This window comes from Shewanella sp. SR43-4 (genome assembly GCF_014163845.1).
Taxonomy (GTDB): Bacteria; Pseudomonadota; Gammaproteobacteria; order Enterobacterales; family Shewanellaceae; genus Shewanella; species Shewanella vesiculosa.
The window spans coordinates 126,810-184,480 of record NZ_JACJEB010000008.1 but is presented as its reverse complement, the minus strand read 5'-3'; the positions used below and the strand labels follow the sequence as shown (position 1 = coordinate 184,480).

The window sequence follows — 57,671 nt, the reverse complement described above, 5'->3', positions numbered from 1 at the left end:
AGTGGCCACAAGTATTTTGCCGCGCCTTAGACATTAGCAATAATATTGATGCTACAAGCTTTGCCGATGCCATCGTTGCTGAGTTGTTTGATATCGATGGTGCCAATGCAAGCGGAGATCGCATTAATGAAGTGGGGATTAGTCAGCAAGGTAGAGTAACCTTAGTCGCCGCCAATGCCAGTGAGCAGTTTGCGCCAGCAACGCTTGATGGTAATGACACTATTTTGGTCACCGGCGGCGCAAAAGGGGTAACGTTTGAATGCGCCCTCACCTTAGCCAAACAATGCCAATCGCATTTTGTGTTAGCAGGTCGTAGCCAACATTTTGGCAGCGACTTACCGGCTTGGGCACAAGGCAAGCAAGCCTCTGAGTTAAAAGCCGCGGCCATTGCTTATATTCAATCGCAAGGCAATAAACCCACGCCAAAACAAATTGATGCATTAGTGTGGCCAATTAGCAGCAGCCTAGAAATCGATGCTGCATTAGCCGCTTTCAGTAAGGTCGGCGCCAGCGCGCAATATGTCTCAATGGATGTCATCGACGCCACAGCGGTAGCCGCCTGCCTTAACAGCCTGACGAATGCTAAGGGCGACCCGTTAACCATTAATGGCGTTATTCACGGCGCAGGGGTGTTAGCCGACAAGCATATTCAAGACAAAACCTTGGATGAACTTAACCGCGTTTATCACACTAAAGTGACCGGGCTTGCAAGTATAATTAATGCACTCGACCCACAACAGATCAAGCTGATTGCCTTGTTTTCATCCGCTGCTGGTTTCTACGGAAATACCGGACAAAGCGATTATGCTATGTCGAATGAAATCCTCAATAAAACCGCCCTTAAACTGGCACACACCTTAGCGCATGCTAAAGTAATGAGTTTTAACTGGGGCCCTTGGGATGGCGGAATGGTCAGTTCGGCATTAAAGAAAATGTTTGTTGATCGCGGTGTTTACGTGATTCCATTACAAGCAGGTGCCGAGTTATTTGCCCACAGTTTATTAAGTCAGCAAGGCGCACAATTGCTTATTGGCTCTGATATGCAAGGTTCATCAGAACAGGGTAATGCTGTAAAAAAGCTTAATGCGGACGCTTTGCTTATCGCCAAGGGTTCGCTGACGTTTGCAGCTAAGACACAGTCCTCTGATCTTATCAGTATGACGGTGACTCGAGCCTTAACCCCGGCTGAAATGCCTTTTGTTAGCGATCATTGTATTGCTGGTAATCCGGTATTGCCGACAGTATGTGCCATGCAATGGATGCGTGATGCAGCACAAACCTTATGTCATGTGCCTGTCAGTATTGCTGAATATAAATTGCTTAAAGGGGTTATTTTTGACACCAATGAGCCACATTTGCTGCAACTGGAACTAACGCAAACTGTCGCTGGGATCAACGCGCTGATCTCATCTCGTTTGTTAAATGAGCCAAGTGCAGCGATGAAACCGCAATATCAAGCAACATTAGTGATCAATAGCGCCGTCTTGACTGATGATATTGCCAAGCCCGTGATTGATACAGCGAGCCTGACAAAGTGGTCGCATATAGCGCCGTTGATCTCAGGGGTTGAACTGTATCAAAACGGAACCTTGTTTCATGGCCCACGTTTGCAAGGCATTAAGCAAGTGTTGGCATTTGATGATGCTCAGCTCTTGTGCCAAGTGCAATTACCGCAGATTAATACCGCTGACTGTGAACGTTTTATCCCATCATCGGCATTAGGTGGCAGCCAAGTTTTCGCGGAAGATTTGCTGCTACAAGCCATGCTGGTATGGGCCAGACTTAAATACGGTGCGGCCAGTTTACCGTCATCAACGGCTGAATGTGTTACCGCTTGGCCATTTGCCAGTGGTGATAAAGGTTATATTCAACTGGATGTTGTTAAACACAGCGGCAGAATGTTAATCGCTAACGTGAGTTTATACCATCAAGATGGTCGCTTGAGTTGCCAAATGCTCAACGCTAAAGTGACTGTCAGTAAAAGTTTGAATGGGGCCTTTATTCCACATCAAGCGGCTACTGGTGTGTCTCACCACAGCAAGGAAACAGTGTGACGGTATTAAGCAACATGGCGCTAAACACGATGAGTGAGCGTATTGCAAAGCAACAAACTAAGCCTATGCGTTTAGCTTTGTTGCTCAGCAAGCCAAATATTGCCTCGATTAATGAACACCTGATCACTGTCGACACTCATAGTGTCGACGGCTTTGCGTTGGCGTTATTGCACGCTTGCGAACACCTATCGTCCACCAGCAATGATATGGTCAACATTGGCGATCGATTGTGGATAATGTCTGGGTTAATTGCGGCTAAAAACGGTATTCATGCGCATGCTTATATCAATGGTATTGCACTGAGTAACAACCAAACTGAAGCGGTAACACTTGCCCTTAAGCATGCAAAACGTCTGCATGCTCAGCCACAGATAGTCGCGCTAGATGGCTGTTATAATTTTAGTGCAAGTTCTGATGGCAATGCCACTGATGATGCAGTGACGGATCCAGCTAATGATTCTAGATCTGAGTCCGCTCCTCATGTGAGTGCGCCCCATACGAATGAGACGGCACAAACAGCACTGACGGCAATGGTCAACCTAGTCGAGTCTATCGCGAGTCGCTGTATACCAACCCAAGACAAGGCTAACGGTCAATATTGGTTTAGTGCATTTCACCAAAGTCGAGTCGCAGCTTTATGTTATCCAACCGCATCAGGTGTTCAGGCAATCATCCTTACCCAAGGTCGTGCACTTATCGCCGCCAAGCCGTTAATCAGTACTCAACGTTTATGGCTGCCGCTTAGCGCCGCTTCATTGGCGCAATTGCACACTAAGCTGATGGGCCTTTCTTCGCAGTTACACTCAGCCATTAACGACATAAGCTTACTCGAGCTTATCAAAACCAGTTTATTAGATTATCAAACAGATGCACCGCTAGCCCTAGTCTTAATGGCAGCCGATCGCCGCGCATTAGTACAAGAAGTCAGCGCGATGATGACCATAATCGCCACTCATCAGCAGCATGATGTGAATAGTCATACGCCGATAGAATATAAAACGCCTGCGGGCAGTTGCTTATATTCAGCGCCGCTGGGTCATAATGGCTTGAGCTTTGTTTATCCTGGCGTTGGCACTGTGTACCCAAACATGCTTAGTCAAATAGGCCTGGTTTTCCCAGATTTGTATGCTGAACTTGAAAACCAAGGTGACATGCAATCGATGTTACAAACGGACTTTATCTATGCGGCAGATAAAAATCGTGCCGCACAGATGAGCCTGAGCCAATTAGCCATTGCCGGTGTTGGCGCCAGTTATCTGTTAACCAAGCTGTTGCAGCAAGAATTTGCCGTTGAGCCTCGTTTTGCTTTGGGTTACTCCATGGGTGAAGCGGCCATGTGGGCGAGTTTAAACGTATGGCAAACACCGCATAGCATGATTGCAGCCACGCAAAACAGCAGTATTTTTACCCAAGATATTTCTGGTGAGCTCCGCTGTGTTCGCCAACAATGGCAATTAGCCGATGACGAAAACATTGTATGGAATAGCTTCGTTACTCGAGCCAGCATTGACGAACTCGCGCCCCATTTAGCCAATTACCCTCGGGCTTATATTGCTATTATTCAGGGTGATACCTGTGTTGTTGCCGGCTGTGAAAACAGTTGTAAAGCCTTACTAAAACAAGCTGGTAAACGCGGCATTGCCGCTAATCGCGTCACCGCAATGCACACGCCTGCGGCATTGAACATCAGCGAATCAGTAAGGCAATTTTATCAACAACCATTAGTAGAAAACTTACCAAGCCAATTGCAGTTTATCTCCGCAGCAGAGACTCAGCCTGTTGTATTAACCTCACAAGCCATTGCAAAATCGATTGCCGATACTTTTTGTCATCAGCTCAATTTTACTCAGTTAATTCTTAATGCTCGAGAGCAAGGCTGTCGACTATTTGTTGAAGTAGGTGCCGATCGGCAAACTACCACCCTAATTGACAAAATCAATGCGCAGAGTAGCAATAGCGTCTCAGCGATGGCTATTGCCGTCAATGCTAAAGGTGGCGATGACGTCACCAGTTTACTTAAATGCCTAGGGCAACTAATTGCTCATCGAGTGCCCATGTCATTAAGCCCTTTTATTCGCAGCCTTGACGCTAGCATTAATACATTATCCCAGCAGGCGGCATTAGCCGACGGCTCATCCCTCATTTGTTATAGTGAAACATCATTAGAAGGAGAACCTCATTGAGTTCTCAAGCTACCCCTAAAATAGCCATTGTCGGTTTAGCCAATCAGTATCCAGACGCGGATACTCCCGCTAAATTTTGGCAAAACTTATTAGACAAAAAAGATTCGCGCAGCCAAATCAGTGCCAGCAAACTCAATGCTTCACCGAGTGACTACTTGGGTGTACAAGGCGAATCGGACCGTTTTTATTGCGATAAAGGCGGCTACATTCAAGACTTTCAATTTAATCCTCAAGGTTATCGCATTGAGCCCAGCGCATTTAATGGCTTAGACGATAGCTTCTTGTGGGCAACCGACACAGCACGTAATGCGTTAACGGATGCTGGTATTGGCCTTGACGATAGCTTGCTTAAACGTACCGGTATTGTGATGGGAACCTTATCATTCCCTACGGCTAAATCTAATGAACTGTTTGTACCTCTGTATCACAGCGCGGTCGAAAAAGCCTTACAGACCAAGCTGCAACAGCCAAACTTTAGCCTACACTGTTTCAATAATAGCCTTAACAAGAGTTGTGATCAGCCACAAGCTAATCACACTGCCACCGCTCAACCGGTTAACTTGGGTAATGGTGCCATTGCCCATAATGCCTCGAAAATTGTTGCCGATGCTTTGGGTTTGGGCGGTACGCAGCTGAGTTTAGATGCAGCCTGTGCTAGCTCGGTTTACGCCTTAAAACTCGCCTGTGATTACTTGCATACTGGCAAGGCAGATATGATGTTAGCTGGCGCTGTGTCTGGCGCAGATCCATTCTTCATCAATATGGGATTTTCAATATTTCATGCTTATCCAGACCATGGAATTTCAGCGCCCTTTGATCGTAACAGTAAAGGCTTATTCGCCGGCGAAGGTGCGGGGGTATTAGTGCTTAAACGCCTTGAAGACGCTGAGCGTGATGGCGACCATATCTATGCTTTAGTCAGTGGTATCGGTTTATCAAACGACGGTAAAGGTCAGTTTGTGTTAAGCCCGAATAGCAAAGGCCAAGTACTAGCATTCGAGCGCGCTTATCGCGATGCGGCAGCAATAGACCCAAGTATTACCCCTGCCAGTATTGAAGTGATTGAATGCCATGCCACGGGAACGCCATTAGGCGATAAAGTAGAATTAACCTCAATGGAACGCTTTTTTGAAGATAAACTTCAAGGCAGCGCGACGCCACTGATTGGTTCAGCCAAATCTAATCTAGGCCATTTACTCACCGCGGCAGGCATGCCTGGGATCATGAAAATGATTTTTGCCATGCGCCAAGGCGTGTTGCCACCGAGTATTAATATCAGTGCACCAATCTCATCACCTAATGGATTATTTGGTCAAGCGACCTTACCCAATGTGGTCTTGCCTTGGCCTGATAAAGCCGGTAATAAAGCCCGTCATGCAGGTGTTTCGGTATTTGGTTTTGGCGGTTGTAACGCCCATTTACTGATCGAGTCCTATCAAGATCAGGCAGGCATAAACCATGCTGACAGTAAACGCTCTCAGCTTAGTCGCAGCAAAATAGTCAGTACAGAAACGCCAATGCACATTACCGGCATGGCAGCCCACTTTGGCCAGTGCAGCAGCATCAATGCGTTTGCTGATAAAATCATCAATAAGCAACCACTGTTTAGCCCATTGCCCAATCAACGCTGGAAAGGCTTAGACAAGCACCCTGAGTTATTAGCTCAATATGGCATACATCAGGTGCCACAAGGGGCGTATATTGATCAGTTCGATTTTGATTTTTTACGTTTCAAAGTGCCGCCTAATGAAGATGATCGCCTGATATCGCAACAACTGTTATTAATCAAAATAGCAGATGAAGCCATTGCCAATGCCAAGCTAACGCCTGGCAGTAAAGTAGCCGTGTTGGTTGCCATGGAAACCGAACTTGAATTACACCAATTTCGCGGTCGAGTTAACTTACATAGCCAAATAGCGCAAAGCCTTAATGCCCAAGGGATCCAGTTATCCAGTGCTGAATATGCCAGCCTTGAAGCAATTGCGATGGACAGTGTTTTAGATGCCGCCAAGCTAAATCAATATACCAGCTTCATTGGTAACATTATGGCGTCACGGATCTCCTCATTATGGGATTTCAATGGCCCGGCATTTACCATTTCAGCTGGTGCACAGTCAGTTAATCGTTGTATTGATGTGGCGCAAAACTTATTTGCTCTTGGTTCGTTACAAGAGCCTTTGGATGCCATCATCATCGCCGCGGTAGATCTTTCCGGCAGCATTGAAAATATGTTATTCAATACTGCCAAGCTTAATGCTAAAGGATTAAGCTCAACCGACTGGAAAGTAGGTGAAGGCGCTGGCGCGATAGTGTTGCAACAGACTAATGCTGCGCATCCTGAGCTTGACAGCTATGGCAGCATAGACAGTATTGATTTTGACTCCTTATCACAACGCCCGGCCAATATTGCAGCAGATCTGATCGAATTAAACCAATCGCCTGAATGCATATTAACAACTCAAGGCCAACAGTTTGTCCAAGGATTAACTGATGCTGCAGCGGTCAACTCAGTGCCGATATTGAGTAAAGCACAAGATATTCTCGGTCACACCTTTGCCGCTTCTGGCATGGCCAGTTTACTGCACGCTTTAGTACAAAGCCGCCATATTGATAAATCGGCCATCAACGCCAGTGTATTCACCAGCAGCGAAACCCAATACTCACAGGTTAATCTGTCTGTTTCGGCGCCGCAGCAACACGCATTGCGTACTCGTCTGAGCAACAATTTGACGCAACAATTAGCCACAGGCAATAAGTTAAGCTTAATTAAGCAAGTTAGTTTAGGTGGCCGAGATATCTATCAACATATTATTGATAGCTCACTTGAAGGTCTCGACAGCATTGTGGCTCAATGCGCCAATATCACAACAATGGCCGACAGCAATCTAGATCAATGTGCTGATACCACTTCAGCAATAGCTAAAATCATTGACACAACTAAGCCAAAAACCACCTGTGACAGCAGCCACTTTAGTGTCAATCATAGCGAGCATATCGCCGAGTCTCTTATGTCAGAAAACACAGTTTCAACAGCAGAGCAACCTAAGGTTGCCAGTGTGACAAGCCCGACCATACCGCCAGCACATTTAAGTGCATTTCAGCAAAATCAATGGTTAGCGCAGCAAACGCACTTAGCCTACTTATCCAGCCGAGATACGGGGTTAAAAGTCGCCGACAGTTTATTACGCTCACAATTAGCCGGTTTAACCAGCCAGCAAATATCTTATGTGTCGCAGGCTTCACAGCCTGCTGTAAATGTAGATCCTATCGCCTCAGCTGCTGTACCTGTGGAATTAATTCAACCTAATCATGCTTGTGTGCCAGCTTACACCGCGCCGATCCCAGCGGATAAACCGTGTATTTGGAATTATGCTGATTTAGTCGAGTATGCCGAAGGCGATATTGCTAAGGTATTTGGCCCAGATTATGCCATTATCGACAGCTATTCTCGTCGAGTAAGACTGCCGACCACAGATTATTTGTTGGTGTCGCGTGTCACTAAACTTGATGCGACCATGAATCAATACAAACCTTGTTCAATGACCACAGAATACGACATCCCAGTCGATGCACCGTATTTAGTCGATGGTCAAATCCCTTGGGCTGTAGCAGTAGAATCGGGTCAATGTGATTTAATGTTGATCAGTTACTTAGGCATCGATTTTGAAAACAAGGGCGAACGGGTTTATCGTTTATTAGATTGTACTTTGACTTTCTTAGAAGATTTACCTCGTGGCGGTGACACGCTGCGTTACGATATAAAAATCAATAACTTTGCTAGCAATGGCGATACGTTATTATTCTTTTTCTCTTACGAATGCTTCGTAGGCGACAAGATGATCCTCAAAATGGATGGCGGCTGCGCAGGCTTCTTTACCGACCAAGAACTGGCCGATGGTAAAGGGGTTATTCAAACTGAAGATGAAATAAAACGTCGTCAACAAGTGCTCAATAATCCAAACAAACCGACCTTCACGCCATTACTACACTGTAGCCAAACGGCATTTGATTATGGCCAAATTCATCATTTACTGACCGGCGATATTGGCAGCTGTTTTGGCGGCGAACACGTCGCCCACCAGCTACAAAATGGTATGCAAAAATCGCTTTGTTTTGCCTCCGAAAAGTTCTTAATGATTGAGCGTGTTAGTCAATTACAAACTCAAGGTGGTGCTTGGGGCTTAGGCTTACTCGAAGGTCATAAGCATATTGCGCCAGATCATTGGTATTTCCCTTGTCATTTCCAAGGCGATCAAGTGATGGCCGGCTCGCTAATGGCAGAAGGTTGTGGTCAACTATTACAGTTCTATATGATCCACATTGGCATGCATACTCTCGTCGAGAATGGCCGATTCCAGCCTCTGGAAAACGCCTCACAAAAAGTCCGCTGTCGTGGCCAAGTGTTGCCACAAACCGCCGAACTGACTTATCGCATGGAAGTGACTGAAATAGGCATTCATCCTCGCCCTTACGCCAAAGCTAATATTGATATTTTACTTAATGGCAAAGTTGTGGTCGATTTCCAAAACTTAGGCGTGATGATTAAAGAAGAGGCTGAATGTACCCGTTACCCACTTATCTCGTTAAACGCAGCAAACACTAGCCCTGCCGTTGATTCAGACGCTAGCAGTAAAGTGATTGCCAGCAAAGCGCCATTAATGGCGCAAGTTCCAGATTTACATGCCCCGAGTAACAAGGGCGTTATTCCGCTAAAACACCTTGAAGCGCCCATCGTAAGTGCCGATTCAAAGTATGCTAATCGCGTGCCTGATACCGTACCATTTACGCCATACCATATGTTCGAATTTGCCACAGGCGATATCGAAAAGTGCTTTGGCCCAGACTTTAGTATTTACCGCGGATTGATCCCGCCGCGTACACCCTGTGGCGATTTACAGTTAACCACGCGAGTCGTTGAAATTAACGGTAAGCGCGGCGAACTGAAAAAACCATCATCGTGTATCGCAGAATACGAAGTACCGACAGACGCTTGGTACTTTGCAAAAAACAGCCATCAAGCGGTAATGCCTTACTCAGTGCTAATGGAAATTTCACTACAACCTAACGGTTTTATCTCAGGCTATATGGGCACCACTCTTGGCTTCCCCGGGCAAGAGCTGTTTTTCCGTAATTTAGATGGTAGCGGTAAATTATTGCGCCATGTGGATTTACGCGGTAAAACCATCGTCAATGACTCAAAGCTATTATCAACCGTCATCGCTGGCAGTAACATTATTCAAAGCTTCACCTTTGAATTAAGTGTTGATAACGAGCCGTTTTATACTGGTAGTGCGGTATTTGGTTACTTCAAAGGTGATGCGCTAAAGAACCAGCTTGGTATTGATAATGGCAGGATCACCCACCCTTGGCATATTGATAATAATGTCGCGGCAGACATTAGCGTCAACTTACTGGATAAACAGTCGCGAGTATTTAATGCACCAGCGAGCCAACCGCATTATCGCCTTGCGGGCGGCCAGCTTAACTTTATCGATAAAGCCGAAATTGTTAACACAGGCGGCAAATACGGTAAGGGCTATCTTGCTGCGTCACGCACGATTGACCCAAGTGATTGGTTCTTCCAATTTCACTTCCATCAAGATCCGGTTATGCCGGGTTCATTAGGTGTTGAAGCCGTGATCGAGTTGATGCAAACTTACGCCATCTCTACAGACTTAGGTAAAGGTTTCACCAATCCGAAATTTGGTCAAATATTGTCGGATATTAAGTGGAAATATCGCGGTCAAATTAATCCGCTTAACAAACAAATGTCACTTGATGTGCATATCAGTGCAGTAAAAGATGAAGACGGTAAGCGCATCATAATAGGCGATGCAAACCTCAGTAAAGATGGTCTACGCATTTATGAAGTCAAAGACATCGCAATCTGTATTGAAGAAGCTTAGGCCCAAAAGGAATAATAATAATGACAACACAAGTGCACAACGAAAAGCTTTCTCCTTGGCCATGGCAAGTTAGCCAGCAACACGTTAGCTTTGATCAAACTGGGATGAACAAAAAGCTCAAAGATTTATCACAAGCGTGTTATTTGGTTAACGACGCGCAACAAGGCTTAGGCGTGGCGCAACAAGCTCAAGTGGTGACCGACGCAGTTAATGCACCTAACACTTTACCTGTAAGCGCTTTTGGACCTGCACTGGGTACCCAAAGTTTAGGCGACAGTAATTTTCGCCGCGTGCATGGGGTAAAATATGCCTATTATGCTGGCGCGATGGCTAATGGCATTTCCTCGGAAGAATTGGTTATCGCGTTAGGCCAAGCGGGTATTTTATGTTCGTTTGGCGCAGCTGGGTTAATTCCATCTCGAGTTGAACAAGCGATAAACCGCATCCAAGCCGCGCTGCCCAATGGGCCATATGCGTTTAACTTAATCCACAGCCCGAGTGAGCCAGCGCTTGAGCGTGGCAGTGTTGAGCTATTTTTAAAACATAAAGTACGCACGGTTGAGGCCTCAGCCTTTTTAGGCTTAACCCCGCAAATAGTCTATTACCGCGCAGCAGGCTTAAGCCGCGATGCTCATGGTGATATTCAAATCGACAATAAAGTGATTGCTAAAATTAGCCGCACCGAAGTCGCGATTAAGTTTATGCAACCAGCACCTGTTAAAATGCTGCAACAACTTGTTGATGATGGCCTCATTAGCGCAGAGCAAATGGAACTGGCACAACTTGTACCAATGGCGGATGATATTACCGCTGAAGCCGACTCTGGTGGCCATACCGACAACCGTCCATTAGTGACGTTACTGCCCACTATTTTGGCGTTAAAAGATGAAGTGCAAGCGCAATACAAATACAAAACACCTATCCGTGTTGGCGCGGGTGGCGGTGTGGGTACACCCGATGCCGCGCTGGCTACGTTTCATATGGGCGCAGCCTATATTGTTACCGGATCAATTAACCAAGCCTGCGTGGAAGCGGGGGCTAGCGAGCATACGCGCAAATTACTAGCGATGACCGAAATGGCCGATGTGACTATGGCACCCGCTGCTGATATGTTCGAAATGGGAGTCAAGTTACAAGTGGTCAAGCGTGGCACATTATTCCCGATGCGAGCCAACAAGTTGTATGAAATTTACAGCCGTTATGACTCAATAGAAGCGATTCCAAGTGACGAACGCGAAAAACTTGAAAAACAAGTATTCCGCTCAAGCCTAGATGATATTTGGGCTGGTACTGTGGCGCATTTTAATGAGCGCGACCCAAAGCAAATTGAACGTGCTAAAGACAATCCAAAACGTAAAATGGCCTTGATTTTCCGTTGGTATCTTGGCTTATCAAGCCGCTGGTCAAACTCTGGTGAAGTCGGCCGTGAAATGGATTATCAAATTTGGGCAGGCCCAGCATTAGGCGCATTTAACGCTTGGGCTAAAAATAGTTATTTAGATGACTACAGCCAACGTCATGCAGTAGACTTAGCGAAACATTTAATGCATGGCGCAGCTTATTTGGCCCGAGTGAATTTATTGACGGCGCAAGGCGTTAGCCTTCCAGTAGCATTACAGCGTTGGCGCCCAATTGATCAAATAAAATAGCTGTTCAAGTGGATCTCGGTTCATCGCGAGATCAGCTACAAAGATAGGAACTAAGATGAGCGATACCCAGAAACTCGATTTCTCAGCGATTAATGCCCCTACATTGGCGTCATTTAATCAACAAAAGAATCTGATTAAGCGCATGCTTAAAGGTAATAATGCCACTTGCAGTGATTGCAATAAACCGCTAACACTGCAATTGCCGCCTAACACTAAACAGGCCAAACCTGCAGCTAAAACCCCTGGGATTTATTGTGCTAAAGGTTGCACCGATATCGAGCTAGACATGGAAGCGGTAGCGTTAATGAAATAGTACGCATAAAAGCAGTACTCATTGAAAAGATAAATGCGTAAGTACTCGCCAACAATGACCAATAAAAAATGACCACCTTTAACAAGATGGTCATTTTTTTTCGCGCTTTATCTATTTACATGCAGCACTATCGCCATGTCGAGTACTAAGATTATTGAGCAAACCACTGCTTGAGGATCATTGGCTTACCACAAAGCTGTTCAAGCGAATGAGCACCCGAGAGTGCAGTCTCAAACTGACTAAATGGCACATTAGGCCATAAACTGATCGTAAATTGCGTATCAGCAGTGACAGCGCCCACACCTTTTGGGGTTCCCGTCATAACAATATCACCATCATTTAAAGTCATAAACTCACTAAGCGCATTAAAAATAGCTCGAGGCTGATACATCATTAATTGCTGATGTCCAAGTTGGGTCACGACGTTGTCAATGGTTAACTGAAAACACCAATTATCCATGCCCGAAGTGATTGGAATAAATTGACTAAACAGGGCTGAGCTATCAAAGGCTTTTGCCCTCTCCCACGGTAAGCCTTGTTTTTTTAATTTACCTTGGAGCTCGCGTTTAGTCATATCTAACCCAAGGCCAACTGCACCAAACTGACCATCTGCCACCATAAAACATAACTCCGCTTCATAGTGCAGCACTTCGTCCTTATAGCTTAATAAAATCTCAGTAATCGCTGAATTAGGCTTAAGAAATACCACCATATCATCGGGTACTTCATTGCCTAATTCATCAATATGCTCAGCATAATTTCGCCCAATACATATCACTTTCGACGGCGTAATATTTTTCTGTTGGCCACTGGCTTGTATTAGCGTTACCGATTGTTGACTCACATTAACCTCGAATGGTTGAAAAATAATGATAAAAAATATCGATTTAGCGATATAAACAACTACACTTTTTAGACTTAAAGCAAAATACTATTGGGTGTCTAGTGAACATAACGATAGCCTATCAATCTTGCTGCTAATTGACGATATAGATGTTGAACAGTAGCCATATAAACTTAACAAGAATATACACATCTTGATTACAAGCTAGGTATTGATTACTTATAAAAAATGAAATACTACTATAAAAACAAAGATATATTTCTATTTTTTGCATAAGTGCATTTACATTTTTTTTACAACGTTCTAGTCTAGAGTCAGTCTTGCTCAGACAATAAACAAGCAATAGCACATATAAATATAGTATGAATGACGTCAGGTAAATAACAATAAGAGAGACCAAATGGCCATGTTCGAATTCACTATTAAACAAAAAATAGCGCTAGGTTTTTCCTCAATAGGCTTATTACTGCTTGTTGGAAGTAGTTTTTTCTATGGTTCCCTAAATCAAATTCAAACAGCAAATAATAATATTGAAACCTTAGCCGTCCCGGTACAAAATCAATCGAACGGGTTGCAAATTACCTTATTAAAAATGGCAAAAACAGATAGCCTAGCTTATTCACAAACAGGTAATGACAATATTAATCTCAGCTTTACACAATTTAATCAATTACAGCAAGAATTCGATAGCGTATTAAGCACACTATTAGTTAAAGTCGCCGATCAGCCGACGATGCAACAGGCGTTAACCAAAGCCAAAAATGCTTATGAGCAGTACATTAAGCAATCTCGCACTATGTTCAACGCAAAACTCGAAATAGAGCAAACCCGCGCCACTTTCACCACTTTAAAACAACAGTTCGACGATGCGCGCATCAGCGCCAGTAATAACATGATTGATTTAGAGCTTATTGAAGCGCCAGAAAATGAGGCCTCATTATTAGAAGAAGTGGTTGGTGGTGGAGTACGTATCGATGACATGCTGTTTACTCTGGGTAATACCATGACAGAACTCGGTCGATTAACCTCTACCGATGCCGTGGACATCCACAAACAAGATGTTGCCATGTTATTAGGTAATATTAGCGTCAATGGCAGCTACTTAACTCAACAAGCTGAACCCTTAGGTGCTGCGGCGCTATTTGCAGAATTTAACACTCACTTGCAAGCAATTAAACAATTTACAGATGAGCCTGGTAACTTGTACATCGCGCAACAAAATGTCATCAATAAGCAACTCTTGGCAGAGCAAAGTCACCTGCAAGCTAACACCTTTTTTGATACGACTAATCAGCAGTTAGATCAATTAGTCACACTCGCTAACGAAAGGTTCCACCTATTGCAGATGGTGGCCGTTGATGAAGTGACGACAGCACAAACATTAGCCATTTCAATGGCAGTGATATTTGTATCGATGGCGATATTTATTTATTACTTTACCTCAAAAGCCATGTTGGGCCCTCTACAAGCAATAAACATCGCATTATCGCGAATTGCGGGTGGCGATTTATCGCAACGATTAAGCAAACGAAATAATGATGAATTTGGCGAATTGATAGACAACACTAATAAGTTATCTGATGATTTGACCCAGTTATTACAAGCGATTAATAGTGATGCCCATCAATTAGATGAATCCGCTATTCGCTCACAAGTACAAAGCGAAAAAATATCTCATTCAGCTTCACAACAGATTGATAATATTAGCCAAGCCAAACAGCTTGCCGAACAAATACATCACAGTTCAACTCAGGTTAATCAACAAGCTTCTGAATCAGAGCAATATATCAAATCCGCCTCTGTCCAAGGAGGACAAATAAAAACCATTGCCGATGATAACCGTATCCGTATTGAGACCTTATCAAGTAGCTTGCACGACTCAGTTAAGATCATGACAACGCTTAGTCAGCATAGCAACAATATTGGCGGGATTTTAACAACGATTAGTGCTATTGCAGACCAAACCAATTTACTTGCGTTGAATGCAGCCATTGAAGCAGCCAGAGCGGGTGAGCATGGTCGCGGCTTTGCTGTCGTTGCTGACGAGGTACGTTCATTAGCCTCTAGAACTCAATTATCAACAGCCGAAATTCAAACCATGATAGATGCATTGCAGCAAGAAACCACAAACGCCGTTAAGGCGATCACCCAAGGACAAAACCAAGCCAGTGAATGTGTAGAACAAAGCCAATCTTTACATGATGCGATTGAAAATATAGAAACCGCATTAAATACCATTAGTGGCATGAGCCAAAATATTACTCACGCGGCCAATGAACAGGTTAATTACAGTCAACAAATAGAACAAACAATGACTCAGACTGCAGACTCAGCGCAACAAAATGCCCAAGAATCGGCATCAATGACAGAAAGAAGCCAGCAACTAAACCAATTAGCTCATTCACTGACGACCTCAGTAGAACGCTTTAAACTATAACCATTAAGCGAATAAAAACCTGAGGAAAAGCCAGAGGGGCGGTATCAATAACTCAATAAACTATCAGCTAGATCCATGAGCTGATCCACTGACTTCATGTATCAGTGCAGTGGAACGTTTTATACCATCATGATTAAGCGAATAAAAAGGCCAGAAACATTCAAGTTTCTGGCCTTTTTGACATCTGCTGTTTAATTTATTTCTTGCCTATGGCACCAACCGCAAAACGTCTGATAATTGATCTAACCATCATTACGGATTCACCTAACTCACTACTATTATGTAAGGATTTTTCTGATGATATTTTAGTTATCTCTGCTGAATCAGCAATATCAATAATTTGTTGGTTAATGTGTTCTGCGACAGCGCCTTGCTCTTCTACAGCGGCTGACATATCCAAGGTAAGTTGGGTAATTTGCTCGACTGATTGATTAATCGACGCTAATGCATTACGAGTTTCATCGACAATTTGAACACCTTTACTAGCCGCTTGCTCGCCCCTAAGTGACACTTGGACAGCGTTACTGGCACGTTTGGTTAACACACTGACAATACTGTGAATTTTATCGGTTGATTCGCGAGTTTTAAATGCCAGAGAGCGGACCTCATCAGCAACAACACTAAATCCTCGTCCTTGCTCACCTGCCCTTGCTGCCTCAATGGCCGCATTTAACGCAAGTAGATTAGTTTGATCGGCAATACTGGAAATAATACTGGCGGCTTGACCAATCTCATTGGTGGATTCCGATAACTCGCGAACGGTAGTCGCAATATCAGCAACCGAGAGATTTAATTCATCAATAGACTGTTTGGCTTGATTTGCAAGTAGAGCCCCTGCACTCACATTGTCTAATGCATCTTTAGCACTATCAGCATTACGCTCGACATTAGCAGAGACCTCTTGTATAGCTGTAGACATCTCTGTAATGGCTGAAGCAATTTGTTGTATTGATGCGCTTTGAAGACCGACAGCTTTAGCGGTTGACTCTGCTTCAACTTGGGTATGCTCAACAATACCATCTAAAGATCCTGCTGCATCCTCGATCCTTGTCATAGCGGTACGACATCGAGCAATTTCACAACCAAGAGCTAATTTAGCCTGTGCTTTGGCGCCAAAATCAGCAAAGTAGGTTTCTGCGACAGTGCGATCGGTAAACGAATTAGGATTGAGTGTGACGACTTCTAGCCAGTCTTGCTGTTGTTTATAGCCTAACCATGCAGCTGATAGAGTGAGTGTTATTAAACTTATCAAGCCAGGGATCAGCCCCCAGAACTCAAAGAGTACCATTGACAAAACAAACATAGGTAACCAAACGGGTAACAACTTAAGTACTTGATGTGTTATTTTAGCATGCAGTGGCCTTGGGGACTTATTGGCCTTAATCCTGGCATAAGCAGCCTCTGCTCGAGCAATTTCTGCAGGTAATGCCGTTATCCTAACGGACTCATATCCTGCTACTTTATTATTTTCAAACACTGGGGTGACAAATGCGCTAACCCAATAGTAATCGCCATTTTTTCGACGATTCTTAACCAACCCCATCCATACTTTACCAGCTGAAATACAGGCCCACATCTCTTTGAACACTTCACTTGGCATATCGGGATGGCGCACGAGATTATGGGGTTTTCCGATTAACTCGCTTTTGTCAAAGCCGCTGACCTCAACAAAAGCATCATTACAATAAGTGATGTGGCCGCGTAGATCAGTTCCTGAAATTAAACGAACTTCATCGTCGAAGTAATATTGCTTTAGAGTAACGGGTTGGTTATTGCGCATGGACACTAAATCCTTTTAAATGTATGGAAAATAAGCATCCATTAAGATTATCTTTGACACCAAAGGTGCAAAGATAACAATTTCGTTTAATGAGCTTGTTGATTGATAACATCACTGTACTTAACGAGATATAAACTTATTTTGATAAGTCATTATAAGTTTGGTATGTATCTGAAAATTGTCAATTAATTAATTAACTATCTGTAAAATAATTTTGGTCGATTTATTACCAAGCATTACTCTCGTCGTTTTAAACTTAACCTTGATTGGCTTATCGTGAAGCGAGTTGAAAATGAGCTGAATTCAGGATACTTAGCCTAAAACAGTAAATCCAACATTAGGTTAATCATCCTGTTGCGAGTTTAAAACACATCTCTATCTATAAACTTAACCCGAGCTTCGTCATCACCAAGGGTTAAGTTATCTAATAACATAGTGCTAATAATCGCTTTATACAGCTTGATTAACAATCCAATTAAACTCTCAAAGGGTTTCTATTCAAGAACGTTATTCAGCGTACTCTTGCATAAAATCATCAAGATTATCGTTAATAACTTCTATTTCATCACCACTAAATTGTGCAATGTGAAACAAGCCCTCACCTTCATTGGTGACCGGAATATTGCTGTTGCCAATAATAATCCCATCTGTTGGGGCCTTTAATGGTATCGGCTCGCCGCCCAGAGGGTTTACAATATTGGCTAACACTTGGCCTTTAGATACTCGCTCACCCAGTTTAAATTTAATATTCACCAGCCCATCAGATTCACTGCGTACCCAGTAACTGCGACTTGCATTAACACTGGTGGTTTTAGTGTTAATTTTACCTTTGGTCATACCTAAACAACGCATCACATTGATAACGCCATTTACGCCAGACTTAATCGACATATCGCTAAAGCGCAGTGCTTCACCAGCCTCATATAAAATACAAGGAATATTAAGGCTGTTAGCATAACCGCGCATTGAACCTTCACGTGCTTTAGAAGACATTATGACTGGTGCGCCAAAAGCATTAGCCATATCGAGCATCATTGTATCGTCGGTATCACAGCGGATCTGCGGTAAGTTATCGCGATGAATTGCGCCAGTATGTAAATCAATAATATGGGTTGCACGTTTAACTAAAATACTGCTAAATAAATGCGCTAAACGGCTGGCAAGCGCACCTTTAGCTGAGCCCGGAAAACAACGATTTAAGTCACGACGATCGGGTAAATAGCGAGATTGTTGAATAAAACCAAATACGTTAACGATAGGGACAATGAGTAAGGTCCCGGTTAAGGTTTTAGCATTCACACGACCGAGCAAGCGTCGACATATTTCAATGCCATTTAACTCATCACCGTGGATCGCTGCACAAACCAATAAAACAGGTCCCGCTTTAGTGCCATGAAACACTTCAACGTGCAGATCCATCGGTGTATCGTTATACAGTTTTGCTGCGGGCAATTTAACACTTTGTTGAGTGCCTGCCGGTACGCTAACATCACCGATAACAAACGGTTCGTGCTTTCTTGCCATTAACCAACTCCTTTCGTTTTCGAGCTAGTAGATTTAACATTTTTTTCAATAAACTGAATGATTTTTTCCGCAACATCAATACCAGTGGCTTTTTCGATGCCTTCAAGGCCCGGAGATGAGTTAACTTCCATCACTAATGGACCGTGCTTAGAACGTAAAATATCTACGCCCGCAACGTTTAGCCCCATCGTTTTAGCAGCACGTAATGCCGTTGAACGTTCTTCTGGAGTGAGCTTAACAATGCTAGCAGAACCACCGCGGTGTAAATTAGAACGAAACTCACCTGGTAATGCTTGGCGTTTCATCGCCGCAATCACTTTGTCACCAATCACGAAACAACGAATATCAGCGCCACCAGCTTCGGCAATATACTCTTGCACCATGATGTTGGCTTTTAACCCCATGAAGGCTTCAATAACCGATTCAGCAGCTTTACGGGTTTCAGCTAATACCACACCAATACCTTGAGTGCCTTCAAGTAACTTAATCACACAAGGAGCACCACCGACCATGTCCAACAAATCGGGAATATCAGCAGGCTTACTGGCAAAACCGGTCACGGGCAAACCAATATTCTTGCGAGATAACAGTTGCAATGAACGTAATTTGTCCCGAGAACGTGTAATGGCGACAGACTCGTTTAATGGGTGAGTGCCCATCATTTCGAACTGGCGTAATACCGCGGTGCCATAAAAGGTCACTGACGCACCAATTCGCGGAATCACTGCATCAAATTTTGGCAGCTCTTCACCGCGGACATGAATACTAGGTGCATTCATGTTGATGTTCATGTAACACTTTAATGGATCGACAATTTTGATGGTATGACCGCGAGCTTCAGCAGCTTCTCTTAAGCGACTGGTCGAGTATAAATTCTTATTTCTCGACATTATTGCAATATGCATTTGTTATTCTCCTGCTAAAAATGATTCTGCTGAATTAACCAAAAAACGCCCTTCTAACGCGCGACGACCTAATAACATCCTAAATTTCATGTGATCTCTATTGGTCAATGTCAGTTCGATGTCAAAAAGTTGTGTACCGATAAGAATGGGGGTTTTTATCACGTAACGTTTGGTTACATGGCCGCCGGAATCACTGACATCTCGGCGATCAAATACTTGAAACTCACACACGACTTCTCGGTCAGAATCCTGGTCAGGATGCAGCCAGACTCGAACCCATTTTTGGTTATTTTTTTGAAACGGTTTTATTTTGAACGCATGCAAACAAGATGTTTTTGCGCCAGTATCCACTTTGATTTTGACTCTTTCGTTGCCAATATCAGGAAAAGTGCCCCACTCACGCCAACCCACAATACCGAGGGAATGTTCAGTCATGGTCAATCCTTTCTTGTAGAGGAATTATTCATTCCAAAGTGTAATCTTTAAATGAATTAGTGTTTGAATAGATAGCAAAATCGGTTTAACGTCTTGCACTAGCCAACCAATATATGTTGTTGATTAAAGATGAACCACAAGGTTTACATCAATAAACTAGCCTTTGAAGCGATTTTAACACCAACACCTTATTTATATCAAATTAACATTTAAAGAATAATTAAAAAAAATCTCTATCTCAGTAAGTTACAATGGATATACGGTAATTTAAAAAGCATCAAAACATTATGTTTACTCTAGATAAAATACCAAAAAACACCGCATTAATATAGAGATGTCAACATAAGGTATTCAATCTTAATAGTTTAAATAAATCCTAGCTATGTCACTTACTACAGACATTGTTTAACATACTAGTAAAATTATAACATTATAATCTGCATCGCTATTGTAAAAAGGTATCGTCATGTTCAGTCAACTTAGTTTCGATTTTTTAAACACTCTAGCAGCCAATAATGATAGAGAATGGTTTAAAGCCAACCAGCAACAATATGAAGATCAGGTTAGAAGCCCTGCATTACAATTTATACAAGCCATGCAAGGACCCATTTTAGGCTTATCACCACGATTTGTTGCTGTAGCTAAAAAAGTCGGGGGTAGCCTAATGCGCCCACAACGCGACAGTCGCTTTAGTAAAAATAAAACGCCTTATAAAACCAATGTGGGTATCCAGTTTAGACACTTTCAAGCAAAAGATGTGCATGCGCCTGGATTTTATGTCCATATTGCCAATGATGAATGCTTTATTGCGGCTGGAATTTGGCATCCTGAATCAAAAACGCTCAATGCAATTCGCCATTGTATTGATGAAAACCCTAATGCGTACCAAAAAGCATTAGCGCAATTGAGGCAGGCTGGATTTGAATTAACAGGCGATAGCTTATCCAGACCGCCACGCGGATTTGATAAACATCATCCCATGATTGACGAGCTAAAACGTAAAGACTTTATCGCCATAAAATCCATTAGTCCTAAGCAAGTATGCCAGGCTGATTTTGTCGAGTTTTGTGCGCAAGAATATCAGCATACTCGCGCATTAATGGCTTACTTATGTTTTGCCCTAGAGCTAGATTTTTAGTCTTTAAGCACCATAACGACACATTAATCATGGTGTTGTTGAAAATATTAACTCATTTTTACGCTATTATAGTTTTAGCTCATTATTTAGATAAGCCGTGTTAAACTAGCAAAAAATAGTTTCCGGTGCAGCACTCTGTTAATTGCTGCACCTATTACCAGGTCAATTCATGAGCCATAATATTTCCGCCATGTCTAACACAACACCATCAATTGAGACATCTGCGTCCGAAATCGCTGCGATCACGCCAGCACAAAAACGTGCCTTAAGTTACTCGACAACGATTGAAACACTCTTCAATCAAGTGATGAACACCGGCATGCCAGCCGATAGAATCATTGGCCAATATTTTCGCGAGCATAAAAAACATGGCTCTAAAGATAGACGAGTGATCCGTGAAAGTTTGTTTGGTTTATTTCGCTGGTGGGGTTGGTTAAGCCAGTTAGAGACCAGTCAAAAACACAGTACATGGTTCCAACAATTAAGCGCTTGTGCAATGTTAGAACAACACCCATGGCATGATGTCACTGGTGCTTGGAATGATTTTGCTGATTGGCCTCAAACCCGCGCAGATCAAACTACCCTAGATAATCAAGCCACATTAAAAGATAAATTAGCCGCTTATATTGCTTTAAGCGCGATAGAAAGTTGTCAAATCACTCAGTTATTACCCCAATGGTTTTGGCAACTTTGTCCAGTAGATAGCACAGAGCAATATGCGCTTGTTAACGCAATGACGACTCGCCCCCCCATTTGGGCTCGGGCACAAACATTATCAACAGCCAAATTAATTGCGTCACTTAAACAAGCGGGTGTTGAAGCTAAAACCAGCGGCTACTTTGCCGATGCCATTAGTCTAGGGCATAAAAGTATTAATCTAAATGAGATAGAGGTTTATAAACAAGGTCATCTTGAAATTCAGGATTTAGCCTCACAAGTTATTGGCCAAATTTGCCAGCCGAACAATCATGAGAAATGGTGGGATGCGTGCAGTGGTGCTGGCGGTAAATCCCTGCAATTGCATTCATTAATGTCACAGCAAAGCACGGAATTCAGCGGTAGCATTACGGCATCAGATATTCGCCATAAACCTTTAGAAGAACTGCGTAAAAGAGCTAAACGTGCGGGTTTTGAGCATATCAGTGTCGCGCCATGGAAAGGAGAGGTATTGCCTGTCGATGCTAATGCTTTTGACGGTGTATTAGTTGATGCACCCTGCAGCTGCACCGGCACTTGGCGTCGAAATCCTGATATGCGCTGGCTTGATGATGCTAGCGCGATTACAGATAAGCCTATGCTTCAATTAGCAATTTTACGACGAAGCGCTGCTGCAGTAAAATCGGGCGGTAAGTTGGTTTATGCCACCTGCTCTTTATCACCAAGTGAAAATGAACAGATTGTGAAAGACTTTTTATCAGCAACGTCTGAGTTTGAACTTGAACCAGTCATACATCCTTTTACTGGTGAGCAATTTGATATGTTAACGATTTGGCCTCAACAAGCCGATAGTGATGGGATGTTTGTTGCTAAGATGCGTCGTAAATAGCACGCTGACTCAAACACTAATGCCAAATAATGCTCCACTAAAAAGCCATCTTTCGATGGCTTTTATATTATGGTTCACAGACAAACACTATTGAGCTATTTTCTGTGCAGCCTCAGTATTAATTCCGCTTCAGCTTTTGGCAATTCACACTCTTGCATTAACTCTTCAATACCAGCCCCAAGACCGACCATTTTAAGCGCACGCGAGTATAATTTAGCTTGTGGGTCTTGCTGGCTAGCTTCTTCAAGCATATCAGACTGTTTAGACAGTTTTTTTTCTAGTTCGACAACTCGCCTACCGACACCAATAGTACCACTGCGTAATTCGTGTAATTCACGCTTAACAGCTTCACGCTGACGGTCGCTTTCTTTAACCAACACAGTCAGGGCATCCACTTTAGTTTTTAATTTACTCGACTGTTTTTGCAAGTAAAGTACTAAAACAAGACATGCAATCGCACACACTAAAGCTGCAATTAGAAATTCATCACCCATTAACATACCTATGTTGCTATTACTCAAAAGCACTAAGCCAAACAAAAAAGCCAACAGTGATTCGGTTGGCTTTTCGGTTACAACACGACTAGATTTGAGTTAATTCAACCCACTCATCGTCAGATAATAGTTTATCTAAATCAACCAAGATTAATAACTCGTTGTCGCGATTACTCACCCCTTGAATAAATTTAGCACTTTCTTCCGTGCCGACATTAGGAGCGTTATCGATTTCAGAACGGCGCAAGTATACGACTTCAGCCACGCTATCAACTAAGATACCAATAACTTGTTTTTCTGCTTCAATAATCACGATACGAGTCGAGTCGTCTAATTCTGCTGATTGTAAGCCAAAACGTGAACGAGTATCGATAACGGTAACTACGTTTCCGCGAAGGTTAATAATCCCTAACACATAATCAGGAGCACCTGGCACAGGAGCTATTTCGGTATAACGTAATACTTCCTGAACTTGCATTACGTTAATACCATAGGTTTCATTATCTAATTTAAATGTTACCCATTGTAATACTGCATCGTCTTTACTTGCAGCAACCGCTGCTACACTTCTAGAATCGCTCATAGTTAACCTCGGTCAATCGAATCCTGACAACCTAAACCTGCATCAAGCATTTTGATTAATGCTTGAACATGTAAAATGCCACACATTTGTTGTTTTACTACCCCAGCAAGCCAAGGACGCTTACCCGGTTTTTCACGCCAATTGACGTGGGATTTATCTATTTTAACGGCGTTAACTAACGATTCGCATGTTAGTCCCCACTGACTATCTTCTAGCATAACAAGATATTGATAATTTACCGTTTGTGCTAATGCTGGAGAATATTTTTCAGGCATTACCCATGCACATGTATCAACCACATTAATTTTAGTATCTCGGTGGGTTTGCACCCCTTTAAACCAAGAGGGCCTACCAATAAGATGGTTTATCTTGTCAATTTTAATAATCCCCCCCAAGCTCACTAGTGGTACCGCTAACGTTAACCCTGCAACATTAAAGAATAGCACCTGAAACTCATCATCAAGTACTTCTTGTAAATCATGGGTGATACTCGGTGGTTGATGCCCAACCTGAGTTTGTGGTGGCGTTTGCACTTGCTCCGCCGAATTCATCACCAACTCTTCATGCTTAATAATAGCGTCTTTTATAACAGCATGTGAACTTTCGTTATTATTTATATCGACTAACGGCTTGATTTCTTTATCCGTTAGCTCTATTTCTTGTGTTTTTGTATTATTAACGACTGCTTTAGGCTCAATATCACTAATTGCCTGACGAACACGTTCTGCGCTGTTTTTGATCTGTTGCGATAAATCTGTTTCAGCACTAGGTGTAGATACTGCTGATAATAATTTTTCAAGCGCCAGTTTATCTACACTGGTTGTCGGCTGGGCATAATCCCACTGGCTCGCAACAACAGATGAAATCTTAGACAAAGTTGGCGGTGAATAATGAGCTGATGAAGATGCGGCTATTGTGGTGGTATCAGCCAGCTTGTCCTCGATAATATTTAGCGATTTAGTAGTAATATTATTAGCAGGATTCACAGGAATCGACTCTGACGATTCCTGTAGTAAAAGACTGAAATAATCAAAAACAGTTTCATCAACCGATTTTGACATGGTTAAACTCCTGAGAAAATAAAAAATCCAGCAGACGATTGTAAGCTTTTACACCTCGGCTACTGGCTGAATAATGTGATGCTGGTAAATGAGCCAAGCTTGCATCTCTAAATTTAGTATCCACAGGAATCACATCACTTGGCCAAAGTGATGAACCATATTTATCCTGCAAAAATTGTAGTGCGATAGGTGAGGCTTTAGTTCGCTTGTCATACATAGTCGGTAATACTGTGAAGCTATATCGTGTTTTCTTGGAGCGCCCCATGATTTCCATGGTTTTCACCATACGTTCAAGGCCTTTTATGGCTAAAAACTCAGTCTGAACCGGTATAATAATGTGATGACTTGCAGCTAATGCATTGACCATTAGCACCCCTAAAACAGGTGGGCAATCAATGATAGCCACATCATATTTATCTTCAAGTAGCGCCAATAAATTGCGCAACACCAAGCCCATACCTTCCTGATGACCTAAAGATCTATCCAGTGTTGCTAACGCCATATTAGCAGCAATAATATCCAGTCCCTCTATTTGAGTAGGGATGACATTTTGTAATATAAACTCTTGAGTCAGTGTCTGGTGATTCAAAAAGACATCATAAAGCGAACATGGCACTTCATCTGAATCAATACCTAAGTAATAACCCAATGAAGCATGAGGATCAGTATCAATCATCAGCACTCGTTGACCACGCTTAACCAATGCTCCGGCTAAACTGGCTACTGTGGTTGTTTTACCGACACCACCTTTTTGATTCGCTACCGTCCATACTTTCAAAAAAAGCCTCTCAACTCATTATAATGATGCTGTTATGGAATATTGACTACTGCTTGTGTTGTGTATCATCACGGGTTGTTACACGGATCCCGCCGTTAGGTAAACGGATCACCTTAACCCCTTGAGCATCTTCTGACACTATGATTTCTTGATTATTGCCTTCACTAACAACTTCGGGATGCTTAAGTTTAGTGGGCTGATCATCATCTAAAGCGCCAGGTCCAAACAACACACTTTTAGCTTGCTCTTGTCCTGCGGACGCAACAATTGCTTGAGTTTGTTCAGGATGCTGAGTTAACCAATTAGCAATATTAGCAGCTTGCTCCTCAGGAACCATCAAAAGTACTTGAGAGTCGGTTAAACGAGCCACATCTTGCTTTAATAGTGTTATCTTTTTATTCGCATCAACATACAAACCCGCTAGTACTAAAATGGCAATAAAACACAGAAAAAAACCCAGCATGTGCTTAGTCTGTGAGGAATAACTCGACTTAGCCACGACTAGACTCTTTTAAAATAGCTTCAGCAATATTATCCAACGAAATAGAGTGAGTCGAGATACCAGCAGATGCTACTGCTTGTGGCATACCATAGACAACACAACTCGCTTCATCTTGTGCCCAAATGGTTGCACCAACAGACTTTAACATTCTAGCCCCTTCTCTACCGTCGGCCCCCATCCCAGTCAACACTACAGCCAAAACATCTCCACCAAAAGCTTTAGATGCAGACGCAAAAGTAATATCTACACTTGGCTTATAATTCATTTCAGGGGTACCAGGAACAACTTTAAGTCTGCCTGTAATACCATTTCGCTCAACCATAAGCTGCATACCACCGGGCGCTAAATAAGCGCATCCAGGGCGCATAACATCCCCATTTTCAGCCTCTTTCACATCAATTTGACATAATGTATTTAAACGTGCTGCAAATGCAGGAGTAAATGCTGCAGGCATGTGTTGGATCAATACAATTGGATGAGGATAATTCGCAGGAAAAGCGGTTAATACTTTCTGCAAAGCCACTGGTCCACCAGTTGAAGTCCCGATAAGTAATACTTTATATTGTTTACCACTAGCCCGAATAGACGATATTGATGAACTCGTATTATTGGGAGTATGGCGATCAGGAGATGCGCTAGAGTGGGTTGCTGCAGGCGTTGGAGTTAAACCGCTGCTAAATGGACGACGAGATGAATAGGTATCCGAAGCAGAAACCGATGTTTTACGAGGTTCAGGTGATGATGAAGTCGATAATGAACTTGATGCTGAACTTGGGCGATATACTCTGCGTCGCCCCAAAGCTTTAATTCGCTGCTGCAGTAACAGTATTGCATCGTCTTTATTGGTCGCAATATCTTCAAAGCGTTTTGGTAAAAAATCTAATGCGCCGGCTTCTAACGCATCAAGTGTCGCTTTGGCACCATCATGAGTTAATGATGAAAACATTAAAATTGGAGTGGGGTTAGTAGCCATGATTTCACGCACAGCAGTAATACCATCCATTACTGGCATTTCAATGTCCATGGTAATGACTTGAGGCTTTAACTTTGCAGCCATTTCAACAGCTTCTTTACCGTTAACAGCAACAGCAACGACTTCGAGATCAGGATCTTTATTAACAATCTCACTGACTCGACGTCGAAAAAAGCTAGAATCATCTACAACTAATACTTTTATGGCCATTGAATTCCTTAAATAATGGAACTTTTTTTATTTTTTGCTTTTGGCGTAATGTTTCAGTAGTCCTGGCACATCTAAAATAAGTGCAATACCACCATCTGATGTAATTGTTGCCCCCGCCATTCCTGGCGTACCTTGTAACATACTGCCAAGTGGTTTGATGACAACTTCTTCTTGCCCAATTAATGCATCAACAACGAAACCGATTTGCATCGTACCAAGTTGAACAATCACAACATGGCCATGCTTCTTATCACCATGCTTAAATGTCGATTTCTTACTGTGCAACCAATGTTCTAGATAAAATAATGGCACGGCTTTATTACGGAAAATAACCGTTAATTGACCATCGACAATATTGGTTTTGGTTAAATCTAAATTAAATATCTCATTAACACTCGATAATGGCAGAGCGAAAACTTGATTAGACACATCAACCATCAAGGTTGGCATGATAGCTAAGGTTAAAGGCACTTTAATTTCAAGTGTGGTGCCCTTACCTTTCATCGAATCAATGTAGACAGTACCATTGAGTTGATTTATGCGGGTTTTCACCACATCCATACCCACACCACGGCCTGAAATGTCTGAGATTTCAACTTTAGTTGAAAACCCTGGAGCGAAAATCAGATTATACGCTTCGTTATCAGTCATTCTCGAGGCGGCATCTTCATCGAGCACACCACGACTTATCGCAATTTGTTTTAGCTTTTCAGGATCCATGCCAGCGCCATCATCCTCAATTTTCAGCAGGATGTGATCACCTTCTTGGCTAGCCGATAAGGTAATAGTACCGGTTCGGGATTTACCATTTGCTTCACGAGTCACCGGCATTTCAATACCGTGGTCGACTGAGTTTCTCACTAAGTGGACCAAAGGATCGGCTAAAGCCTCAACTAAATTTTTATCAAGATCGGTGTCTTCACCAATCATCACTAAATCAATTTCTTTATTTAATGTACGCGCTAAATCTCGAACAACCCGTGGGAAACGACCAAATACTTTCTTGATAGGTTGCATGCGCGTCTTCATCACCGCACCTTGTAAATCAGCGGTCACCAAATCAAGGTTAGCAAGTGCTTTTGACATTTCCTCGTCTTCACGATTAATGCCTAAGCTCACCAGTCGATTACGGACTAATACCAATTCACCAACCATATTCATGATTTGATCTAAACGAGCGGTATCAACGCGAACTGTGGTTTCACCTTGTGGCACAGACGACGCTTTGACTGGGGCTTTATCTGCTAAGGGTTCAACTTTTGGCACAACGGCTGGAGTCGATGGCATAACTGGCTTAGCAACGGGAGTCGGAGCGGGTTTTGCTGCCTGTGGAGGAGTAACCGCTTTAGCAGATTCTGCAGCAACCGGAGTTGATTGCACTTTCGCTACTGGGGCAGTGCCTTTACCGTGTAATTCATCTAAAAGACGTTCAAACTCATCGTCGGTGATTTCATCTGAGTCTACTGCGGGTTGAGCAACTGGTGTACTTGCAGGCTTAGCGGCAACCACAGGTTCGTCTTTGGCTTTAAATGAACCTGAGCCGTGTAACTCGTCTAAGAGTGCTTCAAATTCGTCATCGGTAATTTCGTCACTGCTTTTTGCTGGTGCTGGTTTTGAGTCAATATTGTCTTTCTTTACTGCAGAAGATTTAGATGCAACAGGACTGTTACCTGAACCGTGTAAGGCATCAAGTAAGGCTTCAAATTCTAACTCATCAATTTCATCGATACTGCCAGAATCAGACGTTTCTGCCGTAAAAGAACTCACATCTTCAATGACTTCAGGCTCGTTAACCTCAACTACATTTTCGATAGGTTCAAGTTCTGCAGCCGACATCTCTGAGGGTAATGGCGCACCTGAGCTTAATAATTTGAGTTTCGCAAGTAGCATTGGATCGGCAGGGTCTTGTTCTTGTCCCTGTTGAGTTTGAGCAAACATTGTATTAATGGCGTCGACCGCTTGCAAAATAATATCCATTAATTCTGCATTTACGCCACGTTTTCCGGTGCGCAATAAATCGAACGTATTTTCAGCTTCATGACACACGTCGACCATCGGCTTTAAGCTTAAAAAACCAGCTCCGCCTTTGACAGTATGAAATCCACGGAAAATAGCATTAAGTAAATCACTGTCATCAGGATTATTTTCAAGGGCAACTAGCTGCTCTTGTAGAAGCTCTAAAATCTCACCAGCTTCAATTAAAAAGTCCTGGAGTATCTCTTCATCAACATCAAAGGACATTAAATTGACTCCTAATTAGAAACCCAGACTTGATAGCAGATCGTCTACTTCATCCTGACCTGTCACCACATCTTCACGCAGTTCTGCATTCATGATGGGGCCTTCTGCTTCTATTTTATTATCGTTTATCGTTGGCGATGACTCAGTAATATGATCACCAAACACCGTTAGCATTGAAACTAAATTACTTTCTACTTCACGAACTAAATCAATCACTCGACGGATCATTTGGCCAGTTAAGTCTTGGAAGTCTTGCGCCATTAAAATTTGATTTAATAGCTCACGAAGACGATTACAATCATTTTCACTGTGTAACATAAACTGCTGAACATCGTGGCAAAGTGATTTAAACTCACCCAACTCGATGTCACGACGCATCAATTTATCCCACATTGGCGTTACTGATTGAATATTACTGATAATGGTATCGGCCAAAGGTAGACATTCTTCAACTGCATCCATGGTTTTATTAGCAGCTTGCTCTGTCATATCGATAACGTAGTTTAATCTTTCTTTAGCGTCCGGAATTTCGGTATTGGCTAATTCAGATAAACGGTTATCAATTTGAAAATCTTTTAATGCACTATGAAGTTGTCGAGTTAACTTACCCACTTCTTCAAAAAGCTCACGCTGCAATGGTGTAGCAAGCTCCCTGATGACGTCATCAGCTTTATCTTGCTGACCTAAGGTAAGCAATTCAACAAGTTCTTGGGCCTGTTCGAGAGTGATTAACCCCGATATTGATGCCTGCATGACTTATCCTTGCTTATGCGAGTCGTTCAAAGATTTTATCTAACTTTTCTTTTAACGTTGCGGCGGTGAAAGGCTTTACCACATAACCATTTACCCCAGCTTGCGCTGCAGCAATAATTTGTTCACGCTTGGCTTCTGCGGTTACCATCAATACGGGTAAATGCTTTAACGAATCATCTGCACGGATTGCTCTAAGTAAATCAATACCTTGCATTCCAGGCATGTTCCAGTCTGTTACTACAAAATCAAAATCGCCTTTTTGTAACATAGGTAGGGCTGTTGAGCCATCATCTGCTTCTTGGGTATTATTAAATCCCAAATCTCGCAACAAGTTCTTAATGATACGCCTCATTGTTGAAAAATCGTCAACAATAAGAATCTTCATATTCTTGTCCAAGGTTTCCTCCGGTGAGCTGACACTCGTTTGCTCTAAATAAGTTATTATTCTTGTGTCCAATGCTTGAGTTTAGCTTTTAATCTGAGCATTGCCTGACTTAATATCTGGCTTACACGCGATTCACTAACATCAAGGATGGCACCGATTTCTTTTAAATTTAATGCTTCGTTGTAATATAACGACAACACTAACGCATCTCTTTCTGGCAATGTCTTAATTGCTTCAACCAATGCAGATTGGAATTGAATTTCAGCAAGCGAGTCAAAGGCCTCATCTGGCGATTCATTATCTGTGATTAACACATCTTGCGAAACACCAAGATCTTCTATGCCTATGATTTTACCAACAGAAACATCATTTAAGATATGATGGTACTCATCGAGCGACATTTCAAGCTTTTCAGCAATTTCAGTATCATAAGCATCACGACCAAGCTGTTGCTCTAATTCATCAATTACTTGTGCAACTCGACGATTATTACGGTGAACTGAGCGTGGAACCCAGTCACCACGACGAATTTCATCTATCATCGCTCCACGAATTCTAATGCCAGCAAAAGTTTCAAACTTAGCACCTTTGCTGTTATCAAATTTTGATGAGGCCTCAAGCAACCCCATCATTCCAGCTTGTAACAGGTCATCAAGTTGCACCGATGCTGGTAATCTTGCCAGCATATGATGAGCAATTCTTTTTACCAACGGTGCATACTGTTCAATGATAGACGTTTTGTTATCGAACTGAGTATACGCTGCGGCTTTATTCACCCGTTCTTCCTTCTTGTATCGGCTTACGTTGTACAAGACGTTCAACAAAAAATTCTAAATGACCACCGGGTTGCTGTGGCACAGGCCAAGTCATAATTTTATTGGCTAATCCGTGGTAAGCAATGGCTGAAGGTGATTTAGGATAAGCCTCAACGACTAGTTTTTGTTTACGAACTGCTTTACGTAAATTCTCATCAAAGGGAATGGTTGCCACCAACTCCAATGCAACATCTAGAAATCTATCTGTCACTTTACTGAGTTTAGCAAATAATTCCATACCTTCTCGTAAACTACGTACCATATTTGCCACAATTTTGAAGTGGAACACACCATGTTCACGACTTAGTATCTTAATTAACGCATAAGCATCGGTAATCGATGTTGGTTCGTCACAAACCACAATTAATACATCTTGTGATGCACGAGAAAAACTCAGCACCATATCTGATATACCGGCAGCAGTATCAACAATTAAAATATCAAACTGAGTCCGCATTTCACTAAATGCACGGATCAAGCCGGCATGTTGTGCTGGTGTCAATTCAACCATCGCTTGTGAACCTGATGTAGCAGGAACAATACCGATACCTTTGGGTCCGCGTACAATGATGTCATCTAATTCGGCATCACCAGACAAAACATGAGATAAATTTTTCTCAGCACGTATCCCGAGCATCACATCGACATTGGCTAAACCTAAATCGGCATCAAGTACTAATACACGTTTGCCCTTTTCGGCTAATGCTACCGCAGTATTAATTGACACACTTGTTTTACCAACTCCGCCTTTACCACCGGATACGGCAATTACTTTAACTTTATCGTTATTTGGTTGATTCATCATACGTAAACCACTTGCTTGATCCCGAGTCATATCTTTACTCAAATGCATAGGCTGTGTCATTAGACCACACTGTGTCTTGTGATAATTGTTGTTCAGTTTCATTTAACGCCGCGAGAGCTTTCTTGGCTAGCTCTAGTGTATCTGCGACTTTCATGTCCTCAGGAACACGTTGACCGTCAGTAACATAGCTTAATGGTAACTCATTTTGAATCAATACGCTCAATGCACCTGCAATTGATATTGATTCATCTAATTTTGTCAAAATCGCACCCGCTAATGGAATACGTTTAAAATGTTCTACAGCATCCTGTAAGACACGGCGCTGGCCTGTCGCTGACAAGACTAAGTAACTCCGAATGGGGATCCTACTATTTGCCGTCAAATTATCAAGTTGCTGATATAAGCGCATATCTCGCTGCCCCATACCGGCGGTATCGATTAATACTAACTTACGATTCCTAAATTGATAAAGAATTTGTTCTAATTCGGCTAAATCATGTGCTTGCTTCACCGGACAGCCCATTATTTTGCCATAAGTTGCTAATTGCTCATAGGCACCAATACGATAATGATCTGTGGTAATCAATGCCACCTGCTCGGGGCCATGATGGGCAGCAAATCGAGCTGCTATTTTAGCTAAAGAAGTCGTCTTACCTACACCTGTTGGGCCAACAAAAGCGACCACACCACCACGTTTGACAATATCATCACCTTGGTTGTCGAGTAAGTTAGCTAAGCTTTGCGGTAGCGCTCTTACTAAGTCGGCTGGCGTATAATGTTGACTCAATCCTGCTAGTTTAGCAGCAACTGCAGGAGAAAACTCTGCGGCAATCAATTTACTTTCAAGCATAGCACCAACTGGATCGGTACGCTTTTTTTGGTCTTTCATTAACGATGACACTTGATGAGTCAATAAGTTACGTAATGAAGCCATTTCTTCACGCAACGCGTCCATATCATCAGATTGATTTCTATTAGTTTTTTTAGCGTGTTCAGGCGCTGCTTGCGCTTTTAACGTTGATGTTGGCTTAGCAGTCTTTGCCCCTTGTAATTGACGCGCCCACTCAGGTAATTCAGGTTCATCTTGGCGAACAGACATTTGTTGTTTCATGCGATTATGCTGTTTTTCAAGCAATGCTTGAAGAGAATCTGCTTCCGGTGGCGGATTTACCTTAGATTGAGCTTTCATTACAGGCTTAGCGCCTATTGAGACGCGATCCTCACTAACATCCATAAAACTAGTCGTCGGCGCTTGCGATGCAATAGAGGCCTTAGGTTCATCATAATCGACTGCGGCGACAATTTCGATTCCGCCTGCAACTTTTTTGTTTGACATAATGACAGCGTCAGAGCCTAAGGTCTCTTTTACTTGAGCCAATGCTTCGCGCATATCTTTGGCAAAAAATCGTTTAATTTTCACTTATGCACCTCAATAAACTGACGTTATCACTATTGGCCAACAGCAGAAACAATTCTAATTTGTTTCTCATCGGGTATTTCTTGATAAGAAATCACTCGTAAATTTGGAATAGTGTATTTAACAAATCTGGACAGCGTTGACCTCAACATACCAGAGGTCAATAAAATGGCTGGTTGCCCTACCATTTCTTGCTTCTGTGCAGCATCTAACAATGACTGCTGCATGCGTTCTGCAAGGCCGGGTTCAATATTCGGTCCTTCACCGCCAGTCGCCTGCATAGACTTATGCAACATCTGTTCCAACTCTGGCGCCAATGTAATGACAGGTATTTCAAGTTCAGGCCCAGAGATTTCTTGTACTATCATGCGTTTTAGCGCTATACGCACTGCTGCAGTTAAGACTTCGGTATCATTACTCTTGGTGCCGTACTCTAATAATGTCTGCACTATGGTGCGTAAATCACGAACCGAGACACCTTCGTTAAGTAAGTTTTGCATGACTTTAACAACCGAACCCAACGGCATAATATCGGGTACAAAACCATCGACTAATTTAGGCGAGTTCTTGCTCAGCATATCCATTAACTGCTGCACTTCTTCATAACCTAATAGTTTGGCTGCATTATTACTCAATAACTGACTAATATGCGTTGCCACAACCGTTGCGGTATCGACGACGGTATAACCTAATGTTTGTGCATGTTCACGTTGCTCTGGTGTGATCCACACCGCCTCTAAACCAAAAGCGGGGTCTCGGGTGTCAATACCGTCAAGCTTACCGTAAACCTGACCAGGATTGATCGCTAGCTCACAATCATGTCTAACTTCAGCCTCACCTACCACCACACCCATTAAGGAAATACGATATGCATTAGGCGATAAGTCTAGATTGTCACGAATATGCACCGCTGGCACTAAAAAACCTAATTCTTGTGACAATTTTTTACGCACACCTTTAATTCGGCCTAATAACTCACCACCCTGAGACTTATCAACCAATGGAATTAACCGATATCCCACTTCCAGACCGATAGTATCAACATGGCGCACATCATCCCAACTTAACTCTTTAGGTTCTTTATCTCTAGCTTCTACTGGCCCTTTGGTCGCCAGTGTCAGTGCCGCTTGTTTTTTGTCAACATTCCGCTTGTAGACAAAGTACGCTGCACCAGCAGTAATAAATGCGAAGGTCAAAAATGCCACATGAGGCATTCCAGGCACAATACCCATGATAAACAGTAACCCAGCAGCAATGGCTAATGATTTATGACTGTCAAACATCTGACTAAACATCATTTGGCCCATATCACCAGATTCATTTTGACGCGTTACCATTAACGCGGCTGCAATTGATAATAATAAACCGGGAATTTGTGCAACCAAGCCATCACCGATGGTCAGCAAAGTATAAATTTCTACTGCACTAGAAAAATCCAGGTCATGCTGAACGATACCAATCACAAAACCACCGAGTATATTGATGACAAGAATCATAATACCGGCGATAGCATCACCTTTAACGAACTTTGAAGCACCGTCCATCGCACCATAAAAATCGGCTTCACGAGTCACTTCAGCACGGCGAATACGCGCCTGGTCTTGGGTTAAGGTGCCAGCATTTAAATCAGCATCAATGGCCATTTGCTTACCCGGCATAGCATCCAAGGTAAAACGAGCACTCACCTCAGCAATACGCCCCGCACCTTTAGTTACCACAGCAAAGTTAATGATAATAAGAATAATGAACACCACTAAACCAACCGCATAGTTTCCGCCAATAACCACAGAACCAAAGGCTTCAATCACTTTACCCGCAGCATCACCACCATTATGACCTTCGAGCAATACAATACGGGTGGAGGCAACGTTAAGCGCGAGTCTTAATAAAGTAGCAACCAGTAAGACTGTCGGAAATGCAGCAAAATCAAGGGGTCTGTCTGAATAAATAGCAACAAGTAACACAACTAATGCTAACGCGATATTGAATGAAAATAGGATATCGAGTAAAAAAGCAGGAATGGGTAAAACTACCATCCCAAGCGCAGCAAGTACCAATAAAGGTGTACCGATACCTTTAAATGTCGATGGTCTTATTTGTTTAAACTGCCCGAAAGCTGCTTTTGCATCCATAGAGGGGAACCCTTTGTATAGTCTATTGCGAAATACTATGTTTTTATTTGACGCTAATAAATCTACAAAGCAAAAACTAAGCCACTATTAGTCATAGCATAATTAGTAACGTGGTTATTTGACTGATATAGGGTTGATTAATGTTTTAAATCATCAGGAATGGGTTGATTAATAGGAATGGGTTTAGGCCGACGACCTTTGCCTTTTTGATATTGTCTTAGCTGAAAAACATACGCGAGTATTTGTGCTACTGCAGTAAATAGGCCTTCTGGAACTTGCTGGTCTATTTTAGTTGTATGGTAAATAGCACGGGCAAGTGGTGGAGCAGAAACAATAGCAACATTATGTTCACGAGCAATTTCACGTATTTTAAAAGCAACATCGTCGACCCCTTTAGCAATTAAAAAGGGGGCAGAAGAACGGCTTACATCGTATTTAACCGCCACAGCATAGTGTTCGGGGTTGACCACGATAACATCAGCATTAGGTACCTCAGTCATCATGCGTCGTTGCGCCAGCTCTTGCTGCATTTGTCTTATGCGGCCTTTAACTTCTGGCTTACCTTCAGTGTCTTTATATTCATCTTTGACTTCTTGCTTGGTCATTTTTAACTGTTTGTTATGATTCCAAATTTGAAATGGCACATCAATAACAACAATCAATAGCATGGAGCTACACAGTAAAATAAACATCCAAATCAACAAATCTAAGGCGTGGTAAACATTACCAGGAAGATGATCGCTGGACAGAGTCAAAATATCATAGAAATAAAAACTAAGAAGGAAATATGCAGATAACGCTACCACAGAAAATTTAGCGATACCCTTTGTAAGTTCAACTAAGGCTTGAGTACCAAACATGCGTTTAAAGCCACTCATCGGGTTCATTTTACTGCCTTTTGGCATAAAGGCTTTGACTGAAAAAGACATACCGCCTAAGGCAATATTCCCCAGAAAAGACACGAATGCCAATAAAGCAATAAAGCTGATCAACGGCCAAGCAAGCTCATTGCCAACAACGCCCCAAACCCGAAACATGGAATTAGTATCAAAAATTTGATCGCGTTCCATTGAAAAAACTTGCTTCATAATGGTATAGAGACTTTTGGCGATAGCAGGTCCTGTCATCGAAAACCCTATCGATGCAGCAAGCAATACAGCTGCAGTACCTAACTCTTTAGAGCGGGCGACTTGACCTTTTTCACGCGCTTGATCAAGTCGCCTCCCTGTAGGTTCCTCGGTGCGTTCTTGACTGCTATCATTTTCTGCCATCTATGCCCCCTAAAAAACCACTGAGCCATCAATTTGACATTGAAGTAGCAGCAGATCACACATGAGCAACTGTGCAGCTAACCACACCTCATCAAAATGCGCCATGATCGGGGCTAGCGTTAACCATAAAATCAATAAACCGCTAACCATAGTGACCGGAAAACCAATCGAAAAAATATTTAATTGCGGCGATGCACGAGTCATCACACCAAAGGACAAATTGATTAGCAACAAGGCAATAATCGCAGAAATCGACATCGTTAAGGCTGAGCCGAACATGAAACTGCCCCAATCAGCAAGGGCACGGTAATTAGCAATTGATATGCCTTGATTTGAAATTGGAATCGTTTCAAAACTGGCCACCAACATCCGCAACATCAATAAATGTCCATCTACGGCTAAAAAAATTAATGTGGCGAGTAATAAAAAAAAGTTACTCACTACGGGTGTTTGCTCACCGGATCCTGGATCTACCATAGAGGCAAAACCTAAACTGGTTTGCATACCAATAATTTGCCCCGTTAACACAAAAGTTTGCATCACCATTAAGGTGACAAAACCCATAGTGACCCCGATCAAAATTTGCTGAGCAATCACAAAAACGGAACCTAATGCCATTAGCTCGATATTTTCAATAGGAGGCAGCATAGGCGCAACGGCCATAGTTATCGCAACAGATAACATCAGCCGAACTCGAGCGGGTGTAGTATTTGCGCCAAACACAGCCATTACCATCAACATGGATGAAATACGAAAAAAAGGCAAAAGATAGGCCGCAATTGTTTGACTGATTTCATCAAACAAAATATCCACAACTTAACCTATAACCTGTGGGATGAGGTTGACCATCTCATAGAAGAAATCCATCATAGTTTGCACTAGCCAGTGGCCTAAAAACATCAATGCAAATAAGGTCACGAGTAAACGTGGTAAAAAACTTAAGGTTTGCTCGTTAATTGAAGTTGCAGCTTGAAAGACCGCCACAATTAAACCAATAAATAAGCCAGGCAAAATAATCGCTGACACAATCAATACAATAATTGACAGTGCTTCTCGAAAGATATCAATAAGCGATTCTGGAGACATAAATACGAGGCCTTATATTCCGAAACTATTCGCTAATGTGCCCATCACAAGACCCCAACCATCAACCAGTACAAACAGCATGATTTTAAAGGGTAACGACACAATCATTGGTGACAACATCATCATCCCCATCGCCATTAAAATACTGGCAACCACTAAGTCTAAGACCAAAAAAGGCACAAACAGCATAAAGCCAATTTGGAATGCCGTTTTAAGCTCACTAGTAATAAATGCAGGAATAACAACGCTCATTGGCGTTTGTTCAGGAGATTGAATGTCTTTATAGCCTGATATTTCAATAAAAGTTTGTAAGTCTGTGGTGCGAACTTGCGACAGCATGAATGTTTTAATTGGCTCTTTGCCAACGTCATAAGCTTGGGTTAAGGTCATGGTTTCATTGATATAAGGCTCTACCGCTTCAGCATAAATCTTGTCAAACACGGGCGCCATAATAAAAAAAGTCATAAACAAGCTAATCCCAATCAATACCTGATTCGACGGTGTTTGTTGTAACCCCAAAGCTTGTCTTAATATCGATAACACCACAATAATACGGGTAAAAGAGGTGAGCATAATCACCATGGCAGGAATAAAGCTCATTGCCGTCATCAGCAATAAAATCTGCATGGTTACCGAATATTCAGTGGTTCCATCAGCACCAGTTGTAACCGTCAATGCAGGTAACACGCCGTCTTGAGCCAGTGCAGAGGGTGATAGAACAACGGCCACTAACGTCACTATCGCCAACACCAATACCATTATGTACTTATTCATTATTGCTGTTCCTTGGCTTGTTTTAGGCGACTGGCAAACGAGGAAAGTGGTACGTCGACAGGGGTAGATAACTTATCGATAAGATTAATCTGTTGCGAAGTCACGCCAAGTAAATATTGCTGACCATTGACCTCCACCAATACCACCTTTTCACGCTGTCCAATGGGCGTCACAGCAATCGTTTTAATGATTCCACCATTTGATGGGACTAACTTGAGACGTTTCACAATATACGCTAATAAGAAAATCAGCGCTAAAACGACAATTAATCCACCAACCATATTCGCTAAGGTTGCAACATTAGAGGTTTCGGCGGGCCGAACTAAGGTGTTACTAGCTAAAGTGCTAGACATTGCAGGGGCGCTTAATGCCTCACTCATGATGCCGAGCATTGGTATCATATTAGCCACTGTGATTCCTTGTGATAGTTAACCCACCAAGCAAAGACTCAATGAATACTGATCTCTGCTTCGTTAGTGTAAATGGTTATTTTAACTTTTTAATACGTTCAGTCTGGCTAATAACATCAGTTAAACGAATACCAAATTTGTCATTAACGACCACCACTTCCCCATGGGCAATCAAGGTGCCATTAACCATAACATCCAGAGGCTCACCTGCGACGCGATCAAGCTCAACAACAGAGCCTTGGTTCAACTGGAGTAGATTTCGAATGCTAATAAAACTTCTTCCAACTTCCATAGAAATGGTCACAGGAATATCTAGGATACCATCCAATTTTGCCGCTTCTTCTTTAGAAATAGGCTTGGACTCGTCGACTAACTCATCTAATTCGACATGTTCCGCTTCTTCTAAAGCCTGTTCAGCCATTGCTGCAGCCCAGTCATCGCCAGTATCTTCTGTACTCATTTACTTCACCTTATAAGTCTGAAATATCACGCGACTTGCCTTTGCGAGTCACTAATTGCAGCTCTGTTTTAACCGTTTCTGGCCGCGGGATTTTCTCACTGATTTTTAATGCTAAGTTATCGCGTGATTTACCCATTTTACAGCGGTAAGTTGGTAAGCCCTCTATTCGCATCATAATATGTTCAGGCAAATCAATCGGAATAATATCACCCGCTTTAAATCCCATCACATCACGTAAAGTCACTTCATGCTCAACCACATTGACATCAAAACCAACTTGCACGTCCATGATCTCATCACGTAATGCTTGCGACCAGCGCATATCGGTATCTTGTTTATCACTTTGAACACCGGCATCGAGTAATTCACGTATTGGTTCAATCATTGAATACGGCATAGTGATGTGGAAGTCTCCCCCCCCACCGTCGACTTCGATGTGGAATGAGTTAATCACCACCACTTCTGTTGGACTGACAATGTTAGCCATGGCAGGGTTCACTTCAGAATCGAGGTATTCAAACTCCACGTCCATTACCGGCGCCCATGCTTCTTTGTAATCTTCAAAAATAATTTTAAGCAGTAACTGGACTATTCGGCGTTCTGTTGGAGTAAATTCACGACCTTCAATTTTGGCATGAAAACGGCCATCACCACCAAAGAAGTTGTCGACGAGAATAAAGACTAGTCTTGCTTCCATGGTAATTAACGCTGTGCCTTTTAGTGGACTAAAACGCACCATATTTAAACTTGTTGGAACAAATAGCGTATGTACATACTCACCAAACTTAAGCATTTGTACGCCATTAATTGACACTTCTGCAGCGCGACGCATCATGTTAAACATACTGATGCGTAAATGCCGAGCAAATCGCTCATTGACGATTTCAAGCGTTGGCATACGACCGCGCACAATACGATCTTGAGATGAGAAATCATACGATCGTGCATCAGCACTATCTTCTACAATGTCATCATCATCATCGTCATCGACACCATGTAATAGCGCATCAATCTCATCTTGGCTTAATAAATCACTCACATCATCGCCTTAGCAGTTAACGCTTTTAGTTATTGCATGACAAAACCAGTAAACAGGACTTTCTCTACCACTTTAGTTCCTGTTATTGGTTGCAGCGTATTCTGAACATTGAGCAAGGCTAACTGGCGCAGCTCGTCTTTACCGGCTTGGGTACTAAGCTTTTGCACATCAGCAGCACTAAAGGTCGTTAATAACGCATCTTCAATTAAAGGAATATGTTTTTGGGTCAATACACTATTACTTTCACCACGCACCATTAATTGGACTTTTATTTCAACTAAACGAGCACGGTCAGCGCCAGGTAAATTAAATAAAAAAGGTCTTGGCATACCGACATACTCTGCTTCAGAACTGACTATCGGCGCAGCGGGATCGGCAGATGCATCACCACTGACGTCGGTAGCGGCAGGCTCGTCCGAGCCCATAAAAAACCACAATCCGCCGCCAATAAGCAAAACTAATACTAAACCAATGCCACCAAAGATGAATAGTTTCTTGCTTTTTTTACCGGCGTTAGGGGTGTCGTTTAACTCTAATTCTTGTTCAGGCATTATGGTTCCTAATCAACATTGTGATTAACATTATAACTTAACTGAATAACTCGTTATTCTTGTAAAGATATATTAGTGCTATAGGTTACCTGCTTAAGCATAATAATCTATAGCAGAATGTAAACTCCTTGATGGATTTGTCATCAAGCTAGGCTCTTGTGCTGAAATTTCATCCAATTGCGTATCTCCAGCGGCATGATCACCAGATTGTCCGTGCTGATCACGCCCGCCATCGCCTTGAGAAACCTGACTGTCTGTTAGTTGTAATCCTTCTTGGGCAAGCATATCGCGTAATCGTGGCATAGCTTGCTCAACAATATCACGGGTTTGCGACTGAGCAACATGAAACTGTACTTGGGTTTGATCACCATGAATTTGAATTTTAACGGTTAAATGCCCAAGTTCCGGCGGATCTAAACGAATTTCAGCTTGCTGAATACCATTACTGACCATAGTAATTAACTGCTGCTTCATGACCGGAGAAAAGCGCTGGATCATCTCTTGCATTTGCGCACCATGATCGCCTTGCGGTTTCAACGATAACTGAAATTGTGGTACATCACTTTTATGTATCGGAGTAAAACTACTCTGATTTTGTAAAGCCTTGGTGTCGGTATCACCGATATCATTCACTGCGTCTAAACCCAAGTTAGCCGAATTTATATTGGCTGACAGTTCTCCTGATGCACGCTTGGTCGCTAGGGAATCTAGGACCACAGAAAAATCAGCTTTCGCCAGCATTTTAGCATTATCAGTATCTGATTGAATATTGGCATCAATACCAGTGCTATCACCTAAAATCGTCTTAGGGTCGGCAGATATCGCTGAAGAAGATGCAAGAGTGGCGCTAGCCTCCAAAAAAACGGTGCGGTCTAATTTAACAACCGCAGAATTAAGACCCGCAGAGCCGGCTTGGCCTGGAGCGGTGACACTGGCGGCAATTGATTTATCAATTTGGTTTTGTTCTTCAGATCTAAGGACACTTTTTGGGGAATCGTCACTACTGTCCATATCTGTAGACACCATCGCAAGAATGGATTCATCAACAACAGGCGCTTGTAAATTAAAGTCACTAATTAACTCGCTTAAGCCCTTAATGTCTAGTGCTTGTAAATCCTTTTCAGATAAATTGGCAAATGCCATTAAGCTGGATATATCTTCAGGGCTAAGCTGAGAAAGAGCTTCTTTGGTAAAAAGAGAGTCAGCGGGTAAATCAATAGCATCAGTGAATAACGCCCCCATCTCTGACTGACTATCGCTATTCAGATCATCAATAATACTACTGTTAGGGTCGATCAAAGATATCACGTCAAAACCAATATCTAATGTATCCACATGCGGCAATTCATTTCCGCCAGAGGAATGACGTTTATTTAATGCATCAGCCATATTAAGCTGAGCAAAAATTAATTCAACATCAGCATTTTCTTCAGTAGATAAATCAAGGTCATTGGCAGCATCGACTTGATCCACTTCAGCGTCTAACGATACAGGTGCACTATTGGGGGTAGGCCGCGAAGCAAGTTCGGATTCACTCGCTTGATTAAAAGCAGACAAGAATGATGTATTTTCAACACCTTGCATATTTCCTTTTGTACTAAGATCAGCAGATTTACTGCTATTTCCAAGTAAGATATTGCTCATCTGCTGCATAATCAGCTCCACTCAATCAAACAAAGTTAGGTCATTATCGTCTAACAAACAGCTATCAAATTACCTCGATGAATCATATGTCGATATTAGGTAATATCAATAGAGTCATTACAAACCTCATCATGAGGTTTCCACTGTCGCTTCGCTGACGATTTCTATTCCAATGTAAACTTAAATTTATATTAAGCAATTTAAGTGCCAATAAATATTAGTTGATAAAGTTTAGAGAATAAATAGAGTTTGAATGCGAACCAATCAAAAGGGACTGCGGTAAAACGAGTGATAGATTTGGAGGTTAAGACTTAATTGATTTTTGACGGTAATATTGTTGCATAGCAAACTCATCTGACATTTTTTGTTCACGTTTTGCTTCTACGACCATAGCCTTTTTGGCTTTCTGAGCGAGTAACATTTCTACCGCTTTGCGTTTTTGTTGTTTTTCTTGCCAGTGAACTTGACGGTAACCCACTTGTTTTTCGGCATCTTTAACCGCTGCCACTTGTTGGGTAATAGCACTATCAACTTGACGAATAAACTGATGAAACTGATGGTACTGATTAGCACGTAATGTCGTGCCCGTGTGCCCTTCCATCTGCTTCATGTAATCTAAACGGTAATTGTTTAGCGCATCGAGCTGCCCTTGGCGTTTTTGTTTTTCAAATTGAGCCGACTTGAGCTGCAATGCCGCTTGTTCCTCGGCAGCAGTCGCTAGCTTCAATACCGTTAATAATGGGTCTGTGCGAGTCATCTAGGTTATCCCTGACATTGAGCGGCAATTTGAGTCAACATCACTCGGCTTTCTTCAAATGAGACAGGTTCTTTAAACCCTTGACGTAAAAAAGCATTCATTGCTGGTTGTAAACGTATCGCATTATCAATCCGAGGATCACTGCCTTGTGAGTACGCGCCAATTGAAATCAGGTCACGATTTTGCTGATACAAAGAATACATCTGTTTAACTTTACGCATCGCCTCTAAGTGTTCTCCACTTATCACCATCGGCGCAACACGGCTAATTGATGCTTCCACATCAATCGCGGGATAATGACCCGAATCGGCAAGCTGACGAGATAGCACAATATGGCCGTCTAAAATCGCTCGAGAAGCATCTGCAATCGGATCTTGTTGATCATCACCTTCGGTCAATACAGTATAAAAAGCCGTAATAGAACCTTGTCCAGCGCCGCCATTACCGGCGCGCTCAACCAAACGGGGTAACTTAGCAAACACAGAAGGTGGATAGCCTTTGGTTGCTGGCGGTTCTCCTACCGCAAGCGCCACTTCACGTTGCGCTTGGGCATAACGTGTCAAGCTGTCCATTAACAATAAAACATCGTAGCCTAAATCACGAAAATATTCGGCTATACGAGTCGATGTTTCACAAGCACGTAAACGCATTAATGGCGAAGTATCTGCCGGTGCAGCCACTACAACCGAGCGGGCACGACCTTCTTTACCTAAAATTTCTTCAATAAATTCTTTAACTTCGCGGCCACGCTCGCCGACTAATCCCACCACAATAATGTCGGCTTTAGAACCTCGGGTCATCATGCCTAGAAGCACACTTTTACCTACCCCAGAGCCAGCAAACAGCCCCATTCGCTGACCTTTACCTACGGTTAACATCGAATTAATGGCACGAACACCGACATCTAATGGTTCGGTAATGGCACGTCGAGACAATGGATTAATGTAAGGACCATGACGGGCTGCGTATTGATCCGTATTCAATGGCCCCAAACCATCTAACGGCACGCCGCTACCGTCTAATACTCTACCTAACAATGCTAATCCGACATTTAATCCAGATTGCTCACCCAAGGGTTGAACCCGTGCGCCAGGCAAGACACCTCGCAGCTCTTCAATAGGCATTAAATACAACAGTTTGTCATCAAAGCCAACCACCTCAGCAACTAACTCACCAACCATGGTTTCAATGGAACATAAGCTGCCCACAGGCGCACGACATCCTGTCGCTTCTAAGGTTAAACCAACAACCCTAACTAACTGGCCGCTAGCGACGGGTCTAAGCGGTAGCACGTGTTTATGATGCACCGACAGTTTATTGAGGAGTTTATGTTGACGGGTGGTCATCGATATTTCCTTGAGATAGACCTTTGTTCTGTTGCTGATCGTCATCGCCTGCGCTACTAACCGCTGGTGCACTTGTATTGAGCGTTATATCGTTATCGACAGTGGCATTTTTATCATGCTCAACATTGAGTGATGCAGCTGAGCCATCTAGAACATTTTCAGCGATAGATTCAGTCGCATTGGTCTTCTGAACAACATCTGTTTGTCGAGTCTCGAGCTGATTATCTTGGTCGGGAGCAGTATCTGAAGCGGCTTGATCGTCGATGGCCTCAATGCCATCAGCAGACTCAGAGGCTTGTTGATACTCTGTCAAATTATCGACTGATGTTGTTTGATATTGTGGATGAGTAGACTTTTGTTGTTGTACATTTTTAGCTATCTGATTCGACTGAGCATCCAATTCACTAAATACTTGATTGATACGTTGCTCGACGCGTAAATCAACGGAGGAGCGGACACTTTCAATAATACAGTCGCCATTTGATAAAGTAGGATCGATATCAATTTGCCAGTTATTTTTTTGTAATTGTTCAGCACTATAGCATTGGCTGACGATTTCAGCATCGGCTTGATTTAAGCGTAATTTAACCAGTTGTTCTTTTAATGGTAGGGCGTCAACACCTTGGCGTAACGCTGATAATATATGCTCTGGATGCGTTTTTAGTTCGTGACCAATTACCGACTTTGCTAAGCTGATTGTCATGGCGAGCAATTCTGCTTCAATTTCGTTATCAACGATTGATAATGGCAACTCAAATTGAGTCATAATGTGATTAAGTTGCTCAACTAACTGATTAACTTTAGTTTGACCAGCCTCATAACCTTGTTGTTCGCCTTGAGCAAAACCTTGCTGATGACCTTGCTCTAATCCTTCTAAACGCCCTTGTTCCAGCCCTTGTTGATGACCTTCTTGTTGACCTTGCTCAAACCCCTCTTGCTCTGCCGCTGCGCGAATATCTTCGATTTGTGCCATCGTAGGCGGCGCCATAGACTTCTCGGGGCCAGAAATGGGGTTTGGCCGATGAGCTTCAGAAAATTGACCAAATAAATTTGAAGGATCGTGACTGCTGTCTTTGGTAATATCAGGTAATTGCCAATGGCTAAACTCATGCTCATTATCGGCATTGGTGACATCTTTAGGCACTTTTGATTCAGACATAATTGGTCACTTGTGTTATTGAAAACATTGGCTCAAAACAAAATAATAACAGGAGTACAATGTATTAGCTTTACTGACAACAAACGAATTAGGCAAGTAAATTAGGTATATCTTTCAGACATACCTAATTGTAAGATTATAAGAACTCGTCACCGCCACCGCCGCCTAGCATAATTTCACCACTGTCACTGAGTCGACGGGCAATAGACAGAATTTCTTTTTGTGCTACTTCAACTTCACTGATACGAATAGGCCCCATGGCTTCTAAGTCATCACGCAGTAATTCTGCAGCACGCTTGGACATGTTCCCCAGAATTTTCTCTTTTAAAGCTTCATCAGCACCTTTGAGTGCCTTCATCAAGATATCTTGCTGTACTTCACGTAACAATGCCTGAATACCACGGTCATCAACGTCAATGAGGTTTTCAAATACAAACATCATGTCTTGTATTTGTTGCGCCATCTCTTCGTCAGACTCACGCATAGTTTCCATTATTTGGCTCTCAATACCAGTATCGAGGTAGTTCATAATATTGGCTGCAGCTTTCAAGCCGCCCATTTTGGCTGCTTGCGCACCACCTTGACCCGCAAATTGTTTTTCCATGATGTCGTTTAGCTCTTGCAATGCTGCTGGCTGAACTTCTTCAAGATTGGCAATACGCATCATTAAATCTAAACGAGTATTTTCAGGGAACTGACTAAAAATTTCAGCCGCTTGATCCGGTTCTAAGTAAGACAAAACAATGGTTTGAATTTGAGGATGTTCATTTTGAATAATGGTCGCCACTTGGCGGGCATCCATCCACTTTAATGAATCAAGCCCCTTAGCCCCGCTGCCCATAATAATTTGTTCAATTAAGTTACCAGCTTTATCTGCACCCAATGCCGCGGTTAACGCTTTACGGACGAATTCTTCACTGTTAAAACCAATTGAAGAGAATTTTTGAATATCATCTAAAAATAGCTTGTGAACCCCAATGACTTTTTCTTGACCAAAGTCATCCATCGCCGCCATCGCCATACCCACTTTTTGTACCTGCTTAGGCTCTAAGTGTTTCAAAATTGACGCAGCATCCGCTTCACTCAAACTGAGCAACAAAATGGCTGTTTTCTCAACACCAGTAACTAAATCTGGGTCAAATGCCGTTGATTTCTCTGCTTTTTCTACTTTGTCTTTAGCCATTGTCTTGTAACCAGTTTTTAACTACTTGAGTGGAAAGTTCAGGCTCGTTAGCCACTAACGCTCTAATTGCTTTAATCATATCATCATCTTTATGCAAATTAGGTATATGAATTGAGCCATCATCAGCATAACTGTATTCCGCCTCTTTAGTATTGAGCATACCTAAGGTATCTGCTGCATACTGATCTTCAATTTCTGCTAACTCATGTCCAGGACGAACATCATCTGGCATGTTGATCCCATTAGGATTGGTTAGCTTCTTAAGCATAGGACGAACCACAGCCAAGATAAGCACTAAAATAACAATCGCACCTAATGCTAGCTTAATTGCACGCCAAAACCATGGTTGTTCCCACATATCAGGTTCAGGTAACTCTTCAATTAGCTGATCCATAAAGGGAACAGTTACCACTTCAAGAGCATCACCACGCTGGGTACTAAACCCAACAGCGCCCTCGAGTAAACGACGAATATTAGTTAACTCTTGCTCAGTTCTCGCCACACGAGTGACCTGGCCATTTTCGTCTACTTGTCCTGGTTTAAAGTTAATCGCTACTGACACACTCACACGGCGTACCACACCAATTTGCTGACGAGTATGGCTGATAGTTGTATCTAATTCATAATTACGAGTCGCTTCTTTTGAGGAATCGCCAGATACGGTTGAAGCTGTCGCTTCACCTGCAACTTGCGGAATATCCGACTCCATCGGCGGTTGATTACTTAGCGCACCAGGAATACCACCAGAACTTCCACCCGTTGAGTTACGTTCAATGGTCATTTCACTTCTAATAGCCGGTAAATCTGGTGAAAAACGTTTTGCGGTTTGTTCTACTGCAGTAAAGTTCATATTAACATCAACCTGAGAAGTAAAGTTCTCTGGGCCTAAGATTGGCATTAGGATTGAGTCAATTTTTTTACGGTATTCAGCTTCTTGTTGCTGCACGAGCTCTTGCTCACGACGTGCTCTTGCTGAGGTACCATCTTGGCTACCTGAATTCAGCAAACGCCCATTGGAGTCAGTTACCGTTACACGAGAAGGCTCTAACCCTTGAACAGCCGAACCAACAATATCAACAATCGCATCAATCTCTTCTTGGCCTAAACCACCACGGCGCACACTCACCACTACTGTAGCACTTGGCTTAGAAGCATTGCGGGCAAAAACATTTTCTTTGGGTAACGCTAAAATAACTTTAGCACGGCTAATACTTTTTAATTCTTCAATAGCTCTGGCTAGGTTTTGTTCTTGGCTTTGTTTTAAGCGCGCTTGTTCCATACGTTGGCTAACACCAAAACCACTGTCTTGGCTTAAATAATCGTTAGCTTGAGTGCTACTTTGAATCCCCGCACGGCTAAGCAGTAACTTTACTTCTTGATATTTATCTTCAGGTACTTTCACCACATCGACGTTGATTTGATACTCGATTTGGTTTTTATCAAGCACATCTAAGACTTGGATCATCTCAGCTGTTTCCATTTTACCAAGTGGTCGATAATCTGGCTCTTGTGCCCACATCATCACAAACACAGCGAGCGCTAGGCATATCGCTAGTGCCAAAATCATGATCACTTGGCGCATCATATCTGCACCACCGATGCCGCCAAGCAGCCCAGATTTATTCTCTTGCTGGACGCCGCCATCAACTGTTGAATCTGAACCTACCATCATGTCTGTGCTCACAATACGTACCTGCTATATCTAATGTTGTTATATTATTTAGTGCTTAACGCTATCTGCAGCTAAACAGGCATACTCATAATTTCTTTATATGCTTCAACGAGTTTATTACGTACCTGCACCGTTGCTTCAAAGGCAACACCGGCTTTCTCACGCGCAATAACCGTATCAGAAAGAGTAACCGTCGTATCGCCCATGTCTAAACGAGTGGCTAAATTGGACGAGTTTTGTTGTAACTCATTGACAGTGCCCACAGCCTGAGACAATAACTGACTGAAATCGACGCCTGTAGTGTTATTCACTTGCTGAGTAAGATTAGGTCGAATAGATGAGCCAATCGAAGGGGCTATTTCGCCACGAAGTGACTGCATTTCTTGCATTAATGGATTTGCGCTAATCTGCATGATGTAACTCCCTTTCGTCGACTTTTTGACGACAATAATAACTAATAAAGAGTTAAAGCAATTTAGATGCCAATATTAGAAGAAATATAATATGAGTAGATAAAATGGCGGGAAACAGAGCAAAAGTAACCGTACCATTAGATAGGACAGGTTACTTATTGCATCTTGACAGATGTTAGCAATAAATAAGCAAAGTTAATTAGACTATAAATCATAAGGTTAATTAACCAATTACAGATAACGCTAAGCAGGAAGTTGAATGCCCATATCACGCATTTTGGCCATCTTATAACGTAATGTTCGAGCACTTATACCGAGTTTTTCAGCGACCTTTTTTCGACTCCCCTGACACTGATTCAAGGTTTCTAAAATAATCACATGTTCTTGGGCCTTTAATTCGTCACCTAAACCATCTACTTCAATAGACTGCTCTATCTCTGCATATTCTGTGGCAACTAACTTCACATCAGCAGAGTCGATAATAATATCATTGACACCAATCTCATCATTTACTCGTAATATCAAGGCGCGTTGAATAACATTGTCTAACTCTCGCACATTACCCGGCCAGCGATGAGTCAGTAACCGTCGAGTTGCCGCATCATCAAGTTTAGGCACAGACGTCATATTCAATGCTTTAGCATGCTTCGCCAATAAATGACGTGCTAACGGAAGAATATCCGCAGGACGTTGGTTTAGTGCTGGCCACGTCAGTGGAAATACGTTAATGCGGTAATATAAATCTTCTCTGAATTCGCCAGACGTCGCCAACGATTTCAAATCGCGGTTTGAAGTTGCGAGAACTCTCACATCTAATTTTATGGTTTTACGGCCACCTAAACGCTCTACTTCGCGCTCTTGTAATACCCGCAATAATTTTGCTTGTAAGCCGAGCTCCATCTCAGAAATCTCGTCAAGCAATATGGTGCCGCCCTGAGCTTGTTCGAACTTGCCTGGACAAGCTTGATAAGCACCAGTAAATGCACCTTTTTCGTAACCAAACAAGGTGGCTTCCAACATGTTTTCTGGTATTGCCGCACAATTAATCGCAATAAATGGCTGTTCATTACGTTGGCTATGCTGGTGAATATAACGTGCCAGCACTTCTTTACCTGAACCACTCGGGCCCATGATCATGACCGAAGCATCTGACACCGCAACGCGCTGAGCCAGCGCCAACAATGCTAAACTTTTCTCATCAGCAACCACGGGATTGTCGTGATTTTGTTTTAAAGGCAAATAGCGAGATACCTGATTTAATAACACTTCTGGTGCAAAAGGCTTAGCAAGATAATCTACTGCGCCTAATTTCATTGCACTAACAGCACTGTTAATCGTGGCATATGCGGTCATTAATAATACCGGCACTTTAGGCTGATGTTGTTGTAAATAACTCAGCAAGCCCATACCACCGATGCCATCCATCTGCACATCGCTAATCACCATATCAAAGTGGTTTACTTTTAAGGCCAATATAGCCTCTTCAGCACTGCCAACATCAACACAGTCGTAATGGGCAAGCATCAGTGTATCAAGCAATGCTTCACGTAAATCAGCATCATCTTCAACTAATAGAATATTTGCTTCAGCCACGCGCCACCTCCTGATCACTCATTTTGTTAATGTGCGGAAAGCTCAAACGAATATGGCAACCCATACCGGGTTTACACGACAACTGTATCTGTCCACCATGGTTTCGTACTACCGACTGCACAACCGCTAAGCCTAAACCTGTACCTTGACTCTTTGTTGTAAAAAACGGCTCAAGTATTTGTTGCTGCATTGACGGTTCAAGCCCTTTGCCATTGTCAATAACATCCAATAATAGACCATCAGGCGTTTCACTGGCGCTGACTTTTATTTTTGTGGCCCCAGCTTCAATACTGTTCATCACTAAATTATTTACCGCAGAACTGAGCGCATTCGCATTGGCAAGCATTAATGAATGTGAAGTATCTTCAACAACCAGCTGACAATGTTTTTTATCTGCAATCGGTTCGCAACTGGCCATCACTTGGCTGATTATCTCATCCATTGAAACAGATTCAGCCATTCCATCTTGGCGTCCTCTAGCCATAAGTAACATGTCATTTACTTGACGCTCGAGTTCATTGAGTCGGTCAACCAACTTAGATTGAAACTTCGACCGTGCAGAATCGGTTAATTTAGGACTAGCAAGATTAGAAGCGTACAGAAGCGCTGCAGATAATGGTGTGCGTACCTGATGTGCTAACGTGGCCACCATTTTCCCTAACGCCGATAAACGTTGTAAATGAGATAGGTTTTTCTGCAGTAAACGGGTTTCGGTAAGATCAGTTAACACAATTAACTGCCCAGGTTCTGGGGCTAACGGTGTAATAGCCAACTTTACCCGTCGACCATTTTTTAGCGACACTTCGTGTCCATCATCATCTTGAGGTGCAAAAGCACGATGAATAATCTCAAACCAACGTAATCCTTGTAGAGGTCGGCCTAATAGCTCTGTTGCAACCGGATTAGCTAACGTCACAACACCATCACCATCAATGATCACCACGCCAGATGGCATAGCTTGAAGAATATGCGCCATTTGATTCGACATATTGGCGGCCTTACTGGAATATGAACTGACGAGAGACGTTGCTATGCCTGTGGCAATGAATGAGCTTGAGTGAACACGTCCCTGATTGGTATGACTTTGTACATTTGAATTCACGTCAATTGCAGACGTTGGTGTTTCCGCATCAGTGATAGCGAAAGACGAAGCTGACGCAGATAATTCAAAGTATGAATCGTCTGTCTGGGTTAACGCTCGTGCTGAATACATGGTCGCTCCGTCAAAAGAATAACATTTGACTAACCCAATGCATTTACCGTGCCAAGCAATTATTTTGTCGTAGCTGAAACATCGGTGCACGGTTCCTCAGCAAGCTACGCAAACGAAAAAACACACTTTTAGTGTGTTTTCATTACAATATCAATTAATTACAGTTTAATTATTCTTTACTTAAACCATATTTACGCATTTTTTCGACTAATGTGGTACGGCGAATACCCAGCATCTCAGCCGCTCTTGCGACAACATTATCTTGCTGTTCGAGTGCCTGACGGATCATGTCGATTTCTAATTCGGCCAGTAAGTCTTTTAAATTAACCCCTTCCGGCGGTAATTCACTTGGAAAGCGAGTTTCGGGTATTTCGACAGGCTCTTCATCACTGAATATCGACGCTAACGCATCACGTTCTAGCTGTTCTTCACTGACTTCAATACAATATTCTGGCACATCAATATAACGATACTTATGCGGTAAATCGTTGACATCAACCAGTCCGCCTGGGTACAAAATCGTTAAGCGCTCAATTAAGTTTGATAATTCACGCACATTACCGGACCAAGGATGCTCTTTTAATGATTCAATGGCTCGTTGAGTAAAGCGAACCTTACCGCGGCCTTCATTAAACACTCGGTTAACGAGTTCGTGCAGCAGTAACGGCACATCATCACGTCGCTCACTTAACGCCGGCATTTCGATTGGGAACACATTTAATCGATAAAACAAATCTTCACGAAATTCATTATCTACAATCATGGTTTCAAGGTCGCGATGCGTAGCAGCCACAATACGTACATCTGTGGCAATCGTTTTACTGCCACCAACACGCTCAAAAACCTTTTCTTGCAATACACGCAACAACTTAACTTGCATCTGCAATGGCATGTCACCGATCTCATCGAGAAATAGCGTACCGCCTTCAGCCATTTCAAAACGACCTTTACGTGCAGATATTGCCCCGGTAAAAGAGCCCTTCTCATGGCCAAATAACTCACTTTCAAGTAACTCAGCAGGAATCGCACCACAGTTAACAGGAATAAATGGGCCATCACGTCGTTCAGACAAATAATGAATATTACGTGCAACCACTTCCTTACCTGTGCCAGATTGCCCCAACACTAATACAGTTGCATCAGAACTAGATACTTGACTAATCAAGTGTCTAACGTTAGCAATACCTTCACTGCGCCCCACTAGGCTTCTGAATAACTTAGTCTGATTACCGTTTGTTAAGGTATGCTCGCGTTTTGCTTGACCAAACACTTGGCAAAAATGCAATAACTCAGTAAGTTGCGGATAATTTATCGGTTCTTCGATCAGCCCAAGCACATTTGATAGATGAATATCAATATCACCCAGCAAGAGTATGGGTTGCCAAGGAGCTGCAGCGATAATATTTTTAATACTATCGACATCGATATTTTCATTCACAATGACAACTGCTCGGTACCGAGAAAGCTCGACTAAGGCTGCTAAAGATTCATTAGAAACAATGTCACATTGCTCGCCTAAGAATTCTAAAATACAGCACAAACGGGTCACGCGCTCTGATGGGGTACCGACAATTAAAATTCGTTGTTCTATTTGCATCATTCAGAAGGCCAAAAGCTCTTGTTATAGGTATTTATTCGGAATGGTTGCGTCGCACACAGCAACAAAAACCAAAGTATATTGCAGCCATAACAGCTGACAACACTGACAGTATTCTAGCATTATTCCTAAAACATGATCGTAAATCCGCAAAATTCTGGGTAGAAAAACGAACTTAGGGATAAATATTGTATTATCAGCTCACCATAAGCAAGCACCAGTTACATTTTATCTACATTGAGCCACATTTTAATAGCAATATGCTGTTTTTTTATTCGAAAAATCTAATGAACCAAGTTTCGTTTTAACTGAGAGGTTAAATATAGACTCGCCATAGCATCATCTCACGGCAGTAAATAGATGAAAAATGATGAATTAGATACATGAATTTCATGTAATGAATTGAAGACTAATAGAAATAAAAAAAGACGCGAAGCGTCTTTTTAGTTGAAATACAGAACACTGTAAGGATTAACTCACTTCAGAAGTTAACTCGTGCATATCCTGTGGAATAGCATCCCAGCCTTCTTTAATGGTTTTTAAAATCGACACCACGTCGTCAATCGCTTGTGGGTCGTTATTAATATTAGCTTCAGACATTCTACGCAACATGTAGTCGTATAACTGAGTCAAATTAGCGGCAACATCAGCACCTGCATCCATATTCAAGCTGCCATTTAAACCATTAACAATCCCGATAGCTTTGCCAATTAACACGCCTCTGTTGGCTATGTCACCGTTCCCTATAGCTAATTTAGCTTGAGCTAAGCGTTCTAATGCGCCTGCTAATAACATTTGGATAATACGGTGTGGTGTCGCCACAGCCATATTACTGTCTACTGACACTTTACGATATGATTGCATTGAACCGCGCATATTTACACCTACCTATTTGAATCGATTGCTTTATACACATTAATTTGGCGTTTTGTGGTATTGCCAGCCTGCAACAACGATTGTCTAAAATCCATTATTTTTCGACTTTGCTTTATCAATGTCTGAGTCAAATCAAACTGCTGCTCCAGTATTTCTCTGTCAGTAAAATTTGCATCAGACACTAAGGCATGCAATAACTTTTGACGCGTCTCAGTAAGTAAATGCAATTCTGATACCAAATCTGAAACAACTTCATCCTCAGGTTTAGACTTTTCTATTTTATCAATAATAAACATTAACTTACTGTTGATACCATTAATTTCAGTCAGGGAGTAATCCAAACTAAACCTCTTATGTAAAACTTAACATATCTGTAGCAAGACCATGATAGTCAAAAAAACTGCTTGTTCTATGTTTATAGCTTACTTAATCATTAATTATTATTCCTAACAACACCTGGTAAGGAGTCTAAGCGGGACTGTAAATCACTAGCGCTACTGTTTAAACTCGCGACCACTAAGTCCATCGCATTATATTGCTTGTATAAACGGTCACTGTATGCGGCCATACGGGTATTAAGTTGCTCACGGCTATCGGCTATACGACTGAGTTGTTCATCTAAAGAAGAGTCACGGCTATCCATTATACCGCCAGATTTAATGTAACTATCTAACAGCGAAGACATTTTACTTGCTAGACCATTATTTTCAGCGCTAAACATCTCAGCAATAGCACCTTTATCGTTACTGATAACGTCAGTTAATTTAGTGGCGTCAATCTCAAGTAACCCTTCGCGAGTTGTCGTCACGCCCAAGGTAGCCAGCATTTTATCGCCATCAGATGTGCTGTACTGACTTGATAACATATTGCGCACTTGGCTTTGAATACTTCGTGGTAATGCATCACCTTGTAAAATACCCGCTTTTTCGGTACTAGCATCATAACTCGTTAAATCTTTTATGGTTGTCATCACAGTATTGTAGGCTTCAACAAACCCTTCAATTGCTGTTTTAGTTTTTGCAGTATCCTTACTGACTGTTAAAGTAGTAGTTTTATCAATATCAGCAGCGGTTAATGTTAACGAAACACCGGTAATCGCTTCACTAATACTGTTTTTTTGCGACACCACTTTAACACCATCAATGTAAGCAATGGCATTTTTAGCGGGAGTCACTTCTGTCATGGCAAACGTATCAGCCAAGCCAGTATTGCCATCAGTATCAATAGCGGTAACGCTAATGGTATTGTCTAAACCAGTATTTTTAGAGCTAAGGACTAACTGCGGCCCTAACTCACCGTTAATAATCGTTGCGGTAACGTCACTGTTATTGTCTGAACTATTAATTTTATTCATGATTTCAGTCAGTGTATCAGTGCCTTCAACATCGACACTAAAACCATCACCACTGCCAACAGCTATTGATAATGAGCCAGTACCAATTGCAGTGGCATTATCCGCCACCACTGCAGAACCGACTTTTTGACTTTGAGCAAGTTGCTCAACCTTTACTTGGTAGCTACCAGAGACAGCCGTTTTATCAACTGTTGCAGATAGGTAATCTTTCGTCGATGTTGCGACTTTTTGACTCCCAAAAGTAGTTGATTCAGTTAATGCGGTCAATTTAGTATTAAATTCCGACATGGCACTTTTTAATGAGCCAATACCAGATATTTGTGCAGTTATGTTACCTTCATTAGCGTCAAACTTGGCTATCTTACCGGCGCTTTCGGCGTTTACCAAAGCAGTTACAATGCCGCCGATGTCGATGCCTGAGCCAATACCTACTGATGTTAATCCCATAATAACCTCTGCAATTTATAGTGTTAAAAACTAACTAACATAATACTGAGTCAAACAGCTAAGCACTTACCACACAAAAGAACTAAACTTCGGTTTTCATCAACAAACCGGTGACCTCGTTTAACTTTTTGGCAATTTCTAAAGCCTCTTCATTTGGCATTTGCCTAATAAGTTCACCTGTAGTGACATCAATCACTTTTACCACTTGAATACCTAAGTCTTCATCCACTTTAAAAGCTAAACCTTTTTGCATCATGCTCATGCTTTCAGTAATATCATTTACCGCTTTATTAAGCTCTTCTGCATCCACTTGAGTCGTCGCATTCACTTGCTCTGTGGTGCGGACACTATCGGCGGCTTTTTGAATACCGTCACTCGAAACTGCTGCGTTAACAACATTAGGCTGCTTATCAAACTGGTTTCCCACCTGTCTATCGACGGGCCTGTTAACTGAGTGGGTCAAACCGTCTTTATGCAGATTACTGTTTGATGCTGTTACATTCACATCCATGATACACCTCAACTGACCGAATAAAACAAAGCAAATTTCACACCAGTTTACGTCTATCGCCTAAAGATTGATGTACTCAATCAGACTAATTGGAATAAATATTTTACTTTGTTGGTTTTTAAAACATAAAAGGGAGTATCGCAAGCGATCCTCCCTATCTGTTACCTTAACTTAGTCGATCACTACTATAGTAGTGAAAGCGCAGTCTGAGGGATCTGATTAGCTTGAGCCAACATCGCAGAAGACGTCTGAGACAAAATCTGCTGCTTAGTTAACTGCGCTGTTTCAGACGCAAAATCCACATCTTGAATACGACTACGCGCATCGGTTACGTTTGATTGTACGTTACTTAAGTTACTGATAGTAAAGTTCATGCGGTTTTGTACTGCACCTAAGTCAGCACGTTGACTATCGATACCAGCAATCGCTGAATCGATAATAGCCAGTGCATC

The 57,671-nt window shown here is 42.4% G+C and carries 49 protein-coding genes (1 of these 49 only partly in view); 8 read left to right on the top strand and 41 right to left on the bottom strand.

Features of this window, described 5'->3' with window-relative positions; genetic code table 11:
- The 5 genes in view from H5123_RS11365 to H5123_RS11345 are tightly spaced (at most 55 nt apart) and all read left to right on the top strand, a layout consistent with a single transcriptional unit that may run on beyond the window.
- Positions 1-2,054 carry the 3' portion of a type I polyketide synthase gene (locus tag H5123_RS11365; protein ID WP_182698031.1) on the top strand. The gene continues 5,800 nt to the left of window position 1, outside the view, so 2,054 of the gene's 7,854 nt are visible here — the last part of the coding sequence; its start codon lies off the left edge, out of view; its stop codon occupies positions 2,052-2,054.
- Positions 2,051-4,237 (top strand): PfaB family protein, encoded by a 2,187-nt coding sequence (locus H5123_RS11360; RefSeq protein WP_310736138.1) that lies wholly within the window; start codon positions 2,051-2,053, stop codon positions 4,235-4,237. The genes H5123_RS11365 and H5123_RS11360 overlap by 4 nt, the downstream gene beginning before the upstream one ends.
- On the top strand, positions 4,234-10,143 hold the full coding sequence (locus H5123_RS11355) for a beta-ketoacyl synthase N-terminal-like domain-containing protein (protein WP_220487610.1): 5,910 nt from the start codon (positions 4,234-4,236) through the stop codon (positions 10,141-10,143). The genes H5123_RS11360 and H5123_RS11355 overlap by 4 nt, the downstream gene beginning before the upstream one ends.
- Before the next feature lie 20 nt (positions 10,144-10,163).
- Entirely contained in the window at positions 10,164-11,792 is a 1,629-nt protein-coding gene (gene pfaD, locus H5123_RS11350; protein WP_182698030.1) for an eicosapentaenoate synthase subunit PfaD, read from the top strand.
- Between the two features lie 55 nt (positions 11,793-11,847).
- On the top strand, positions 11,848-12,105 hold the full coding sequence (locus tag H5123_RS11345; protein WP_182698029.1) for a hypothetical protein: 258 nt from the start codon (positions 11,848-11,850) through the stop codon (positions 12,103-12,105).
- 151 nt (positions 12,106-12,256) lie between these two features.
- On the opposite strand, the gene H5123_RS11340 is transcribed toward H5123_RS11345, so the two are convergent.
- Positions 12,257-12,949 carry a fumarylacetoacetate hydrolase family protein gene (locus H5123_RS11340; protein ID WP_182698028.1) on the bottom strand — a complete coding sequence of 231 codons (693 nt, stop codon included), beginning with the start codon at positions 12,947-12,949 and terminating at the stop codon, positions 12,257-12,259.
- Positions 12,950-13,349: 400 nt separating this feature from the next.
- On the opposite strand from H5123_RS11340, the gene H5123_RS11335 reads away from it, so the two are divergent.
- A complete protein-coding gene (locus H5123_RS11335; RefSeq protein WP_259395652.1) occupies positions 13,350-15,386 on the top strand; it encodes a methyl-accepting chemotaxis protein in 2,037 nt (678 codons plus the stop codon).
- Positions 15,387-15,582: 196 nt separating this feature from the next.
- Here H5123_RS11335 and H5123_RS11330 read toward each other — a convergent pair whose 3' ends face one another.
- The 4 genes from H5123_RS11330 to H5123_RS11315 all read right to left on the bottom strand — a co-directional run bounded on the left by H5123_RS11330 (position 15,583) and on the right by H5123_RS11315 (position 20,030).
- Positions 15,583-17,166 (bottom strand): PAS domain-containing methyl-accepting chemotaxis protein, encoded by a 1,584-nt coding sequence (locus tag H5123_RS11330; RefSeq protein WP_182698027.1) that lies wholly within the window; start codon positions 17,164-17,166, stop codon positions 15,583-15,585.
- Between the two features lie 507 nt (positions 17,167-17,673).
- A complete protein-coding gene (locus H5123_RS11325) occupies positions 17,674-18,690 on the bottom strand; it encodes a succinylglutamate desuccinylase/aspartoacylase family protein (protein WP_124016952.1) in 1,017 nt (338 codons plus the stop codon).
- A complete protein-coding gene (rimK, locus tag H5123_RS11320; protein WP_124016951.1) occupies positions 18,690-19,595 on the bottom strand; it encodes a 30S ribosomal protein S6--L-glutamate ligase in 906 nt (301 codons plus the stop codon). Before rimK ends, H5123_RS11325 begins: the two co-directional genes overlap by 1 nt.
- 3 nt (positions 19,596-19,598) lie before the next feature.
- Entirely contained in the window at positions 19,599-20,030 is a 432-nt protein-coding gene (locus H5123_RS11315; protein ID WP_124016950.1) for a RimK/LysX family protein, read from the bottom strand.
- Between the two features lie 466 nt (positions 20,031-20,496).
- On the opposite strand from H5123_RS11315, the gene H5123_RS11310 reads away from it, so the two are divergent.
- Positions 20,497-21,168 carry a DUF2461 domain-containing protein gene (locus H5123_RS11310; protein ID WP_182698026.1) on the top strand — a complete coding sequence of 224 codons (672 nt, stop codon included), beginning with the start codon at positions 20,497-20,499 and terminating at the stop codon, positions 21,166-21,168.
- Positions 21,169-21,337: 169 nt separating this feature from the next.
- Complete coding sequence (locus tag H5123_RS11305) at positions 21,338-22,714, top strand: RsmB/NOP family class I SAM-dependent RNA methyltransferase (protein ID WP_182698025.1); 1,377 nt, start codon at positions 21,338-21,340, stop codon at positions 22,712-22,714.
- Positions 22,715-22,809: 95 nt separating this feature from the next.
- Here H5123_RS11305 and H5123_RS11300 read toward each other — a convergent pair whose 3' ends face one another.
- The 36 genes from H5123_RS11300 to H5123_RS20650 form a co-directional block, all read right to left on the bottom strand.
- Positions 22,810-23,208 carry a DUF2802 domain-containing protein gene (locus tag H5123_RS11300; protein ID WP_124016947.1) on the bottom strand — a complete coding sequence of 133 codons (399 nt, stop codon included), beginning with the start codon at positions 23,206-23,208 and terminating at the stop codon, positions 22,810-22,812.
- A gap of 88 nt (positions 23,209-23,296) precedes the next feature.
- Positions 23,297-23,791 (bottom strand): chemotaxis protein CheW, encoded by a 495-nt coding sequence (locus H5123_RS11295; protein WP_124016946.1) that lies wholly within the window; start codon positions 23,789-23,791, stop codon positions 23,297-23,299.
- 2 nt (positions 23,792-23,793) lie between these two features.
- Positions 23,794-24,852, bottom strand: coding sequence for a chemotaxis protein CheW (locus H5123_RS11290; RefSeq protein ID WP_124016945.1), 1,059 nt, complete (start codon positions 24,850-24,852; stop codon positions 23,794-23,796).
- Complete coding sequence (locus tag H5123_RS11285; protein ID WP_124016944.1) at positions 24,836-25,630, bottom strand: ParA family protein; 795 nt, start codon at positions 25,628-25,630, stop codon at positions 24,836-24,838. Before H5123_RS11285 ends, H5123_RS11290 begins: the two co-directional genes overlap by 17 nt.
- A 46-nt stretch (positions 25,631-25,676) precedes the next feature.
- Entirely contained in the window at positions 25,677-26,129 is a 453-nt protein-coding gene (locus H5123_RS11280) for a membrane anchored protein in chemotaxis locus (protein WP_310736137.1), read from the bottom strand.
- Positions 26,122-27,315, bottom strand: coding sequence for a chemotaxis response regulator protein-glutamate methylesterase (locus tag H5123_RS11275; protein ID WP_182698024.1), 1,194 nt, complete (start codon positions 27,313-27,315; stop codon positions 26,122-26,124). Before H5123_RS11275 ends, H5123_RS11280 begins: the two co-directional genes overlap by 8 nt.
- 27 nt (positions 27,316-27,342) lie before the next feature.
- Positions 27,343-29,556: a chemotaxis protein CheA gene (locus H5123_RS11270; protein WP_182698023.1), complete on the bottom strand. Its 2,214-nt coding sequence runs from the start codon at positions 29,554-29,556 to the stop codon at positions 27,343-27,345.
- 15 nt (positions 29,557-29,571) lie between these two features.
- Entirely contained in the window at positions 29,572-30,309 is a 738-nt protein-coding gene (locus tag H5123_RS11265) for a protein phosphatase CheZ (RefSeq protein ID WP_124016941.1), read from the bottom strand.
- A gap of 13 nt (positions 30,310-30,322) precedes the next feature.
- Positions 30,323-30,706: a chemotaxis response regulator CheY gene (gene cheY, locus H5123_RS11260; RefSeq protein ID WP_011919599.1), complete on the bottom strand. Its 384-nt coding sequence runs from the start codon at positions 30,704-30,706 to the stop codon at positions 30,323-30,325.
- A gap of 44 nt (positions 30,707-30,750) precedes the next feature.
- On the bottom strand, positions 30,751-31,470 hold the full coding sequence (locus H5123_RS11255; RefSeq protein WP_182698022.1) for an RNA polymerase sigma factor FliA: 720 nt from the start codon (positions 31,468-31,470) through the stop codon (positions 30,751-30,753).
- Entirely contained in the window at positions 31,463-32,344 is an 882-nt protein-coding gene (locus H5123_RS11250; protein ID WP_124017021.1) for a MinD/ParA family protein, read from the bottom strand. Before H5123_RS11250 ends, H5123_RS11255 begins: the two co-directional genes overlap by 8 nt.
- Before the next feature lie 4 nt (positions 32,345-32,348).
- A complete protein-coding gene (gene flhF / locus H5123_RS11245) occupies positions 32,349-33,734 on the bottom strand; it encodes a flagellar biosynthesis protein FlhF (protein ID WP_182698021.1) in 1,386 nt (461 codons plus the stop codon).
- 29 nt (positions 33,735-33,763) lie between these two features.
- Positions 33,764-35,863, bottom strand: a complete 2,100-nt coding sequence (gene flhA, locus H5123_RS11240) for a flagellar biosynthesis protein FlhA (RefSeq protein WP_124016938.1) — start codon at positions 35,861-35,863, stop codon at positions 33,764-33,766.
- A 137-nt stretch (positions 35,864-36,000) separates the two neighbouring features.
- Complete coding sequence (flhB, locus tag H5123_RS11235) at positions 36,001-37,134, bottom strand: flagellar biosynthesis protein FlhB (RefSeq protein WP_182698020.1); 1,134 nt, start codon at positions 37,132-37,134, stop codon at positions 36,001-36,003.
- A 9-nt stretch (positions 37,135-37,143) separates the two neighbouring features.
- Positions 37,144-37,947 carry a flagellar biosynthetic protein FliR gene (fliR, locus tag H5123_RS11230; protein WP_182698019.1) on the bottom strand — a complete coding sequence of 268 codons (804 nt, stop codon included), beginning with the start codon at positions 37,945-37,947 and terminating at the stop codon, positions 37,144-37,146.
- A gap of 3 nt (positions 37,948-37,950) precedes the next feature.
- Positions 37,951-38,220: a flagellar biosynthesis protein FliQ gene (gene fliQ, locus H5123_RS11225; protein ID WP_182698018.1), complete on the bottom strand. Its 270-nt coding sequence runs from the start codon at positions 38,218-38,220 to the stop codon at positions 37,951-37,953.
- 12 nt (positions 38,221-38,232) lie between these two features.
- On the bottom strand, positions 38,233-38,994 hold the full coding sequence (gene fliP, locus H5123_RS11220; RefSeq protein WP_182698017.1) for a flagellar type III secretion system pore protein FliP: 762 nt from the start codon (positions 38,992-38,994) through the stop codon (positions 38,233-38,235).
- Entirely contained in the window at positions 38,994-39,395 is a 402-nt protein-coding gene (gene fliO / locus H5123_RS11215; RefSeq protein WP_371697198.1) for a flagellar biosynthetic protein FliO, read from the bottom strand. The genes fliP and fliO overlap by 1 nt, the downstream gene beginning before the upstream one ends.
- Positions 39,396-39,480: 85 nt before the next feature.
- Positions 39,481-39,864 (bottom strand): flagellar motor switch protein FliN, encoded by a 384-nt coding sequence (gene fliN, locus H5123_RS11210; protein WP_124016933.1) that lies wholly within the window; start codon positions 39,862-39,864, stop codon positions 39,481-39,483.
- Positions 39,865-39,874: 10 nt separating this feature from the next.
- Complete coding sequence (gene fliM, locus H5123_RS11205) at positions 39,875-40,903, bottom strand: flagellar motor switch protein FliM (RefSeq protein ID WP_182698016.1); 1,029 nt, start codon at positions 40,901-40,903, stop codon at positions 39,875-39,877.
- A 29-nt stretch (positions 40,904-40,932) separates the two neighbouring features.
- Positions 40,933-41,457 carry a flagellar basal body-associated protein FliL gene (gene fliL / locus H5123_RS11200; RefSeq protein WP_404948309.1) on the bottom strand — a complete coding sequence of 175 codons (525 nt, stop codon included), beginning with the start codon at positions 41,455-41,457 and terminating at the stop codon, positions 40,933-40,935.
- Between the two features lie 90 nt (positions 41,458-41,547).
- Positions 41,548-43,107, bottom strand: coding sequence for a flagellar hook-length control protein FliK (locus H5123_RS11195; protein WP_182698014.1), 1,560 nt, complete (start codon positions 43,105-43,107; stop codon positions 41,548-41,550).
- A gap of 295 nt (positions 43,108-43,402) precedes the next feature.
- Positions 43,403-43,855, bottom strand: a complete 453-nt coding sequence (gene fliJ / locus H5123_RS11190) for a flagellar export protein FliJ (protein WP_124016929.1) — start codon at positions 43,853-43,855, stop codon at positions 43,403-43,405.
- A gap of 5 nt (positions 43,856-43,860) precedes the next feature.
- On the bottom strand, positions 43,861-45,201 hold the full coding sequence (fliI, locus tag H5123_RS11185) for a flagellar protein export ATPase FliI (protein WP_124016928.1): 1,341 nt from the start codon (positions 45,199-45,201) through the stop codon (positions 43,861-43,863).
- Entirely contained in the window at positions 45,182-46,360 is a 1,179-nt protein-coding gene (gene fliH, locus H5123_RS11180; protein ID WP_182698013.1) for a flagellar assembly protein FliH, read from the bottom strand. The genes fliI and fliH overlap by 20 nt, the downstream gene beginning before the upstream one ends.
- Before the next feature lie 136 nt (positions 46,361-46,496).
- Positions 46,497-47,543 (bottom strand): flagellar motor switch protein FliG, encoded by a 1,047-nt coding sequence (fliG, locus tag H5123_RS11175; protein ID WP_124016926.1) that lies wholly within the window; start codon positions 47,541-47,543, stop codon positions 46,497-46,499.
- Positions 47,536-49,215 (bottom strand): flagellar basal-body MS-ring/collar protein FliF, encoded by a 1,680-nt coding sequence (fliF, locus tag H5123_RS11170; protein ID WP_165870119.1) that lies wholly within the window; start codon positions 49,213-49,215, stop codon positions 47,536-47,538. Before fliF ends, fliG begins: the two co-directional genes overlap by 8 nt.
- 71 nt (positions 49,216-49,286) lie before the next feature.
- Positions 49,287-49,628: a flagellar hook-basal body complex protein FliE gene (gene fliE / locus H5123_RS11165; RefSeq protein ID WP_124016924.1), complete on the bottom strand. Its 342-nt coding sequence runs from the start codon at positions 49,626-49,628 to the stop codon at positions 49,287-49,289.
- Between the two features lie 243 nt (positions 49,629-49,871).
- Positions 49,872-51,221: a sigma-54 dependent transcriptional regulator gene (locus tag H5123_RS11160; RefSeq protein WP_182698012.1), complete on the bottom strand. Its 1,350-nt coding sequence runs from the start codon at positions 51,219-51,221 to the stop codon at positions 49,872-49,874.
- Positions 51,214-52,434 (bottom strand): HAMP domain-containing sensor histidine kinase, encoded by a 1,221-nt coding sequence (locus H5123_RS11155; RefSeq protein ID WP_310736136.1) that lies wholly within the window; start codon positions 52,432-52,434, stop codon positions 51,214-51,216. The genes H5123_RS11160 and H5123_RS11155 overlap by 8 nt, the downstream gene beginning before the upstream one ends.
- Before the next feature lie 169 nt (positions 52,435-52,603).
- On the bottom strand, positions 52,604-54,034 hold the full coding sequence (locus H5123_RS11150) for a sigma-54-dependent Fis family transcriptional regulator (RefSeq protein ID WP_182698011.1): 1,431 nt from the start codon (positions 54,032-54,034) through the stop codon (positions 52,604-52,606).
- A 468-nt stretch (positions 54,035-54,502) separates the two neighbouring features.
- The gene (gene fliS / locus H5123_RS11145; RefSeq protein ID WP_182698010.1) at positions 54,503-54,907 is read right to left on the bottom strand and encodes a flagellar export chaperone FliS; all 405 of its coding nucleotides are present in this window, start codon (positions 54,905-54,907) and stop codon (positions 54,503-54,505) included.
- Positions 54,908-54,915: 8 nt separating this feature from the next.
- Positions 54,916-55,248 (bottom strand): flagella biosynthesis chaperone for FliD, FliT, encoded by a 333-nt coding sequence (locus H5123_RS11140; RefSeq protein ID WP_182698009.1) that lies wholly within the window; start codon positions 55,246-55,248, stop codon positions 54,916-54,918.
- 92 nt (positions 55,249-55,340) lie between these two features.
- Positions 55,341-56,708, bottom strand: a complete 1,368-nt coding sequence (gene fliD, locus H5123_RS11135; protein ID WP_182698008.1) for a flagellar filament capping protein FliD — start codon at positions 56,706-56,708, stop codon at positions 55,341-55,343.
- A gap of 82 nt (positions 56,709-56,790) precedes the next feature.
- Positions 56,791-57,219 carry a flagellar protein FlaG gene (locus H5123_RS11130; protein ID WP_182698007.1) on the bottom strand — a complete coding sequence of 143 codons (429 nt, stop codon included), beginning with the start codon at positions 57,217-57,219 and terminating at the stop codon, positions 56,791-56,793.
- 185 nt (positions 57,220-57,404) lie between these two features.
- Positions 57,405-57,671 (bottom strand): flagellin (locus H5123_RS20650; RefSeq protein WP_259395648.1); only part of this gene is annotated, 267 nt, incomplete at its 5' end.

Bases quoted from the DNA above. Each gene is read 5' to 3' on its own strand.
- pfaD (WP_182698030.1), top strand. From the start codon at position 10,164: ATGACAACACAAGTGCACAACGAAAAGCTTTCTCCTTGGCCATGGCAA.
- H5123_RS11345 (WP_182698029.1), top strand. From the start codon at position 11,848: ATGAGCGATACCCAGAAACTCGATTTCTCAGCGATTAATGCCCCTACA.
- H5123_RS11335 (WP_259395652.1), top strand. From the start codon at position 13,350: ATGGCCATGTTCGAATTCACTATTAAACAAAAAATAGCGCTAGGTTTT.
- H5123_RS11330 (WP_182698027.1), bottom strand. From the start codon at position 17,166: ATGCGCAATAACCAACCCGTTACTCTAAAGCAATATTACTTCGACGAT.
- H5123_RS11325 (WP_124016952.1), bottom strand. From the start codon at position 18,690: ATGGCAAGAAAGCACGAACCGTTTGTTATCGGTGATGTTAGCGTACCG.
- rimK (WP_124016951.1), bottom strand. From the start codon at position 19,595: ATGCATATTGCAATAATGTCGAGAAATAAGAATTTATACTCGACCAGT.
- H5123_RS11315 (WP_124016950.1), bottom strand. From the start codon at position 20,030: ATGACTGAACATTCCCTCGGTATTGTGGGTTGGCGTGAGTGGGGCACT.
- H5123_RS11310 (WP_182698026.1), top strand. From the start codon at position 20,497: ATGTTCAGTCAACTTAGTTTCGATTTTTTAAACACTCTAGCAGCCAAT.
- H5123_RS11305 (WP_182698025.1), top strand. From the start codon at position 21,338: ATGAGCCATAATATTTCCGCCATGTCTAACACAACACCATCAATTGAG.
- H5123_RS11300 (WP_124016947.1), bottom strand. From the start codon at position 23,208: ATGGGTGATGAATTTCTAATTGCAGCTTTAGTGTGTGCGATTGCATGT.
- H5123_RS11295 (WP_124016946.1), bottom strand. From the start codon at position 23,791: ATGAGCGATTCTAGAAGTGTAGCAGCGGTTGCTGCAAGTAAAGACGAT.
- H5123_RS11290 (WP_124016945.1), bottom strand. From the start codon at position 24,852: ATGTCAAAATCGGTTGATGAAACTGTTTTTGATTATTTCAGTCTTTTA.
- H5123_RS11275 (WP_182698024.1), bottom strand. From the start codon at position 27,315: ATGGCCATAAAAGTATTAGTTGTAGATGATTCTAGCTTTTTTCGACGT.
- H5123_RS11270 (WP_182698023.1), bottom strand. From the start codon at position 29,556: ATGTCCTTTGATGTTGATGAAGAGATACTCCAGGACTTTTTAATTGAA.
- H5123_RS11265 (WP_124016941.1), bottom strand. From the start codon at position 30,309: ATGCAGGCATCAATATCGGGGTTAATCACTCTCGAACAGGCCCAAGAA.
- H5123_RS11250 (WP_124017021.1), bottom strand. From the start codon at position 32,344: ATGACTCGGGATCAAGCAAGTGGTTTACGTATGATGAATCAACCAAAT.
- flhA (WP_124016938.1), bottom strand. From the start codon at position 35,863: ATGGATGCAAAAGCAGCTTTCGGGCAGTTTAAACAAATAAGACCATCG.
- flhB (WP_182698020.1), bottom strand. From the start codon at position 37,134: ATGGCAGAAAATGATAGCAGTCAAGAACGCACCGAGGAACCTACAGGG.
- fliQ (WP_182698018.1), bottom strand. From the start codon at position 38,220: ATGTCTCCAGAATCGCTTATTGATATCTTTCGAGAAGCACTGTCAATT.
- fliP (WP_182698017.1), bottom strand. From the start codon at position 38,994: ATGAATAAGTACATAATGGTATTGGTGTTGGCGATAGTGACGTTAGTG.
- fliO (WP_371697198.1), bottom strand. From the start codon at position 39,395: ATGATACCAATGCTCGGCATCATGAGTGAGGCATTAAGCGCCCCTGCA.
- fliN (WP_124016933.1), bottom strand. From the start codon at position 39,864: ATGAGTACAGAAGATACTGGCGATGACTGGGCTGCAGCAATGGCTGAA.
- H5123_RS11195 (WP_182698014.1), bottom strand. From the start codon at position 43,107: ATGCAGCAGATGAGCAATATCTTACTTGGAAATAGCAGTAAATCTGCT.
- fliJ (WP_124016929.1), bottom strand. From the start codon at position 43,855: ATGACTCGCACAGACCCATTATTAACGGTATTGAAGCTAGCGACTGCT.
- fliI (WP_124016928.1), bottom strand. From the start codon at position 45,201: ATGACCACCCGTCAACATAAACTCCTCAATAAACTGTCGGTGCATCAT.
- fliH (WP_182698013.1), bottom strand. From the start codon at position 46,360: ATGTCTGAATCAAAAGTGCCTAAAGATGTCACCAATGCCGATAATGAG.
- fliG (WP_124016926.1), bottom strand. From the start codon at position 47,543: ATGGCTAAAGACAAAGTAGAAAAAGCAGAGAAATCAACGGCATTTGAC.
- fliF (WP_165870119.1), bottom strand. From the start codon at position 49,215: ATGATGGTAGGTTCAGATTCAACAGTTGATGGCGGCGTCCAGCAAGAG.
- fliE (WP_124016924.1), bottom strand. From the start codon at position 49,628: ATGCAGATTAGCGCAAATCCATTAATGCAAGAAATGCAGTCACTTCGT.
- H5123_RS11155 (WP_310736136.1), bottom strand. From the start codon at position 52,434: ATGTATTCAGCACGAGCGTTAACCCAGACAGACGATTCATACTTTGAA.
- H5123_RS11150 (WP_182698011.1), bottom strand. From the start codon at position 54,034: ATGATGCAAATAGAACAACGAATTTTAATTGTCGGTACCCCATCAGAG.
- fliS (WP_182698010.1), bottom strand. From the start codon at position 54,907: ATGCGCGGTTCAATGCAATCATATCGTAAAGTGTCAGTAGACAGTAAT.
- fliD (WP_182698008.1), bottom strand. From the start codon at position 56,708: ATGGGATTAACATCAGTAGGTATTGGCTCAGGCATCGACATCGGCGGC.
- H5123_RS11130 (WP_182698007.1), bottom strand. From the start codon at position 57,219: ATGGATGTGAATGTAACAGCATCAAACAGTAATCTGCATAAAGACGGT.